This is a genomic window from Mycobacterium sp. NGS11, from assembly GCF_059813315.1.
Genome location: NZ_JCALEJ010000003.1, coordinates 227,833 through 282,422 on the forward strand (window position 1 = coordinate 227,833; position 54,590 = coordinate 282,422).

60 protein-coding genes (1 of these 60 running past the window's edge) are annotated in these 54,590 nt (G+C 66.7%); 33 read left to right on the plus strand and 27 right to left on the minus strand.

Annotation, left to right across the window (positions count from 1 at the left end; all coding sequences use genetic code 11):
- Positions 1-27: 27 nt before the first annotated feature.
- The gene (locus AC5Y4T_RS06020; RefSeq protein WP_499952419.1) at positions 28-1,419 is read right to left on the minus strand and encodes a PPE family protein, SVP subgroup; all 1,392 of its coding nucleotides are present in this window, start codon (positions 1,417-1,419) and stop codon (positions 28-30) included.
- 465 nt (positions 1,420-1,884) lie between these two features.
- Here AC5Y4T_RS06020 and AC5Y4T_RS06025 point away from each other — a divergent pair, with 465 nt between their 5' ends.
- A complete protein-coding gene (locus AC5Y4T_RS06025) occupies positions 1,885-3,072 on the plus strand; it encodes a glycosyltransferase (RefSeq protein WP_499950006.1) in 1,188 nt (395 codons plus the stop codon).
- A gap of 69 nt (positions 3,073-3,141) precedes the next feature.
- Positions 3,142-4,185 carry a class I SAM-dependent methyltransferase gene (locus tag AC5Y4T_RS06030; RefSeq protein ID WP_499950007.1) on the plus strand — a complete coding sequence of 348 codons (1,044 nt, stop codon included), beginning with the start codon at positions 3,142-3,144 and terminating at the stop codon, positions 4,183-4,185.
- 9 nt (positions 4,186-4,194) lie between these two features.
- Here the strand turns inward: AC5Y4T_RS06030 and AC5Y4T_RS06035 are convergent, their stop codons facing one another.
- Together AC5Y4T_RS06035 and AC5Y4T_RS06040 are read right to left on the minus strand one after the other, a co-directional pair.
- Positions 4,195-5,685, minus strand: coding sequence for an FAD-dependent oxidoreductase (locus tag AC5Y4T_RS06035; RefSeq protein WP_499952420.1), 1,491 nt, complete (start codon positions 5,683-5,685; stop codon positions 4,195-4,197).
- 62 nt (positions 5,686-5,747) lie between these two features.
- Positions 5,748-6,527 (minus strand): hypothetical protein, encoded by a 780-nt coding sequence (locus AC5Y4T_RS06040; RefSeq protein WP_499952421.1) that lies wholly within the window; start codon positions 6,525-6,527, stop codon positions 5,748-5,750.
- Positions 6,528-6,683: 156 nt separating this feature from the next.
- Between AC5Y4T_RS06040 and AC5Y4T_RS06045 the strand changes: the two genes are divergently transcribed.
- From AC5Y4T_RS06045 to katG, 3 genes are all read left to right on the plus strand, one after another.
- Positions 6,684-7,967, plus strand: coding sequence for a L,D-transpeptidase (locus AC5Y4T_RS06045; RefSeq protein WP_499952422.1), 1,284 nt, complete (start codon positions 6,684-6,686; stop codon positions 7,965-7,967).
- A gap of 95 nt (positions 7,968-8,062) precedes the next feature.
- Positions 8,063-8,503, plus strand: coding sequence for a Fur family transcriptional regulator (locus tag AC5Y4T_RS06050; RefSeq protein WP_499952423.1), 441 nt, complete (start codon positions 8,063-8,065; stop codon positions 8,501-8,503).
- A gap of 50 nt (positions 8,504-8,553) precedes the next feature.
- The gene (gene katG, locus AC5Y4T_RS06055) at positions 8,554-10,794 is read left to right on the plus strand and encodes a catalase/peroxidase HPI (protein WP_499950012.1); all 2,241 of its coding nucleotides are present in this window, start codon (positions 8,554-8,556) and stop codon (positions 10,792-10,794) included.
- 144 nt (positions 10,795-10,938) lie between these two features.
- Here the strand turns inward: katG and AC5Y4T_RS06060 are convergent, their stop codons facing one another.
- Positions 10,939-11,745: a DUF1906 domain-containing protein gene (locus tag AC5Y4T_RS06060; RefSeq protein ID WP_499952424.1), complete on the minus strand. Its 807-nt coding sequence runs from the start codon at positions 11,743-11,745 to the stop codon at positions 10,939-10,941.
- A 311-nt stretch (positions 11,746-12,056) separates the two neighbouring features.
- On the opposite strand from AC5Y4T_RS06060, the gene manT reads away from it, so the two are divergent.
- Genes manT through mmpH form a run of 3 tightly spaced genes read left to right on the plus strand, consistent with a single transcriptional unit; the run spans position 12,057 to position 15,122 of the window.
- A complete protein-coding gene (gene manT / locus AC5Y4T_RS06065; protein ID WP_499952425.1) occupies positions 12,057-13,307 on the plus strand; it encodes an MMP alpha-(1->4)-mannosyltransferase in 1,251 nt (416 codons plus the stop codon).
- A complete protein-coding gene (locus tag AC5Y4T_RS06070) occupies positions 13,301-14,059 on the plus strand; it encodes a class I SAM-dependent methyltransferase (RefSeq protein WP_499952426.1) in 759 nt (252 codons plus the stop codon). Before manT ends, AC5Y4T_RS06070 begins: the two co-directional genes overlap by 7 nt.
- Complete coding sequence (gene mmpH / locus AC5Y4T_RS06075; protein ID WP_499952427.1) at positions 14,046-15,122, plus strand: MMP endo-(1,4)-3-O-methyl-alpha-D-mannosidase; 1,077 nt, start codon at positions 14,046-14,048, stop codon at positions 15,120-15,122. The genes AC5Y4T_RS06070 and mmpH overlap by 14 nt, the downstream gene beginning before the upstream one ends.
- 4 nt (positions 15,123-15,126) lie before the next feature.
- Here the strand turns inward: mmpH and AC5Y4T_RS06080 are convergent, their stop codons facing one another.
- Positions 15,127-15,789 carry a class I SAM-dependent methyltransferase gene (locus tag AC5Y4T_RS06080; protein ID WP_499952428.1) on the minus strand — a complete coding sequence of 221 codons (663 nt, stop codon included), beginning with the start codon at positions 15,787-15,789 and terminating at the stop codon, positions 15,127-15,129.
- A gap of 125 nt (positions 15,790-15,914) precedes the next feature.
- Between AC5Y4T_RS06080 and AC5Y4T_RS06085 the strand changes: the two genes are divergently transcribed.
- A complete protein-coding gene (locus AC5Y4T_RS06085) occupies positions 15,915-16,607 on the plus strand; it encodes a cutinase family protein (RefSeq protein WP_499952429.1) in 693 nt (230 codons plus the stop codon).
- Between the two features lie 51 nt (positions 16,608-16,658).
- A complete protein-coding gene (locus AC5Y4T_RS06090; RefSeq protein WP_499916387.1) occupies positions 16,659-17,300 on the plus strand; it encodes a carboxymuconolactone decarboxylase family protein in 642 nt (213 codons plus the stop codon).
- A gap of 150 nt (positions 17,301-17,450) precedes the next feature.
- Here AC5Y4T_RS06090 and AC5Y4T_RS06095 read toward each other — a convergent pair whose 3' ends face one another.
- Positions 17,451-17,666, minus strand: a complete 216-nt coding sequence (locus AC5Y4T_RS06095; protein ID WP_499952498.1) for a hypothetical protein — start codon at positions 17,664-17,666, stop codon at positions 17,451-17,453.
- Between the two features lie 249 nt (positions 17,667-17,915).
- Here AC5Y4T_RS06095 and AC5Y4T_RS06100 point away from each other — a divergent pair, with 249 nt between their 5' ends.
- A complete protein-coding gene (locus tag AC5Y4T_RS06100) occupies positions 17,916-18,764 on the plus strand; it encodes a glycoside hydrolase family 16 protein (protein ID WP_499916388.1) in 849 nt (282 codons plus the stop codon).
- Between the two features lie 29 nt (positions 18,765-18,793).
- Here AC5Y4T_RS06100 and AC5Y4T_RS06105 read toward each other — a convergent pair whose 3' ends face one another.
- Positions 18,794-19,636, minus strand: coding sequence for a class I SAM-dependent methyltransferase (locus AC5Y4T_RS06105; protein ID WP_499952430.1), 843 nt, complete (start codon positions 19,634-19,636; stop codon positions 18,794-18,796).
- 30 nt (positions 19,637-19,666) lie between these two features.
- On the minus strand, positions 19,667-20,344 hold the full coding sequence (locus tag AC5Y4T_RS06110) for a hypothetical protein (RefSeq protein WP_499952431.1): 678 nt from the start codon (positions 20,342-20,344) through the stop codon (positions 19,667-19,669).
- Between the two features lie 175 nt (positions 20,345-20,519).
- Here AC5Y4T_RS06110 and AC5Y4T_RS06115 point away from each other — a divergent pair, with 175 nt between their 5' ends.
- Complete coding sequence (locus AC5Y4T_RS06115; RefSeq protein ID WP_499950025.1) at positions 20,520-20,774, plus strand: hypothetical protein; 255 nt, start codon at positions 20,520-20,522, stop codon at positions 20,772-20,774.
- Positions 20,775-20,843: 69 nt separating this feature from the next.
- Here AC5Y4T_RS06115 and AC5Y4T_RS06120 read toward each other — a convergent pair whose 3' ends face one another.
- The 3 genes from AC5Y4T_RS06120 to AC5Y4T_RS06130 form a co-directional block, all read right to left on the minus strand.
- Entirely contained in the window at positions 20,844-22,298 is a 1,455-nt protein-coding gene (locus AC5Y4T_RS06120; RefSeq protein ID WP_499952432.1) for an aldehyde dehydrogenase family protein, read from the minus strand.
- 174 nt (positions 22,299-22,472) lie between these two features.
- Positions 22,473-23,372, minus strand: coding sequence for an NAD-dependent epimerase/dehydratase family protein (locus AC5Y4T_RS06125; RefSeq protein ID WP_499916397.1), 900 nt, complete (start codon positions 23,370-23,372; stop codon positions 22,473-22,475).
- Between the two features lie 21 nt (positions 23,373-23,393).
- On the minus strand, positions 23,394-24,578 hold the full coding sequence (locus AC5Y4T_RS06130; protein ID WP_499952433.1) for an acyl-CoA dehydrogenase family protein: 1,185 nt from the start codon (positions 24,576-24,578) through the stop codon (positions 23,394-23,396).
- A 76-nt stretch (positions 24,579-24,654) separates the two neighbouring features.
- Here AC5Y4T_RS06130 and AC5Y4T_RS06135 point away from each other — a divergent pair, with 76 nt between their 5' ends.
- Entirely contained in the window at positions 24,655-25,035 is a 381-nt protein-coding gene (locus AC5Y4T_RS06135; RefSeq protein ID WP_499950031.1) for an NYN domain-containing protein, read from the plus strand.
- Complete coding sequence (locus tag AC5Y4T_RS06140) at positions 25,032-25,985, plus strand: NAD(P)H-dependent flavin oxidoreductase (protein ID WP_499952434.1); 954 nt, start codon at positions 25,032-25,034, stop codon at positions 25,983-25,985. The genes AC5Y4T_RS06135 and AC5Y4T_RS06140 overlap by 4 nt, the downstream gene beginning before the upstream one ends.
- A gap of 21 nt (positions 25,986-26,006) precedes the next feature.
- On the opposite strand, the gene tpx is transcribed toward AC5Y4T_RS06140, so the two are convergent.
- The gene (tpx, locus tag AC5Y4T_RS06145) at positions 26,007-26,501 is read right to left on the minus strand and encodes a thiol peroxidase (protein WP_499916405.1); all 495 of its coding nucleotides are present in this window, start codon (positions 26,499-26,501) and stop codon (positions 26,007-26,009) included.
- 110 nt (positions 26,502-26,611) lie between these two features.
- Between tpx and AC5Y4T_RS06150 the strand changes: the two genes are divergently transcribed.
- Together AC5Y4T_RS06150 and AC5Y4T_RS06155 are read left to right on the plus strand one after the other, a co-directional pair.
- A complete protein-coding gene (locus tag AC5Y4T_RS06150) occupies positions 26,612-27,562 on the plus strand; it encodes a GlxA family transcriptional regulator (protein ID WP_499952435.1) in 951 nt (316 codons plus the stop codon).
- A gap of 17 nt (positions 27,563-27,579) precedes the next feature.
- Positions 27,580-28,323 (plus strand): DJ-1/PfpI family protein, encoded by a 744-nt coding sequence (locus AC5Y4T_RS06155; RefSeq protein ID WP_499952436.1) that lies wholly within the window; start codon positions 27,580-27,582, stop codon positions 28,321-28,323.
- A gap of 33 nt (positions 28,324-28,356) precedes the next feature.
- Here AC5Y4T_RS06155 and AC5Y4T_RS06160 read toward each other — a convergent pair whose 3' ends face one another.
- The gene (locus AC5Y4T_RS06160) at positions 28,357-28,833 is read right to left on the minus strand and encodes a nuclear transport factor 2 family protein (protein ID WP_499916411.1); all 477 of its coding nucleotides are present in this window, start codon (positions 28,831-28,833) and stop codon (positions 28,357-28,359) included.
- Between the two features lie 58 nt (positions 28,834-28,891).
- Between AC5Y4T_RS06160 and AC5Y4T_RS06165 the strand changes: the two genes are divergently transcribed.
- The gene (locus AC5Y4T_RS06165) at positions 28,892-29,662 is read left to right on the plus strand and encodes an SDR family oxidoreductase (RefSeq protein ID WP_499916413.1); all 771 of its coding nucleotides are present in this window, start codon (positions 28,892-28,894) and stop codon (positions 29,660-29,662) included.
- 17 nt (positions 29,663-29,679) lie between these two features.
- Here the strand turns inward: AC5Y4T_RS06165 and AC5Y4T_RS06170 are convergent, their stop codons facing one another.
- Together AC5Y4T_RS06170 and AC5Y4T_RS06175 are read right to left on the minus strand one after the other, a co-directional pair.
- A complete protein-coding gene (locus AC5Y4T_RS06170; RefSeq protein ID WP_499952437.1) occupies positions 29,680-30,351 on the minus strand; it encodes a hypothetical protein in 672 nt (223 codons plus the stop codon).
- A gap of 149 nt (positions 30,352-30,500) precedes the next feature.
- On the minus strand, positions 30,501-32,342 hold the full coding sequence (locus tag AC5Y4T_RS06175) for a fatty acyl-AMP ligase (RefSeq protein WP_499952438.1): 1,842 nt from the start codon (positions 32,340-32,342) through the stop codon (positions 30,501-30,503).
- A 208-nt stretch (positions 32,343-32,550) separates the two neighbouring features.
- Here AC5Y4T_RS06175 and AC5Y4T_RS06180 point away from each other — a divergent pair, with 208 nt between their 5' ends.
- Complete coding sequence (locus AC5Y4T_RS06180; protein WP_499952439.1) at positions 32,551-33,018, plus strand: SRPBCC family protein; 468 nt, start codon at positions 32,551-32,553, stop codon at positions 33,016-33,018.
- A gap of 56 nt (positions 33,019-33,074) precedes the next feature.
- On the opposite strand, the gene AC5Y4T_RS06185 is transcribed toward AC5Y4T_RS06180, so the two are convergent.
- The 5 genes from AC5Y4T_RS06185 to AC5Y4T_RS06205 all read right to left on the minus strand — a co-directional run bounded on the left by AC5Y4T_RS06185 (position 33,075) and on the right by AC5Y4T_RS06205 (position 36,054).
- Positions 33,075-33,446 carry a hypothetical protein gene (locus AC5Y4T_RS06185; RefSeq protein WP_499950044.1) on the minus strand — a complete coding sequence of 124 codons (372 nt, stop codon included), beginning with the start codon at positions 33,444-33,446 and terminating at the stop codon, positions 33,075-33,077.
- 80 nt (positions 33,447-33,526) lie between these two features.
- The gene (locus AC5Y4T_RS06190) at positions 33,527-33,715 is read right to left on the minus strand and encodes a hypothetical protein (protein WP_499952440.1); all 189 of its coding nucleotides are present in this window, start codon (positions 33,713-33,715) and stop codon (positions 33,527-33,529) included.
- A 185-nt stretch (positions 33,716-33,900) separates the two neighbouring features.
- Positions 33,901-34,191, minus strand: a complete 291-nt coding sequence (locus AC5Y4T_RS06195) for a GlsB/YeaQ/YmgE family stress response membrane protein (RefSeq protein ID WP_499916425.1) — start codon at positions 34,189-34,191, stop codon at positions 33,901-33,903.
- Between the two features lie 106 nt (positions 34,192-34,297).
- Entirely contained in the window at positions 34,298-35,461 is a 1,164-nt protein-coding gene (locus tag AC5Y4T_RS06200) for an LLM class flavin-dependent oxidoreductase (protein ID WP_499952441.1), read from the minus strand.
- 164 nt (positions 35,462-35,625) lie between these two features.
- Complete coding sequence (locus tag AC5Y4T_RS06205) at positions 35,626-36,054, minus strand: hypothetical protein (protein ID WP_499952442.1); 429 nt, start codon at positions 36,052-36,054, stop codon at positions 35,626-35,628.
- 170 nt (positions 36,055-36,224) lie between these two features.
- On the opposite strand from AC5Y4T_RS06205, the gene AC5Y4T_RS06210 reads away from it, so the two are divergent.
- Positions 36,225-36,485 (plus strand): hypothetical protein, encoded by a 261-nt coding sequence (locus AC5Y4T_RS06210; protein ID WP_499952443.1) that lies wholly within the window; start codon positions 36,225-36,227, stop codon positions 36,483-36,485.
- A 198-nt stretch (positions 36,486-36,683) separates the two neighbouring features.
- On the opposite strand, the gene aceA is transcribed toward AC5Y4T_RS06210, so the two are convergent.
- Positions 36,684-38,972 (minus strand): isocitrate lyase ICL2, encoded by a 2,289-nt coding sequence (aceA, locus tag AC5Y4T_RS06215; protein WP_499952444.1) that lies wholly within the window; start codon positions 38,970-38,972, stop codon positions 36,684-36,686.
- A 177-nt stretch (positions 38,973-39,149) separates the two neighbouring features.
- Entirely contained in the window at positions 39,150-39,863 is a 714-nt protein-coding gene (locus tag AC5Y4T_RS06220) for an MBL fold metallo-hydrolase (RefSeq protein ID WP_499952445.1), read from the minus strand.
- 104 nt (positions 39,864-39,967) lie between these two features.
- Between AC5Y4T_RS06220 and AC5Y4T_RS06225 the strand changes: the two genes are divergently transcribed.
- From AC5Y4T_RS06225 to AC5Y4T_RS06245, 5 genes are all read left to right on the plus strand, one after another.
- Positions 39,968-40,282, plus strand: coding sequence for an ArsR/SmtB family transcription factor (locus tag AC5Y4T_RS06225; RefSeq protein WP_499916437.1), 315 nt, complete (start codon positions 39,968-39,970; stop codon positions 40,280-40,282).
- On the plus strand, positions 40,279-40,689 hold the full coding sequence (locus tag AC5Y4T_RS06230; RefSeq protein WP_499952446.1) for an SRPBCC family protein: 411 nt from the start codon (positions 40,279-40,281) through the stop codon (positions 40,687-40,689). Before AC5Y4T_RS06225 ends, AC5Y4T_RS06230 begins: the two co-directional genes overlap by 4 nt.
- A gap of 50 nt (positions 40,690-40,739) precedes the next feature.
- Positions 40,740-41,186 (plus strand): SRPBCC family protein, encoded by a 447-nt coding sequence (locus AC5Y4T_RS06235; protein WP_499950052.1) that lies wholly within the window; start codon positions 40,740-40,742, stop codon positions 41,184-41,186.
- A 65-nt stretch (positions 41,187-41,251) separates the two neighbouring features.
- A complete protein-coding gene (locus AC5Y4T_RS06240; RefSeq protein WP_499952447.1) occupies positions 41,252-41,860 on the plus strand; it encodes a YbhB/YbcL family Raf kinase inhibitor-like protein in 609 nt (202 codons plus the stop codon).
- 17 nt (positions 41,861-41,877) lie between these two features.
- Complete coding sequence (locus AC5Y4T_RS06245; protein WP_499950054.1) at positions 41,878-42,729, plus strand: alpha/beta fold hydrolase; 852 nt, start codon at positions 41,878-41,880, stop codon at positions 42,727-42,729.
- Between the two features lies 1 nt (position 42,730).
- Here the strand turns inward: AC5Y4T_RS06245 and AC5Y4T_RS06250 are convergent, their stop codons facing one another.
- The gene (locus AC5Y4T_RS06250; RefSeq protein WP_499952448.1) at positions 42,731-44,299 is read right to left on the minus strand and encodes a phytoene desaturase family protein; all 1,569 of its coding nucleotides are present in this window, start codon (positions 44,297-44,299) and stop codon (positions 42,731-42,733) included.
- A 111-nt stretch (positions 44,300-44,410) separates the two neighbouring features.
- Here AC5Y4T_RS06250 and AC5Y4T_RS06255 point away from each other — a divergent pair, with 111 nt between their 5' ends.
- On the plus strand, positions 44,411-45,010 hold the full coding sequence (locus AC5Y4T_RS06255) for a TetR/AcrR family transcriptional regulator (protein WP_499952449.1): 600 nt from the start codon (positions 44,411-44,413) through the stop codon (positions 45,008-45,010).
- Positions 45,011-45,036: 26 nt separating this feature from the next.
- On the opposite strand, the gene AC5Y4T_RS06260 is transcribed toward AC5Y4T_RS06255, so the two are convergent.
- Positions 45,037-45,906: a LysR family transcriptional regulator gene (locus AC5Y4T_RS06260; RefSeq protein WP_499952450.1), complete on the minus strand. Its 870-nt coding sequence runs from the start codon at positions 45,904-45,906 to the stop codon at positions 45,037-45,039.
- A gap of 106 nt (positions 45,907-46,012) precedes the next feature.
- On the opposite strand from AC5Y4T_RS06260, the gene AC5Y4T_RS06265 reads away from it, so the two are divergent.
- From AC5Y4T_RS06265 to AC5Y4T_RS06295, 7 genes are all read left to right on the plus strand, one after another.
- Positions 46,013-46,405 carry a tautomerase family protein gene (locus AC5Y4T_RS06265; protein WP_499916453.1) on the plus strand — a complete coding sequence of 131 codons (393 nt, stop codon included), beginning with the start codon at positions 46,013-46,015 and terminating at the stop codon, positions 46,403-46,405.
- An 8-nt stretch (positions 46,406-46,413) separates the two neighbouring features.
- Positions 46,414-47,382, plus strand: coding sequence for an NAD(P)H-dependent flavin oxidoreductase (locus AC5Y4T_RS06270; protein WP_499952490.1), 969 nt, complete (start codon positions 46,414-46,416; stop codon positions 47,380-47,382).
- A 144-nt stretch (positions 47,383-47,526) separates the two neighbouring features.
- The gene (locus AC5Y4T_RS06275) at positions 47,527-48,009 is read left to right on the plus strand and encodes a carboxymuconolactone decarboxylase family protein (protein ID WP_499950061.1); all 483 of its coding nucleotides are present in this window, start codon (positions 47,527-47,529) and stop codon (positions 48,007-48,009) included.
- Positions 48,010-48,030: 21 nt separating this feature from the next.
- Positions 48,031-48,672 carry a nitroreductase family protein gene (locus AC5Y4T_RS06280; RefSeq protein ID WP_499952451.1) on the plus strand — a complete coding sequence of 214 codons (642 nt, stop codon included), beginning with the start codon at positions 48,031-48,033 and terminating at the stop codon, positions 48,670-48,672.
- Positions 48,672-49,166, plus strand: coding sequence for an SRPBCC family protein (locus tag AC5Y4T_RS06285; protein ID WP_499952452.1), 495 nt, complete (start codon positions 48,672-48,674; stop codon positions 49,164-49,166). Before AC5Y4T_RS06280 ends, AC5Y4T_RS06285 begins: the two co-directional genes overlap by 1 nt.
- A 67-nt stretch (positions 49,167-49,233) precedes the next feature.
- A complete protein-coding gene (locus AC5Y4T_RS06290) occupies positions 49,234-49,893 on the plus strand; it encodes an Rv1352/Rv1906c domain-containing protein (protein WP_499916459.1) in 660 nt (219 codons plus the stop codon).
- A gap of 63 nt (positions 49,894-49,956) precedes the next feature.
- Entirely contained in the window at positions 49,957-50,919 is a 963-nt protein-coding gene (locus tag AC5Y4T_RS06295) for an FAD-dependent oxidoreductase (RefSeq protein ID WP_499952453.1), read from the plus strand.
- Between the two features lie 2 nt (positions 50,920-50,921).
- On the opposite strand, the gene AC5Y4T_RS06300 is transcribed toward AC5Y4T_RS06295, so the two are convergent.
- Positions 50,922-51,311, minus strand: a complete 390-nt coding sequence (locus AC5Y4T_RS06300) for a phage holin family protein (protein ID WP_499916463.1) — start codon at positions 51,309-51,311, stop codon at positions 50,922-50,924.
- 49 nt (positions 51,312-51,360) lie between these two features.
- Positions 51,361-52,428: an amidohydrolase family protein gene (locus tag AC5Y4T_RS06305; RefSeq protein ID WP_499950065.1), complete on the minus strand. Its 1,068-nt coding sequence runs from the start codon at positions 52,426-52,428 to the stop codon at positions 51,361-51,363.
- On the opposite strand from AC5Y4T_RS06305, the gene AC5Y4T_RS06310 reads away from it, so the two are divergent.
- Complete coding sequence (locus AC5Y4T_RS06310) at positions 52,427-53,779, plus strand: MFS transporter (protein ID WP_499952454.1); 1,353 nt, start codon at positions 52,427-52,429, stop codon at positions 53,777-53,779. The genes AC5Y4T_RS06305 and AC5Y4T_RS06310 overlap by 2 nt on opposite strands.
- Before the next feature lie 70 nt (positions 53,780-53,849).
- Here the strand turns inward: AC5Y4T_RS06310 and AC5Y4T_RS06315 are convergent, their stop codons facing one another.
- Positions 53,850-54,590, minus strand: the 3' portion of a protein-coding gene (locus AC5Y4T_RS06315) for a competence/damage-inducible protein A (protein ID WP_499952455.1). The gene runs 546 nt beyond the window's last position; only the last 741 of its 1,287 coding nucleotides appear in the window; the start codon falls outside the window, past its right edge; its stop codon occupies positions 53,850-53,852.

Sequence of the window (54,590 nt, forward strand, 5' to 3'; positions counted from 1 at the left end):
AAGTGTGCCCTGTCGAGCCCACACGGATCAGCTTGGCAGCAGGCGCTTCTTCTGCTCTTCGAATTCCTGCTGCGTCAGAATTCCGGCGTCGCGCAGCGACGCCAGTTCGCGCAGCTCGGCGGCGATGCTCGTGATCGGCCCACCCGCGGCGACCTGCGGCGGTGTCGCCGGCTCTTTCGTCGGCTCCTTTGGCGCCTCGCGCGTCGCCTTCTCGATCTCGCCGGCCCGGGCGCGCTCGCGCCCCAAGGCGCCACCGGTGCCGGCCATCGCGCGCCCCGCCATGCTCGCCACGGCCATCTCGCCGAACAGACTCCCGGAGCCGCTGGGAGCGGCGGCGGCCGCGGCCGCGGCGACTTCGGCGCCCGCCCCCGCGCTGGTGGCCGGCAGCACCAAGGCGGCCGGGCGGATCGCCGGAGCGGCCGCCGCCCATCCCGGCGGCACCGATAAGCCACCCACGGTGTTCGCTTGACCCAGCCCCGCCGACAGCAGGGGTCCGAATCCCCCCGCCGGGTTGGTGATCACCGGGAATGGCGAGGGCGGCACCGCGCCGGTGCCCGGCCAGGACTGCACCCCGGCCCAACCGCTGACGATGTCGTCGGTGTGGAAACCGGTCAGCGCGCCGGCGATGTCGAAGGGAAGGGCGATCGAGGCCGAAGGCGAGTCGACGGTGAGGCCGGCGATGCTGGCCGGCGCGTCGAGGAAGATGGCGATGAGGTCGCTCTCCAGGCCCAGAAGGTCCGTCAACGACGTCGGATCGGCGGCCGCGGCCGGGTTCACCGCCGCATTGGTCAGCAGGTTGGGTACCGCCGATAACGGTTGCTGGGCCACGGTGTTGCGCGTGCTTCCGGCGGCGGTAGCGGCGGCCTTGGTCACCGATTCGGATTGACCGGCGTCGGAGGTGGTGGTCGGGTCGGGCTGGGTGAACGGTGTCACCCGGGTGGCCGAGGCCGTCGCACCGGCGTAGCCGATCATGGCCGCGGTGTCTCGCGCCCACATCTCGGCGTACTCCGCCTCGGTGGTGGCGATCGCCGGCGTGTTCTGCCCGAGGATGTTGGTCGCGACAAGCGTCGCCAGCAGGGTGCGGTTGGCCGTGACCACCGGCGGCGGCACCGTCTCGGCGAACGCCGTCTCGTAGGCGAACGCGGCGGCCCTGGCCTTGTTGGCCGTTTCTTCAGCCTGGGCGCCGGTCGTCCTCATCCATTCCAAGTAAGGGGTGATCGCTGCGACCATGGACGCCGACGACGGCCCAACCCAGGGACCGGAAGTCAAGGCCGTGATCTCGCCCTGGTACGAGGTCGCCGTCGATTGCAACGCGGCGGCCAACTCGTCCCAGGCCATCGCGGCGGCCAGCATCGGTCCCGACCCAGGACCGGCGTACATCCGCGCGGAGTTGATCTCCGGCGGCAGTGCGAAGTCCATGTCGTTCTCCTCCGATCGCGTTTCAGGGCCGCGAGGGCATCGACGGCCCCGATGCGCGTGGTGTGGGGGTAGCCAACCGAGCAGCAAACAAATCGCATTCCCTCCGGTGCCGCCAGTGCCGCGGAAGTAGACAGCCGAATAGGGCCGTCCCCAGTGCTAGCGGACCGGTCTCCACGTTTGCAGGTGCTCCCACGTCAACCAATACAGCGAAATTGTTGCCGAGGGTTAACGATAGGTTACCTGCACATGACGAGGGAAACTCGCAAGGGTTAGGCGCGTATTGCGCAAATCACCCTCAGCCCGCTCTCAACGGGGCGCAACGCGCATAGCTCGACTTCCCCGGTCCGATTTCCAGTCGCCTGGCACCGGCAAAGGCCAGGTCAGCTCGATGAGATGGCTTCCCAGCGGGTCGCGCGACGTCCTTTCTGCTTGGATTTGTGGGATCCCTGCGAATGAGGTCTGCTGATGAAAATCGTGCTGGTCGCCTACGGGGGCCGCGGCGACGTCGAGCCTTGCGCCGCGGTCGGCCGCGCGCTGATGAACCGAGGGCACCAGGTGAGCCTGGCGGTCCCCCCCAACCTGACCGCCTTCGTCGAGTCGACGGGGCTCGCCGCCGTCGGGTACGGGCCGGATACGCAACGTGGGATGACTGCGGCTCAGGAATTGCTTGGATCGCTCCAGTCCGGCGTCAGCGGACTGTCGCACGTTGTCGAGCGCGTGACGCGGATCTGGATGGATAAAAGCGCGACGTTGTCGTCCTTGGCAACGGGCGCCGATCTGCTGGTGGCGCACATGAACGATCAGGCGCTGGCCGGCAATGTCGCCGAACAGCAAGGCATCCCGCTCGCCGCGTTACACGTTTTCCCGGCACGGATCATGCCGTCGAGCGCCCTGTATTCGGGCATGACGAAGGATGCCGAAGCCGTCCAACGTCGCGCGCTTGGCTTGCCCGAAACCGATTCGACGGCGCGTCCGGCGAGTGAGGTGTTGGAAATCCAGACTTACGACGAGCTCTGCCTGCCCGGGCCCGCCGCCGAATGGCTGGAACCGGGTGGCCGGCGTCCTTTTGTCGGTTCGCTGACGCTGGAGTTGCCGACTGACAGCGACGACGAGGTCTTGTCCTGGATAGCGGGTGGGACGCCCCCCATCTACTTCGGGTTCGGCAGCACGCCCGTCAGCTCTCCCGCCGAGACTGTCGCGGTGATCAGCGCGGCCTGCGGGCGGTTGGGTGAGCGGGCGTTGATTTGCAGCGGTGCCAATGACTTCACCGATGTCCCGCCGTTCGACCACGTCAAAGTGGTGAGGTCGATGAATTATGCGGCCGTCTTCCCGGCCTGCCGGGCCGTGGTCCACCACGGTGGATCGGGCACCACCGCCGCGGGCCTGCGCGCCGGAGTCCCCACCCTCATCCTGTGGACGGTATGGGACCAGCCGATGTGGGCGGCCGCCGTCGAACAAATGAAAGTTGGTTCGGGACGCGCCTTTTCGGAAAGCACTTTGGACTCGCTGGTCGCCGATCTACGCACCATCCTCACTCCGCAATGCGCCGCTCGCGCCCACGAGGTCGCCGCGCAGATGAGTAAACCCGCCGACAGCGTTGCCTACGCCGCCGATCTCCTCGAAGAGGCTGCCCGCACGGCACGCTCGGTTTGATCGGGCGGCGCGAACCGCCCGTCCGCCGCGGCGGTGGTGCAAACTCCGCCGGTCGTGTAGAAGGTTCTGGTGCAGGATCCGCCGAATAGATCGTTCGATCCGTCGATGCTGCGCGAAGCGATGATCAGGCGGTTGTACCGCCGATTGTCGGCCGAGGGTCAGATCAGGGTGCCGGCGGTGCCGGCCCTGATCGACGAGTACGTCCTGTTGTGCGGCAACATCTGCGCCACCCTGGGTGTCTGGTACACCCCCGAACAGTCCGCACACCTGCGGGCCGCGCTGGAAGTGGAGCTGGCGAAGGCTTTCCGGGCATCCCATCGTTCCGACGTCCTCATCTCGTATCACGCTCCTTTCGGGGAGGGCGTGAATTTCCGCGTCCAGGCCGACTGGCGCACGGTTGAGGCCGACTACCAGCAGTGGATGGACATCCGCCCGCCGCCGCTGTTCGGCACCGAGCCGGACGCACGGGTGCTGGCGCTGGCCGCCGAGGCGGACGACCCTTCGACCTATCGGGTGCTGGACGTCGGCGCGGGAACAGGGCGTAATGCGCTGGCGCTGGCGCGCCGCGGACATCCGGTCGATGCGGTCGAGCTGACCGCGAAGTTCGCCGAGGTGATGGTTTCGGAAGCCACCGGGGAATCGTTGCGCGTGAACGTCATTCAAGACGACGTCTTCACCGCGATGGAGGACGTACGCGAGCAGTACCAGCTGATGGTGCTTTCGGAAGTGGTGTCTGACTTCCGCACGACGCACGAGTTGCGCGGCATGTTCGACCTCGCCACCGATTGCCTGGCGCCCGGTGGGCGTTTGGTGTTCAACACCTTCCTGGCGCGCGACGGCTATGTTCCCGACGACGTCGCGGTGCAACTGAGCCAGCAGTGCAACAGCATGATCTTCACCCGCGACGAGGTGACGGCCGCCGCCGCCGGCCTGCCTCTCGAGCAAATCGCCGACGACCCCGCCTACGAGTACGAGAAGGCGCGGGTCCCGGCGGAGGCCTGGCCGCCGACGGGTTGGTTCGAAGGTTGGGCCGGCGGCCTCGATGTGTTCGACCTCGAGCGCGACGATTCCCCAATAGAGCTGCGCTGGCTCGTGTTTCAAAAAGCCGGCTGACCCGCAGGTCTAGGCGGTGAGGTCGCGGGTGGCCGGCCCTTCCAGCAGGGTGCCGTCGGGCGCGAACCGTGACCCGTGCAGCGGACACTCCCACGCGTTGTCGGCGTCGTTCCAGTTCACGATCCCGCCCAGGTGCGGGCAGACAGGTGAGACGCGGTGCTCGGTCCCGTCGACGCGGCAGCGGGCCTCCAGACGCCACGGCGGGCCACTCACCAACCCGCCTTCGCCGTCGACCGGGCTGCGGCGGTGAGTGCGGATCGCCGGGGTGATCCACCCTTTCGTCAGGTTGAAGCCGACCTCGAGGTTGGCCTGCAGGGCCGTCGTCAGGCCCGTCAGCTCGTGCGGACTCCAGCTGGCGAACGCGCGGGCCCAATCCATCCGCCCACCCAGGATGCGACTCGACAGCGCCAACGCCGCAGCGGGGCCGTTGGTCATCCCCCACTTGTTGAAACCCGTTGCGATGAAGATGCTTTCGTTGTTCGGCAGGATGGGGCCCACATAGGGCAGATGGTCGATGGGCGTGTAGTCCTGCGCCGACCAGAAATGGGTCTGCACCGCACCCGGGTAATGCTTGCGGGTCCACGTCGACAGCTCGTTTAGCGCCTCGGACGGACTCTTCTCCCGGCCCACGGTGTGGCCGGCGCCGCCCACGATCAGCCGCTCCCCGTCCGCGACCGGCGCGTAGCGCACCGAACGCGTCGGCGAGTCGGTGGAGATCATCATCGGCCGGGTGATGTTGCCCGGAACCTTGAACGCCAAGCAGTAGGACCGGCTCGGCTTCACCCGCGCGAAATAGCCGCCGCGATCCAGGATCGGGATGCCCGTCGCGAGCACCAGCTGGCCGGCCTGAAGTTCGACGTCTCGCTGGGCGGCGTCGTTGACGTGCACGCGCACCTTCTTGCCGCGCCAAGAGACCCGCCGCACCCGCGTGTGCTCGATTAGCCGCCCACCGCGACCGAGCAGCTCGACGACCAACGAGTCGAGGAATGACATCGGGTCGAACTGCGCCTGGTCGGCCAGCCGCACACCGCCGTGATAGGCGAACGGCACGTCGGCATCGTCGTCCCACACCGCTGGCAGACCGACCGCCTGACACGCCGCGAGTTCGGCTCGCGCCCTCGGGACTCCCCGCACCGACTGGGCGTAGGTGTAGGCATCCTCGCGCTGCACGGCCACGCCGTTCGCCTCGCAGTGGTCCAGCACCCACTCCTGGCCCTCACGATTGCCGTCGACGTATGCGCGTGCCACGTCCTTGCCGTGCCGCGGCAGCACCTTGGAGAGCTGGCTGCCCTGCAGCAGGCTGATCTTGGCGGTGGTGTTGCCGGTCGCGCACGCCCCCACCGTGCGCGCCTCCAGCACCAGCACGTCCTTGCCCGCGCGGGCCAGCAGGACCGCTGTCATCAGGCCGGTGATGCCGGCGCCCACGACGATGACATCGGCGGACCCGGACTCTTGGTCAAGCTGGCTTGAGGCCCAAGGCTGTTCGGTTCGTTCAGTCATCCATAAAGAAGTCACGGCTTTGCTGATACCCCGGCCGGGCGCGGGGAAACGCTTAGCCGGATTCAGGCCCGTTTCAACCGGTTCGTTGCCTCGGTCACAGCTTTCGTAGCGGCCCGACGGGCTTGCTGGGCCTTGGCATAGTCCCTTTCGGCGCCCTTGAGGTCCTGCTCGGCCGCCCGCAGTGCCCTTGCCGCGGCGTCGCGGCGCTGTTGGGCGGCATCCCGCTCGGCTTGTCGCTCGGCCACCAGGTCGTCGGCCTCTGCTTTGGCGCGCTCCGCGGTGGCAAGGGCCGCGCTCAGTTTTTCGCGCCGTCGCTGCCCCGGCGTGCTCCGCCGCTTCGCCGGTTCGCTGGATGAGTCCCCCGCTTCCGGCGCCGCGTCGCCGAAGGCGCCGAAGCCCGACCACTGCTCGGGCCGGGTCAGCCTCCCGAGCCGTTCGCCGATCCGCGGGTCGGCGATGGCGGCTTGCAGCGTGCCGGTCAGGCCTTCGCGCACGGTCGCCGACGGTTGCGTCAGGTCGGCCGCCTGCAGCGCCTTGCGGGTGAGTTCGTCGATGAGTTTGTGTTGCTCGGCTGACAAGTCCCGGATGCGGCCGCCGTCCATCGCCGAGTGCGCGGCGCGCAATCGCTTACCGAGATCGGCCAGCCGCTGCCGAGTGTCGGCGTGCCGCAGAGCCAGCCGGTTGATGACCCACGCCGCCGTCGTCGGCTTGTTAATGCCGGAAATCCGTTTGGCGGCCGCGTCGTCGCCGCGTTCCTTCGCCGCGGCGGCCAACCGGGCGCGTTCCGCGGTGAACTCCTTCGGCGGCACGTCATAGAGGCCGTCGAGTTCCTCATCGACCATGCAGCCATGATCTCTCGCGGAAGCCGGTTGCAGGCCCGCGTCATCCCGGGCGGTTTAAAAACCGCATGTCGCGGGATACCTCATCTACAACATCGACTTCGCCGGGGCAGGATTCTCAGGCCTGCGAGAACCAGAAAGCAGGGATTCGGCAGCTTCATGATGTCCAAGAACAGCGATCAGCTCGCCGGCCGAATCCTGCGGGTCAGTCGGCCTCGCCGACTCTTGCTTGCGGTCTGCGTGATCGTCGCTGCGGTGGCCGCGATATACGTTGCGACCTCACATTGCCTGGGCGGTCACTGCGGGCAGGGCGGCGCGCCCGCGAAAACCGCTGGGCCAGCCCAAATAACGATCACTCCTAGCGCCGACGCGCATGACGTCGACCCGGTCGCCCCGGTCACGGTCAAAGCCGACAACGGGACGCTGACAAGCGTCGACATGGTCAACGAGAGCGGCAAACCGATCGATGGCGTCATGACGCCGGACAACACGGTGTGGAAGCCCACCGTCCCACTGGGCTACGGGCGCACCTACACGCTGACGGTCACCAGCAGCGGTGTCGGCGGTGTTGCGGCCAAACAGGTTTCGTCGTTCTCCACGCTGAAACCGTCCAACCAGACCAAGGTGTCGTTCACCACCACGTCGGAAGCCGCGTTGCGCGACGGCGGCACCTACGGTGTCGGAACGGTGATCGTGGCGCACTTCGATGAGAAGATCGCCGATCGTGCCGCCGCCGAGCGGCAGCTGTCGGTGACCACCGACCCCAAAGTAGAGGGTTCCTGGTATTGGGTCGACGATCAGAACGCGCACTGGCGGCCCGAGCATTACTACGCGCCGGGCACAAACGTCACCGCCGAGGCGAAGATCTACGGAATAGCCCTGGGCGATGGCCTATTCGGGCAAGACGACACCAAGGTGTCGTTCCGTATCGGCGATGCGCACGTCTCGATCGCCGACGACGCGACCCATCAGGTCAGCGTCTTCAGCAACGGGAACCTGCAACGCACGATGCCTACGTCCATGGGAATGGGCGGCACCGAAAACGTCGGCGGCAAGGCGATCTCGCTGTGGACCCCCTCCGGGATCTACACGGTCCTGGACAAGGGCAATCCCGTCATCATGGACTCCTCGACCTTCGGCCTGCCCAAGAATTCCAGACTCGGATACCGCGAGACCATCAACTGGGCCACCAAGATCAGCAGCGACGGCATATATTTGCACGAGCTCGACGCGACGGTATGGGCTCAGGGACACCGCGACACGTCGCACGGCTGCCTGAACCTCAATGCCGACAACGCGAAATGGTTCTTCGACTTTTCGGTACCCGGGGACGTCGTCGAGGTTCGCAACAGCGGCGGACCTCCTCTGACGTTGGCGCAGAACGGCGACTGGACGCTCAGCTGGGACCAGTGGCGCAAAGGCAGCGCGCTGAAGCCGACCTGACGTTCGCGTGAGCTAGCTCATTCGTAACCCGAAGTTGTGCCCCACTTCACAATAAAGTCTTGACTCGTTCCAGATAAGTGCGTCATATTGGTGGCGTGTCGTCGACGGCCGATTACGCGGATAGGTTGCGAATGGCCGATTTGCGGGTGACGCGGCCCAGGGTTGCCGTGCTGGAAGTCGTCGACGCCAATCCGCACGCCGACACCGAATCGATCTTTTCGGCCGTCAGAGTCGGCCTCCCCGAGGTCTCGCGCCAAGCCGTCTATGACGTTCTCAACGCGCTGACCACCGTGGGCCTGGTTCGGCGCATCCAGCCCCTGGGCATGGTGGCGCGCTACGAATCGCGCGTCGGCGACAACCACCACCACGTCGTCTGCCGCTCCTGCGGGATCATCGCCGACATCGACTGCGCCGTCGGCGACGCTCCGTGTCTGACGCCCTCGGACGACGACAACGTTCTTGATGGCTTCGTACTCGACGAGGCCGAAGTCATCTACTGGGGCCTGTGTGCCGACTGCTCGGCCACAGGTTCTTAGATCACAGCCCGTGATCGCAGCCCGATTCACCCACCCTCGAAAGGAATGCTGTGTCATCTGATACATCCGCAAGCCGCCCACCAAACCCCGACGCCGGGTCGGCAAGCACAAGCGAAAGCGAAAACCCAGCAATCCCTTCGCCGCAACCGAAGTCGAACGCTCCACGGACGAACCAGGACTGGTGGCCCAACCAGGTCGACGTGTCACGCCTGCATCCGCATGTCGCGCAGTCCAATCCGCTCGGTGAGGACTTCGACTATGCCGAGGAGTTCGCCAAGCTCGATGTCGAGGCGCTCAAGGCCGACATGATCAAGCTGCTGACGACCTCGCAGGATTGGTGGCCCGCCGACTACGGCCACTACGGGGGCCTGTTCATCCGGATGAGCTGGCACGCCGCCGGCACCTACCGCATCTATGACGGTCGCGGTGGTGGCGGCCAGGGCATGCAGCGCTTCGCCCCGCTCAACAGCTGGCCCGACAACGCGAGCCTGGATAAGGCGCGCAGGCTCCTGTGGCCGTTGAAGAAGAAGTACGGCAACAAGATCTCCTGGGCGGATCTGCTGCTCTTCGCCGGAAACACGGCGCTGGAATCGATGGGATTCAAGACGTTTGGCTTCGCCTTCGGCCGCGAAGACGTGTGGGAGCCCGAAGAGATCCTCTTCGGTGAAGAGGAAGAATGGTTGGGCACCGACAAGCGTTACTCGGGCGAGCGCGACCTCGCGCAGCCCTACGGTGCCACCACCATGGGTCTGATCTACGTGAATCCCGAAGGCCCCGAAGGCAAGCCGGACCCGATCGCGGCCGCGATCGACATCCGCGAGACCTTTGGCCGGATGGCGATGAACGACGAGGAGACCGCCGCTCTGATCGTCGGCGGCCACAGCTTCGGCAAAACCCACGGCGCCGGTGACGCCGACCTGGTCGGCCCCGAGCCGGAAGCCGCCCCGATCGAACAGCAGGGGCTGGGCTGGAAGAGCTCGTTCGGAAGCGGCAAGGGCAAGGACGCCATCACCAGCGGCCTCGAGGTGGTCTGGACGCCGACGCCTACCAAGTGGGACAACTCCTTCTTGGAGACGCTGTACGGCTACGAGTGGGAGCTGACCAAGAGCCCCGCCGGGGCCTGGCAGTTCACCGCCAAGGACGGCGCCGGCGCGGGGACCATCCCCGACCCATTCGGTGGGCCGGGGCGCGCCCCGACGATGCTGGTCACCGACATCTCGTTGCGGGAGAGCCCGATTTACCGCGACATCACGCGGCGCTGGCTCGACCACCCCGAGGAGCTGGCCGACGCGTTCGCCAAGGCGTGGTACAAGCTGCTGCATCGCGACATGGGGCCGGTCTCCCGCTTCCTGGGGCCCTGGATTCCCGAGCCGCAGCTGTGGCAGGACCCGGTGCCGGCCGTCGAGCACAAGCTCGTGGACGAGAAGGACATCGCCGACCTGAAGAGCAAGGTGCTCGCGTCCGGTCTCTCCATCCCACAGCTGGTCAAGACGTCCTGGTCCGCGGCGATCAGCTACCGCAACACCGACAAGCGCGGCGGTCCCAACGGCGGGCGGCTTCGTCTCGAGCCGCAGCGGAGCTGGGAGGTCAACGAGCCGTCCGAACTGGACAAGGTGCTGCCCGTCCTGGAGCAGATCCAGCAGGACTTCAACGCCTCGGCCTCCGACGGCAAGAAGATCTCGATCGCCGACCTGATCGTGCTGGCGGGTTCCGCGGCGGTCGAGAAGGCCGCCAAGGACGCGGGCTACGAGATCGCGGTGCACTTCGCCCCCGGGCGAACCGACGCCTCTCAGGAGGCCACCGACGTGGAAGCCGCCGCGGTGCTCGAACCACGGGCCGACGGGTTCCGCAACTACGCGCGGCCGGGTGAAAAGGCCCCGCTCGAGCAGCTGTTGCTGGACCGGGCGTACCTGTTGGGTGTGACCGGCCCCGAGTTGACGGTCCTGGTCGGCGGACTGCGTGCCCTGGGCGCCAACCACGGCGGCAGCAAGCACGGTGTGTTCACCGACCGGCCGGGCGCGTTGACGAACGACTTCTTCGTCAACCTGCTCGACATGAACACCGAGTGGAAGGCGTCGGAGACCGCGGAGAACGTCTACGAAGGGCACGACCGGGCCTCCGGGGCGCTCAAGTGGACCGCGACCCCGACTGACCTTGTCTTCGGCTCGAACTCGGTGTTGCGCGCATTGGCCGAGGTCTATGCCCAGGACGACGCGCACGGCAAGTTCGTCGAGGACTTCGTCGCCGCGTGGGTGAAGGTCATGAACAACGACCGGTTCGACCTCAAGTAATTTCCCGGATACCGAGCGACGCCCCGCGGGTCATCGGCCCCGCGGGGTGTCGCTTCGTTCGGCGTCGCGACACTTAAACCACGCACACGACACGCCGCAATCGGTCGCAGTGGTTTATTTCTCGTGTAGAAGGGGGACGTCGGGTCAGCGGGCGAGATCCCACTGGCCGAAGTCGGCGGCGAGGACGTCGTCGACATCGACATTGATGCCACCCAGCAGCGGGCCCGGATTCCCCGGGCTGTTGACGACCGTTTGGTAGAGCACCGCCGCGGGTTCGCGATCGCCGTGCGACCAGGCCCTCGTCTGCCACGCCCATTGGTGTCCGGCGCTCGTGGACGGGCCGATGACGCCGTCTCTGATCGCCCACCCGCACACCTGGGCATCCCCGTAGATGCCGGTGCGGCCCACGCCCAACACCGAGTTGATTCCCCGAAACCATTGCACCGCAAGCGTATTCCATGTGTTGGCATCGATCGCGTCGTCGACGCTGAAAAAGATGGGGGCCGAGTTCGGGCCTCCCGCCGCGGAGTGCAACTGCATGGCGCTATGGGCGTCGGCCACGCCGCCGTCGTACCCGCGCGTGAGATCCGACGGGTCCGGCCAGCCGGGCTTGCCGTACTGGAAGTTGCTGACGATATGCAGCCCCGCCGCGCGCAGCGCGTCGGCGTAGTCCTTTGTCAGCGGTTTGGCCTCGAAGTTGGCGCCCGGGCGCGACAGCGACACGTAATTCACCACGCCGTCGTAGCCTGCCGACTTGATCTCGTCCGGGGCGATCCTGCGCTCGGCGAAATCGATCAGCTGCATGCCCGCGGCTGACGCCGTGGGGGCGCCGGGGCCCGGGACCAGCGCGCCCAGGCTCAGCAGGGCCGGGGTCAACGCGGCGTATCTGAGGACGTCGCGCCGCGAAGGCGATCGCTGATCGCCCCCCACCCGTCCGGCCGAATCCCGCACCGCGCGATGGTAACAAAAGCCCGCACGTCTTTCGGCCGATCTTCGCCGGTCAACCCGCCGGCACCGCGCGTTCGAAGCCGACCGCCCGAGAGGATAGCGGCCGCTGACCAGTGGCATGATCTTTGCGTGTCGGACATCCCGGAGGTCGCCTGCTCGCGGGACGGCGGATCTCGGCCTCGTTGCGCTCGATTAGGTGATCGAACTATAGTCTGGACACATGTCCAATTTGCTGTCACGGAGTTCGGGAGCCCGTTGACCGCGATGTATTCGGCGCCAATCCGCGGTCATTTTCCAGCAAAGAAGAGTTGAGTATGCGAATTGCCCTGCTGTCCTACCGTAGTAAGACCCATTGCGGCGGACAGGGCGTGTACGTGCGCCATCTCAGCCACGGCCTGGTCGAACTCGGTCACGACGTCGAGGTGTTTTCCGGGCAGCCGTATCCTGACCTGCTCGATCCGCGGGTCCGGCTCACCGAGGTGCCGAGCCTTGATCTGTACCGGGAACCGGACCCTTTCCGGGTGCCGCGGCCCAGCGAGATTAGAGACTCCATCGACCTCCTGGAATTGCTCACCACCTGGACCGCGGGATTTCCCGAACCGCGGACGTTCACGATGCGGGCCGCGCGGTTACTTGCCCAGCGGACAACGGATTTCGACGTCGTACACGACAATCAGAGCCTGGGCACCGGACTGCTCAGCATCGCCGAGGCGGGGCTTCCCGTCGTCGCCACCGTGCACCACCCGATCACCCGCGATCGGGTGCTGGACCTGGCCGCCGCACGATGGTGGCGAAAGCCGTTGGTGCGCCGTTGGTATGGGTTCTTGGACATGCAGCAGGAGGTCGCCCGGCACATCCCCGACCTGTTGACCGTCTCGTCATCGTCGGCCGCGGACATCATCGCCGACTTCGGCGTCGAACCGGAGCAACTCCATGTCGTCCCGCTGGGGGTCAACACCGAGCTGTTCAAACCGGGTTCCGGTCCCCGCGAGCCCGGGCGCATCATCGCGATCGCCAGCGCGGATACCCCGCTGAAGGGCGTCCGCACCCTGCTGCAGGCGGTCGCCCGGTTGCGCACTGTCCGGGACCTCGAGTTGCGGTTGGTCGCCAAGGTGGAGCCGAATGGCCCGACCCACAAACTCATCGCCGAACTCGGGATCTCCGACATCGTGCACATCACCAGCGGGCTGTCCGACGCCGAGTTGGCCGCCTTGTTCGCGTCCGCGGAAGTGGCCTGCATTCCCTCGCTTTACGAGGGGTTTTCGCTGCCCGCGGTGGAAGCCATGGCCAGTGGCACCCCGATCGTCGCCAGCCGGGTCGGAGCGCTGCCGGAAGTCCTTGGGACGGACGGTGCCTGCGCCGAACTGGTACCGCCCGCCGACGTGGATGCGCTGACCAGCGCGCTCGGTGAACTGCTCGACTCCCCGGAAAAGCGCCGCAGCCTCGGCAAGGCGGGCCGCGCTCGTGCCGTCAACGTCTTCAGCTGGGAAGCCGTGGCCGCTCAGACCGTGCGGGTCTACGAGCGGGCGATCGCACGCAGCGCGCAGAGCGGAGCGTCATGCTGACCGTCGATTTCGACCGGCTCGGGATCGGACCGTCGACCAAGGTCATCGACGTCGGATGCGGAGCCGGCCGGCATGCCTTCGAGGCGTATCGGCGTGGCGCCGACGTCGTCGCCTTCGATCATGACGAGGCCGAATTGCGTTCGGTGGACACCATCCTGCGCGCGATGGCCGAAACCGGCGAGGCACCCGCTGGGGCGTCTGCGACGGTGGTCGTCGGTGACGCGCTGAAGTTGCCCTACGCCGACCAGACGTTCGACTGCGTCATCGCGTCGGAGATCCTGGAGCACATTCCTCAGGATGACGTGGCGATCGCCGAGCTCATCAGGGTGCTCAAAGTCGGTGGCACGCTGGCCGTCAGCGTACCGCGGTGGCTGCCCGAGCAGGTGTGCTGGATGCTGTCCGACGAGTACCACAGCAACGAGGGCGGCCACGTACGCATCTACCGTGCCAGTGAATTGCGCGGCAAGATCTCCGACGGCGGAATGGAATTGACGCACACCCACCACGCCCACGCGCTGCACTCCCCCTTCTGGTGGCTCAAATGCGCTGTCGGTGTGCGGAACGCCGACCACCGTGCGGTCACCGCCTACCACAAGCTGCTGGTGTGGGACCTGATGCAGCGGCCAAAGGTCACCCAGCTGGCGGAGTCGCTACTCAATCCGCTGGTGGGCAAGAGCGTAGCCATGTACTTCGTCAAACGGCAGGAGGCGAAAAGCCAAGTGACTGAAGAGTATTCAGTTGCATCGGTCTAACCCGCCCGCAGTTCCGGGTGTCCTGACTCCCGAACAATGCCGACAGACCGCGCGTTCTATCGCCGCCGCACAAGAACCATCGGGCGCCATTCCCTGGTTCGAGGGCGGGCACACCGATCCATGGGACCACATCGAGTGCGCCATGGCGCTCACTACCGCCGGACTGCTGGAGCCGGCGCGCGCGGCCTTCGAGTGGAGCCGCCACACGCAGCGTCCCGATGGCTCGTGGCCCATCCAGTTTCGCGCCGGCGCCGTCGAAGACGCCAACAGCGACAGCAACTTCTGCGCGTACATCGGCGCCGGTGTGTGGCATCACGTGCTGGTTACCGGTGATGAGTCGTTCGGGATCGAGATGTGGCCGGTGGTGCACAAAGCGATCGACTTCGTCATCGACATGCAAGTCGGCTATGGCGAGATCGGTTGGGCGCGCAGCGAATCCGGTGTGCTGCCGGAAGCGTTGCTGACCGGATGCTCCAGCATTTTCCACAGCATCCGATGCGCGCTCGCCTTGGCAGCTCTGGTCGGAGACCCGCAGCCGGAGTGGGAGTTGGCGCTGGGCCGCCTGGGTCATGCCATCTCCGCGCACCCCGAGGCGTTCACCGAAAAGGACCGCTACTCGATGGACTGGTACTACCCCATCCTCGGTAGCGCACTGCGCGGGCCGGCGGCGGCCGCGCGCATCAGGCAGCGGTGGGAAGCGTTCGTGGTCGACGGCCTGGGCATCCGGTGTGTCGGCGATCGTCCGTGGGTGACCGGTGCCGAAACCTGCGAGCTGGTGATGGCGCTGGACGCGATCGGACACCACGCAGATGCGCACCGGCAGTTCGCCGCGATGCAGCATCTTCGCGAAGACGACGGATCGTATTGGACGGGACTGGTTTTCGCCGACGGCAAGCGCTGGCCCGAGGAGCGCACCACCTGGACTGGCGCGGCGATGATCCTGGCGGCGGACGCCCTGTCGAACACGACTGGCGGCGCGGGAATCTTCCGCGGCGACGAGCTGCCGTTGGGCCTGCAGACCGACTTCGATTGCGAATGCGTCGGCACCGGCCCAGGCCGGTGACTCGCTAGACCTGTCCCCCCGGCCGGCCGCTGACACGTTCGAGCAACCTCAGCGATCCCGTCGCTGATACCTCCCGGAACTGCCCGGAATCGAGTGCGCGACAGTAGATGTAATACGGTGGCCGCCCGCCGTCCTTCGGGTCGGGAAACACGTCGTGGATGACCAGTGCCCCACCGGTGTCGACCCACTTGGCCCAGCCGTCGAAGTCCTGGTTCGCGGCCGCTTCGCTGTGGCCGCCGTCGATGAACAGAAACTGCAGCGGTGCGCGCCATGCCCGCGCCACCAGCGGTGACTTGCCGACGATCGCGACGACGTGGTCGTCCAGTCGGGCGGTGTCGAGCGCACGACGAAACGTCGGCAACGTGTCGAACAATCCCGTCACGTCGTCCACCATCGACGCGTCGTGATATTCCCACCCGGCCTGGTGCTCCTCGGAGCCGTGATGGTGGTCGACCGTGTAGAGCACGCTGCCGGTTTGTTGCGCCGCTGCGCCCAGCAAAAGGGTGGATTTGCCGCAGTACGTGCCGATCTCGACGCCGATTCCGCCCCCGAGGTACTGCAGCGCCGCGTCGTACAGCGCCTGCCCCTCGTCGGCCGGCATGAAACCTTGGACCTGTTCGGCCAGCGCGAACAAGCGCTCGGGCGCATTCGCGTCGACGTGACTCATCAGCTGAACCTATCGTCTCGCCGGACACCGCCGGCGCCGTGGTCGGTGTTCGCGGTGAGCGATCACCTGCGGTCTGTGCACCGGCTCCCCAGCGCGCGGAGCGGGTTCGCTCTACCATCATCTGCGTGCGCGCCTTGCTTCTCCGCAACTTTGCTGATGTTGGCCTCGCCGCGGTCACGGCCGCGGCCGCCCTGATGCTGCCCGCCGCGGTGCTTCCCCCCGGGGTGCCGGGGCCGGTCCCATCGGCCGCGGCCGCCAACTGCCCGCCGGTCCAGATCGTGTTCGCCCGCGGCCGTAACGAATCACCCGGCCCAGGCGTGCTGGGGAACGCGTTCATCAGCGATGTGCGCAACAAGGTGAACCGGACCGTTGGCGTGTACGCCGTGCAGTATCCGGCCGACACCGAGGTCGCCCAGGGTGCCAACAACATGAGCCACCACGTCCAGGAAATGATCAACAGTTGCCCCGACACCCGACTGGTGCTGGGCGGATACTCGCTGGGCGCGGCCGTCACCGACGTCGTGCTGGCGGCGCCCATCGGCGCGTTCGGGTTCGACAGCCCGTTGCCGCCCGGCGCCGATCAGCACATCGCCGCCGTCGCGCTGTTCGGCAACGGAAGCCAGTGGGTCGGTCCGATCACCAACTTCAACCCGACCTACAACGACCGGACCATCGAGTTGTGCCACGGCGCGGATCCCGTCTGCAACCCGGCCGACCCGAACACCTGGAAGGAAAACTGGCCACAGCACCTCGCGGGCGCCTACATCGACGCGGGCATGGCCAACCAGGCGGCGGACTTCGTCGCCAGCAAGCTCTGAGCGAGTTGGGCAACGCTTGCACGATCTCGCCGCCAGCCGAGAGGAGACGCAATGCCGCGTCTGAAGCCGATCCCGCGGAGTGACGTCGGCGACGAATTCACGCTGAAGATGTATGACTTCATGTTCGGCGATCGTGATCCGGTGGCCGAGCCGGGCACCATCGGTGGCACCCCCGGCAATTGGTGGACGGTGATGGCGCAGTCACCCGCCGCCCTGCGCCATGCCGTCCGCGGCTTCCGCCTCTATCGCGAAGAGGTCTCCATCCGGGCCGATCACCGGGAATTGGGCCAGATCCGGGCGGGCTGGGTGGTCGGCAGTCAATTCGTGTTCTCGCAGCACTGCAAAGCGTGCCGGTCGGCGGGATTGTCCGAGGAGAAAATTGCGGCAATACCGTCGTGGGAGACCGCCGACTGTTTCGATCACACCGAGAGGTTATTGCTGGCGTACGCGGATTGCCTTGCGGGCCAACATGGTCGGGTACCCGAGCGGTTGTTCGCTCAGTTACGTGAGGTCTTCACCGACACCGAGATACTCGAATTCACTTACACCACCACCATGTACGTAATGCACGCCATCATGTCCCGCGCATTGCGGCTGGAATTCGACGATGTCGACGACCCGGTCGTCGAGATCGACGACCCGAATGGCGGCGGTGTCCTTGACATCGGCGCCGCGACATCCGGAAGTGACTGACATGGGCGGGTCGGCCGCCGTGCGGAGCTGACACAGCTCGACATCGAGCCCGCTAGATATTCGAGGCCTATCCGGCCGGCGATCCGTTGATTGCTCGCGAGTGGGGGTAAGTGCGGCGGGATTGTGGACCGCCGCAATTTAGTGGCGAATTCAGGCGGGCGTATTGCCGCTGGAGTAAACCTTCAAATTGCGGACCATCGGAACGACCGGGTTACCAGAGGCTGCGGCGCGCTGACGGGCGCGAAATGAAGGATGACGCCGCACTGCGTCATTACGTTCGCGTTCCCGCCGCTGCGCGGCGATCCAGGCCGGATGGGAGTGAAGGAATATAACCGTGCCTTCTGGTGTATTTGCCACGATCGTCACTCCTCTCAGTACCACCCGCAAAAGCTACAACAGTGTGGTTATCGGATCGTGATTCCAGAATGCCCGCCGTATCCTGAGACCAAACCATCTGTCAAGATGAGAATTGGCCGTGAATTTGCGAGCGTAATCCGTTGCCACTGCCGTGCTGTCGTCCCTGCTGGTCCGACCGCAATCAGAACCATAGCGACGGGCACCGACAGAATTCCCGTTTTAACCTCAGGCAGGGTTGGCTGCTAGGGTCCCTTGCTTATGCCGGAGATCGATCGCCGCCGCATGATCCTGACAACCGGGATCGGAGTGCTGGCGGCCGCGCTGCCAGGGCCGAAGGCCTGGGCCTACCCGTCCCGACAGGATGAGCCTGCCGGGCGGATACCGCCCCCCGCCGCCCCCAGCGGCCAGGCCGGGTCCTACATCTTTTCCGACGAGTTCGACGGTCCGGCCGGCTCGGCGCCCGACGCTTCCAAGTGGGCGGTGGCCAAAGCCCGCGAGACGATCAAAGATCCCACCTACTGGGAGCTGCCAGAGCACATCGGGCAGTACCGCGACGATCGCCGCAACGTGTTCCTGGACGGCAATTCCAACCTCGTCCTGCGCGCGGCCAAGGATGGCCCCACCTACTTCAGCGGCAAGGTGCAGAGCCTGTGGCGCGGCGGCGTCGGCCACACCTGGGAAACCCGGATCAAGCTGAACTGCCTCACCGCCGGCGCGTGGCCGGCCTACTGGCTGGGCAATGACGATCAGGGCGAGATCGACGTCATGGAGTGGTACGGCAACGGCAGTTGGCCGTCGGCAACCACCGTGCACGCCAAAGCCAACGGCGGCGAGTGGAAGACCCACAACATCGCGGTGGACAGTGCCTGGCACACCTGGCGCTGCCAATGGGATCAGGCCGGCATCCGCTTCTGGAAGGACTATGTCGACGGCGCCGCGCCCTACTTCGACGTGCCGGCGAGCTCGCTGCCGGATTGGCCCTTCAACGGAGCGGGTTACACGGTGTACCCGGTGTTCAACTTGGCGGTGGCCGGTTCCGGCGGCGGCGATCCCGGGTCGGGCAGCTACCCCGCCGACATGCTCGTTGACTGGATCCGCGTCTGGTAGGTATCGCTGCGGGGTAAGCGCGTAAGCCTCTAGTGGGTCAGCAGGGCGACCGCAGACGTGGGTTTGCGGCCTGGCCGGCGCAAATCCGATCGTCGCCACGTGAGTGGCCGCATCAAGACGGGTAAGCGGTGGAGCTTGTTGGCGGTCTCGAGCACCGATTCGGCTTCGACGGTCCGCCAGCCCAGGTCTTCGAAGAAGGCCAGCCCGTTCTCGGGAGCGAATTTGAACGGCGCGTTCTGCGAAATTCCCGCGACGTTCTTGTTGATTCTCCTTTTCAGCCCGGGAAAGGCGAAATCGAGCATCCACCAGGTGACCTCGGGTCGCTGGATCGCACCCGAAAGCGCCGCGATGTCGGAGGTCTCCAGGTACATCGACAATCCCTCGGTCAGCACGAAGGCCTTCGTCGCGCCGTCCAGCGCGTCGTTGAGAAACGCGTCTCGGGCCTGCGGGTCGGCGAGGTCGACGGCAGTCCGGGTCAGTCGGCAGTGGGGGGTTTGGTCGGTGAGCGCTTGCGTCTTCTCCGCGAGCAGCTTGGGCAGATCGGCCTCGATCCAGGTGAGCTCGGACGGGAGCTCTAGGCGGTAGGGCCTGGTGTCCAGGCCGGCGGCCAGATTCAGCACGCGATCGCAGCCGTGCGCGAGAGCGTCGGCGATGGCGTCGTCGATCAGCTTGGTGCGTGCGACCAGCCACCAGCCGTTGCGATCGGATCGGGGAAAGTTGTCGACGATCGCGCGGCCGTGTTCACCGGCGAGGCGTTCCGCGAGCGGGTCACGGAACAGCGCATCGGGGCGGGCCGATTCGGTTGCCCTGTGTAACGCCGTCCACCGGGCCGTATCGGAAACATGGGTAATGGTGTGCGATGGACCAGACATACGTTGCGTTATAGCAGTACCGGCGCCGCCCTACTGCCCGGCCCTGCCGCCGGCGAACCAGGCGGCCGTTACCGCGCGGGTTGCAGGCGGTGCAAGGACGGCGTCGGGCGCGCCCAGGCGACCGACTTTGACGGTCCACACCGGCGATGAGCGGTCGATGCAGGTTCCTGCGCCCTGGCTGGGCAGCCACAACACGGCAGGGTCGCTCCCGCCGCTGCCGCCGCAACCGTAGACGCCGACGTATCCGTCGGCACGCCCACCCCACGCGCCGCCGTTGCGCAGCAGGCAGTGCGTCCCGTCGTCGAGGGCGAGCGCGAACGGGTCCGGATTGGCCGTCGGATGCACGGGCGGAAGCTGGCCGTCGAACATCACCCGGTGCATCCGCATGTCCCACGGATCGTCAACGCACAGAAGAGATCCCGGGGTTGAGGGCCAGCAGGTGCCGGCTCCGGCCGCGCTCGGCGAACAGTAGTAGACGTTGTCTTCAACCGCCGACGGCGACGGTTGCGAGCAGTTGTCGGCCCGCCCGACGTTGCCCGGTCCGGATGCGACCTTGTAGCCGTTCATCGCTTCGCCGCCAGGCCCGACGGCCATCACGGTGATCACCTCGGTGGACGGCGGGTCGGCGCCCGCGGGGCCGCCCGACGAGGTTGCGATCAGCGCAGTCAGCAGGGCGACCCAGATTAGGGCCACGCGGGGCATGTTCATCGAGGCAACCCTTCTCCAGGCCCCCTGTGCAGCGTAGAGCGCACGCGAGGGTTGCGGCGCGGAATCGGCGGTGCGGTCGGCGGCAGCCGATTGGGATCGGTAGCCGCCTTGCGGCTCTGTACTTACCGCAACGACGCCGCCACTCAAGGCGGCGCCCCAGGAAAGGAAGACAGCAATGAACATCGTGCCGACCAGCATCCAAGAACAGATCAACCGCGTCGATCGCCAACGGAGCCTGTACATCGGGATCAGCACCGGCCTACTGGCGGTCTGGAGCTTTTACCGGGTGATCTGGATGCTTTATATCGGAATGACTTTCGGCTGGTTTTTCGGCGCGATGGCCTTCCAGCTGGTGCTGTGGGCCGTGATCGGCACCGTCGCCGCGGTGGCCTCCGTCGGGTTCCTCACTCGCTACCGCAAGGGATCTTGACACGTCCGACGGGCATCGGAGCAGTCCCGGACCTGGTCGGTCCGGGACTTTCCTTGTGCGACAACAGGTTTAGAGCTGGGCCCACACCGACTTCGTCTTCAGGTAGATCTCGAGGCCCTCTTTACCGAACTCGTGACCCCAGCCGGACTGCTTGTACCCGCCGAACGGCACATCGTGGTCGAAGACCAGCTGGCAGTTGACCTGGACGCTGCCGGCCTGCAGTCGCCGCATGATGCGGTGGGCCCGGCCGAGGTTCTCCGTCCATGCGGTGGCGGCCAGGCCGTAGGTGGTGTCGTTGGCCAGCGCCACGGCCTCGTCCTCGTCGTCGAACGGCAGGATGGTGACCACCGGACCGAAGATCTCCTGTTGGTACAGCCGCATGCTGGTGTCGACGTTGGTAAGCACCGTCGGGTGGACGAAGTAGCCCTTGCGGTCCAGCCGGTGGCCGCCGGTGACCACCTCCACGCCGTCTTTCTTGCCCTCGTCGATGAAGCCCATGACCCGGGTCAGCTGCTTCTGACTGATCAGCGGCCCGCTGACGCAGCCCTCCTCGCTGGGGGCGCCCAGCTTGAACGAATTCGCCATCATCGCAATGCCTTCCACGACCCGGTCGTAGACACCGCGCTGGGCGAAGATGCGCGACCCGCACACGCAGCCCTGGCCGGAGTGCACGAAGATGCCCAGCGACGCCATCATGATGGCGTTGTCCAGGTTCGCGTCGTCGAAGATCAGCACCGGCGATTTCCCGCCGAGTTCGAGCGTGACCTTCTTCAGGTTGTCCGCCGAAGCCCGCACGATCTCCTTGCCGACCTCGGTCGAGCCGGTGAAGGCGACCTTCTGCACATCGGGGTGTGCGGTGATCGCGGCGCCCGCGGTGTGGCCGTAGCCGGTCAACAGGTTGACCACCCCCTCGGGCACGCCGGCCTCGTGGACGAGTCGGTCCAACAGCAGCGCCGACAGCGGCGTCTCCTCGGCCGGTTTGACGAGCAGGCTGCCGCCCGCGGCCAGGGCCGGGGCAAGCTTCGCGCTGGCGTTGAAGATCGGGCCGTTCCACGGGAAGATCAGGCCGACCACGCTGTACGGCTCTTTGAGCGTGTAGGCGTGCATGTTGACGTAGTTGTCGGTCGCGATGCCGTCGGTCTTGACGTCGTACGCGACACCGTTGATCTTCGAACACCAGCCGGCGTAGTAGCGGAAGAACTCCGAACAGGTCGACATCTGCAACTGTGCCTGCAGCAGCGGCATGCCGGTGTTGAGCGAGTCGAGCTGGGCGAACTCCTCGGCGTGTTCGTCGATCAACTCCCCGATCCGCCACAGGATCTTGGCTCGCTCGCGGCCCGGAAGCTCTGACCAGATCCCCGACTCGAACGTCGCCTTCGCCCGCGCGGCGGCCTCGTCGACCGCCTCTTGCCCGCAGTCGGTGAATTCGGTGATGGTCTCCTCGGTGGCGGGATCGATGACCGAGATGACGTCACCCGTTCCGGGGCGCTTGCGAATGTCGTCCAGTACCGCCTGCACCGTCATCTGATCCCTTTCGTATTGCCAGTCGTGGCGCCCCGGCGCCCCATGCGCTCAGTGCTGAGCACTTGCTTAGCATTGTGCACACGGCTGGTCAAGCACGATCGGCTCGGCCGCCGAACGTCGAGTCGTCGGGGACTACTTCAAGAAATCGGCAACACAAGTCGATGGTCGGCGCGTCTATGCGACGAGCTCCGGGTGAAATTTCGCCGCCATGCGGCGGATTCCGTCGCGCCAGTCGACCGAGGTGCCGCCGATGAGTTCGTGCATACGGTCGATCGTGGTGGGGTTGCCGCGCAGCGCTTGTTCGCTCGCCTCGAAGATCGGCTCCTTGCCGACGAGTGAGCCGAGGTAGTCGCACCACTCCTGCAGGCTGACCGTCTGGTCGCCGCACCAATTGACCGTGGTCGCTGGAACGGACGCGACCTCGAGCAGCTTGGGAATGGTCGCGATGATGTCGTCCTCGTGAATCGGGTTGTAGCGGGCGGGCTCACCGGGTGGGACGGGAATCGGGATGTCGCCCAGCATCATCTCCATGTGATAGAACGGCCATCCGCCGTTGTCGCCGTAGGGGACGTTGAGCCGGGCAATCGTGGTGGGCACGCCGACGATGCGCGCCACCGATCGCGCGACCACCTCGCCGGCGATCTTGGAGATCGAGTAGGTGGGAAACAGCGGCTTGTGGTTGTCGCCGAGGGCGGACCGCTCGCTGCGGGGGTCGTCGCCCGGCGGGTCGTACACGGCGGCCGACGAGCAATGCAGGAAGGCTTTTGCGTTGCGGCAGTGGGCCATCAGCAGGCCGACCGACTCGGCGTTGGCCGCCAGGTCCTTGTCCCAGCTTCCGCTCTTGGCCACCGCCAAGTTGAGGACATAGTCGAAATCCGTTGGCAGGGCCGTGAAGTCGCCGGCCGCGAGATTCACCTTCTCGCAGCGAATCCCGGCCTTTTCGAGGCCTTCCCGCGCGGCGGGGTCGGTGAAACGGGCGATTCCCCAGACCTCGTTGTCGGCGGCGAGCGCCCGGGCGATGGGGGTGGCGATTTGACCGGTCGGGCCGGTGATCAGGATTTTTGAGCCACGCATGCGCGCAATGGTAGCCAGTACCTACAGCCCGGGCTGGTCTTCGATGATGCCCAGCCAGATCTGCGCGACGTCGATGGCGACTTTCTCGCTGATGAAGGCGTGCTGGGTTCCGGTGTAGATGTCCCGGAAGGCGCGTTCCAGCCGGCTGCCTTCGCGGATCGAACTGGTCCCGGCGGCCAGATGCGCCCACTCGGCGCAGCCACGGGCCGTGTCGGTGGCGTAGACGGCGGCCACCCGCATGTCCGCACGCAGCGCCGGTGTCAGGTCCTCCCCCGACTCCACCGCGGCCTCGGCGGTGGTGAACGCGTCGAGGACCAGGAGCCGAGCCGCGCGCCAGGCGGCGCGGTGATGCGCCAAGGCCTTCTGGAAGGTGGGGCGGCTGGCCAGCGACGCCATGTCGCTCATGCGGAACTTCGTCGCGGCCAACTCTTGGACGTCGTCGAGCATGCTCTTGGCCACGCCCAGCGCCCACGACGCGTGCCCGGCGGCGGTCACCGGCATCAGCCCCATCCGGGTGGCCGGCGACGTCCCCCGGTAGGGCTGACGCACGAACAGTTCGAACGTGCGGCTCTCGGGAACGAACACCTCCTGCGCGCTGTAGTCATAGGAACCGGTTCCCTTCAGCCCCTGCACGAACCAGCCGTCGTTGAAACTGATCTCCGCCCGCGGAATCACGGCCACCCGCATCTCGGGGAAACCCTCGCTGATCCAGCGCATCTGGCCGTCGTCCATCGGCATGAAGCCGGCCGCAATGTATTCGGAGTGACCGATGCCCGAACCGAAGTTCCACGCGCCGGTCACCAGGTAGCCGCCGTCGACGGCGGCGCCTTGTCCGTTGGGGAAGAACTGGCCGCCCATCGTGACCCGGTTGTCGTGCGCGGTGAACACTTCGGCGAAGCCCTCGTCGGGCAGATACGCCGCCGCGGCGAAGGACGACGGCAGATTGGCGATCCCTATCCAGCCGAACGACCCGTCCTGCCATGCCATTTCGATCCAGGTCTCGATCATCTCGGTGAACGACGGCTCGACACCCCCGGCCACGACCGGGTTGAACGCCGACATCAGCCCGCTGGACCACATCGCATCGACGATCGCCGGCGTGAGGGTGCGCATCCGCTCGGATTGGGCGGCTTCGGCGCGCACCAGCTCTCGCATACCGCGGGCCAGCGCGACAACCCGGTCTGCGGTGCCGGCGATCGAGGTCATGAGGGTGACCGTATCAACCACCGACGGCTTTAAGAATGGAAATCACCTGCCGCGCCGCGTCGTTTACGGTGTGGTGGTGCGGTGGATTGTCGACGGCATGAATGTGATCGGAAGTCGTCCCGATGGCTGGTGGAAGGACCGCAACGGTGCCATGGTCGCATTGGTGGAAAGACTGGATCGATGGGCGTCGGGCCAAGGAGAAACCGTGACAGTGGTTTTTGAGCGACCCCCGTCGACGGCCATCACATCATCGGTGGTCGAGGTCGCGCACGCACCCAGGGCGGCCGCGAATTCGGCCGACGACGAGATCGTCCGCCTCGTCGCGGCCGCCGCTGCGCCGCACGACATTCGGGTCGTGACATCCGACAGAGCGTTGACCGAACGGGTGCGGAGTTTCGGCGCCTCCGTCCACCCGTCGGAAAGCTTCCGCGACCTCATCGATCCGCGGCACCGATGACCGCCGGCAGCCCTGGCGGCGCACCCAACCGGGTCTGCGCGCTTGCACAGATCGACATCCCGATCATCCAGGCGCCGATGACGTATATCGCCGGGGCCCGGCTGGCCGCTGCGGTGTCGAACGCCGGTGCGTTGGGCGTCATCGAGACCACCTCGGACCAGGGGCGAGCCGACCTGCGGCGGGTGCGCGAGCTGACCGACGGGGCGGTCGGCGCGAACATCGCCTTGCTGTTCAACCGTGACCCGGCAATGGTGGAATTGCTTGTCGCCAACGGCATTCGGTTCGTGACCACGTCGGCGGGCAGCCCATCGGTGTTCACCGAGCGGCTCCACGACGCGGGCATCACGGTGTTTCACGTGGTGGGCACCCTGGCCGCGGCCAAGAAGGCCGTCGACGCCGGCGTGGACGGGCTGGTGGTCGAGGGCGTCGAAGGAGGCGGGTTCAAGAACCGGTTCGGGGCGTCCACCATGGTGCTGCTGCCGTTGGTGGCGGCCCACGTCGACATCCCGATCGTGGCCGCCGGAGGGATCTGCGACGCGCGGTCCATGGCGGCCGCTTTTGTTCTCGGCGCCGAAGGGGTGCAGATGGGCACCCGGCTGCTCGCGTCGGCGGACTCGCCGGTGCACGGCAACCTCAAGCAGGCGGTCGTCGACGCCGACGAGACCGGCACGGTGATGCTCCCCCTCGACGGCACCCGGATGATGCGTGTCATCCGTACGCCCGCCGCCGAGCGGCTTGACGCCGCGACGTCTGCCGCAGAGGGCGCCGCGGCACTACAACGCGTGCAGCGGCTCTACTTCGACGGCGACCTGGACGCCAGTGTCGCCAACACCGGTCAGGTGGCCGGCCGCATTCGAGATCTGCCGCCGGCCGCCGACATCATCAAGGAGATGTGGACCGGCTGCCGCGAGGTGCTGGCGGCCACCTCAACGCGAGTGGGCCAGCCCTAGCTCAGGCCGCCCAGGGGGCGATCAGCTCGCCGCCGCCAGCGCCGCGTCGTAGTTGGGCTCCTGCGCGATCTCGGGCACCAGTTCGGTGTAGGAGACATTGCCGTCGGCGCCGATCACCACGATGGCCCGGGCGAGCAAGCCCGCCATCGGACCGTCCGTGATGGTGACCCCGTAGTCCTCGCCGAAGCTGTCGCGGAATGCCGAACCGCTCTTGACGTTCTCGATGCCCTCGGCGCCACAGAAGCGCGCCTGCGCGAACGGCAGGTCCTTCGAGACGTTCACCACGGTCGCCCCGCCACCCGCGGCGCGCTCGTTGAAGGTGCGCACGCTGGTGGCGCACACCGGTGTGTCGATAGACGGAAAGATGTTGAGCACCAAGGGCTTACCGCCGAATTGCTCGCTGCTCACCGGGGCCAGATCGCCGCCGACCAGACTGAAGGCCGGGGCTTTGGATCCGACGGCAGGCAGCTCGCCGACAGTGTTGATCGGGTTTCCACGCAACGTTATCTGTGCCATGGGCAACAGTCTGCCAAGGCCGCCGCGACCGCGGTGGGGCAGGTCCCATGTCCTAATTGGTGGGATACATGGCGTAGACGACGCACCCCGGCGTGCCCAACACTGAATCCATGGCGCGCAAAGTCGTGATCGTCGGCTTTCCCGGCGTGCAGGCGCTCGACGTGGTGGGACCTTATGACGTCTTCACGGGCGCATCGCTGCTGACGGGCGGCGGCTACGAGGTCGTGATGGCGTCGGTCGCCGGGCAGCCGGTGCGGACGGCCACCGGCCTGTCCTTCGTGGCCTCCCCGTTACCGGAGCCGGACGACCGGATCGACACGGTCGTGCTGCCCGGGGGCGCCGGTGTCGACGCCGCCCGTGCCGACGCCGAGCTGGTCGCCTGGATCAAGACCGTCGCCACACACGCCCGGCGCATCGTGACGGTATGCACCGGCGCGTTTCTCGCGGCCGAGGCGGGCCTGTTGGACGGGCAACGGGTGACCACCCACTGGGCCTTCGCCGACCGGTTGGCCGATGAATTCCCCGCCATCGACGTCGATGCCGATCCGATCTTCGTGCGGAGTTCGGAGACCGTATGGACCGCCGCGGGCGTCACCGCGGGCATCGACCTCACGCTCGCGCTGATCGAGGACGATCATGACACCGAGCTCGCGCAGACGGTCGCGCGCTGGCTCGTGCTGTATCTGCGCCGGCCGGGCGGGCAGACGCAGTTCGCGGCGCCGGTCTGGATGCCGCGGGCCAGGAGGGACTCGATCCGCGACGTGCAGGAGACCATCGAGGCCGAGCCGGGCGGCCCGCACAGCGTCGAGGATCTGGCTCGCCGTGCCGCGATGAGCCCGCGCCACTTCACCCGGGTGTTCACCGCCGAAATCGGCGAGGCGCCCGGCCAATACGTCGAACGCATCCGCACCGAAGCCGCCCGCCGGCAACTCGAGGAGACCGACGACACCGTCGTCGCGATCGCGGCCCGGTGTGGCTTCGGCACGGCGGAAACCATGCGACGCAATTTCCTTCGCCGCGTAGGCATCTCGCCCGACCAATACCGCAAGGCCTTCGCCTGACACCGAAAGGACTCTCAATGACCCAAATCGCCATCGTGGCCTATCCGGGATTCACCGCGCTGGACATGATCGGTCCGTACGAGGTGCTGCGCAATTTGCCCGGTGCCGACGTGCGCTTCGTGTGGCACGAAGCCGGGCCGATCACCGCCGATTCCGGCGTGCTGGTCATCGGCGCGACGCACTCACTGGCCGAAACCCCTTCCCCCGACGTGATTCTCGTCCCAGGGGGTCCATCGACGCCGGTTCACGCCCGCGACGAGGCGCTGCTCGACTGGTTGCGGCGGGCCCACCAGAGCGCGAGCTGGACGACGTCCGTGTGCTCGGGATCGGTGATCCTGGCGGCGGCCGGCCTGCTCGAGGGCCGCCGTGCGACGTCGCACTGGCTGACCGTTCCCGCGCTGAAGGCATTCGGCGCGGTTCCCGTGGCCGACGAGCGGATCGTGCATCAGGACGACATCGTCACCTGTGCGGGCGTGTCCGCCGGGCTCGACCTCGCGCTGTGGCTGGCCGCACGGATCGGCGGCGAATCCCGCGCGAAGGCGATTCAACTCGCGCTCGAATACGACCCGCAGCCGCCGTTCGACTCGGGTCACACGTCGAAGGCCTCGGCGACCACGAAGGCCGCCGCGACGGCGCTGCTCTCCCGCGACAGTGTGAAACCCGCCAACGTGAAAGCCACGACCCTGCTCGCCTGGGAGCAGGCGCTGGGCAAGGTCCGATCGCGGCGGACGCGCGCGCGTGTCGCTGCCCGCACACCGTAGGTAGTCAGCAGAGCGCTATCGCCGCCAGAGGCGTCAAGCGCCGGGCTGCAGGATCTCCGTCGTGGCGAGCTGCCCGCCGGCCTGCATCCAGGCCGCAACGACGCCGGGAGCGTCGCGGTCGGGGTTGTAGATGTCTTCCTCGCTGGAGAACAGCCCGTCGCCCGCGTAAACCAGCCGGGTCCAATTCGGGAACCAGAACGGTTGACCCTTCGGGTCGGTCGGATGGTCCAGGAGGTTCTTGATCATGACGACGACGGCGTCGTTGTCGTCGTCATGGGCGACCCAGTCATTGGGAAAACGCATGTGCGGGAACGGCGCCATCACCGCGACGATCCAGTCGCGGACCGCTTCGCGCCCGTGAAAGACGCCGTAGTGGTGCTCGGTGTAGACGACGTCCTCGGTGAACAGATCCGCAAACGGTCGCCAGTCGCCCGAGGCGCTGCACCCTTCGACGACTTTGGTGTAGTTATCGACGGCGTTATCGATTTCTGCCCTGCTGAATTTGCCCATAGCGGACACACTAGAACGTGTTTCGGTTTTGGGTCGCTCGTATGAATGGGGATCTCGGATGAACGTCATGGACTTGTTCAGCCTGCGCGGTAAGCGGGCGTTGGTCACCGGGGCGTCCAGCGGTATCGGCAGGAAGGTGGCCCAGGCCTACGCCCAAGCCGGCGCCGACGTGGCCATCGCGGCCCGCAATGTCGGGGCCCTGCACGACGTCGCCGACGGGCTGGCGGCGGACGGTGCCGGGAAGGTGGTGCCGATCCGATGCGACGTGACCCGGCCCGAACAGGTGAGCAGCATGGTGGATCGGGTGGTCGCTGAGCTGGGCGGCATCGACGTCGCCGTGTGCAACGCCGGCATCATCACGGTCGCGCCGATGCTGGAGATGTCGCCCGGGGAATTCCAGCGCATCCAAGACACCAACGTGACCGGCGTGTTCCTGACCGCGCAGGCGGCGGGCCGGGCGATGGTGGCCCAGGGCCGCGGCGGTGTCATCATCAACACCGCCTCGATGTCGGGCAGCATCGTCAACGTGCCACAACAGGTCGGCCACTACTGCACGTCCAAGGCGGCCGTCATCCACATGACCAAGGCGATGGCAGTCGAGTTGGCGCCGCACAACATTCGGGTCAACAGCGTCAGCCCCGGCTACATCCTGACCGAGCTCGTCGAGCCGTTGACGGAGTATCACCGCCAATGGGAGCCGAAGATACCGCTGGGCCGCATCGGCCGGCCCGAAGAGCTCATCGGCTTGTACGTCTATCTGGCCAGCGAGGCGTCCAGCTATATGACGGGTTCTGACGTCGTGATCGACGGCGGATACACCTGCCCGTAGCTCACGCCCTGCGTCGCCTATCGCTCCAGCTCGCCGGAGATCCCGCGCTCGAGGTTCGCCTGCGTCGCGGACGGCAGCACCAGCAGGCCGTCGAGTTCGTTGCGGGCCACATCGTATGCGCGCTGGCGTTCGTGCGCCGCCGCCGCGGGGTCGGCCGCGACTCGTAACAGGCTCTGCGCCCGCGCGATTCGCTGCTGATCCGCCCGGGAGAAATCGTTGCGGCGCCTGCGGATCGCTTCGGCCTCGGCAGCGTTGAATGCCGTGACGTAGTCCTCGACAGCGGCCATGTATTGCGCAGCACCGTCGCGGTCGTCGAGCAGATCCTCGGCCTTGACGGGGCGCAGGAAATCGGCCCGCAGCTTGGCTTTGTGGAACGCGATGGTGTTTGCGTCGCGCATGTCGGTCATCAGCGGAAAGTCCAGCAGCTTGGCGACGTCGAGCTCGTATTCGAGCCAGCGTGCATCGGTGCGGCCGTGCTCGTCGAGCACTCGTCGGACCGAGCGCCACTGGGCCGCCTGACTGACACCGGCACCGTCGGGGGCGGGCGGGTCGGGTGGTCGCGTTCGGCGGACCTCCTGCGATTGCCCGTCGGTGCGCCGTCGGCCGAATGCGCGCACGGCGGCGACGATCGCGCCCGTCAGCGGCAGGAGCACGATCAACAGCTCCGCCAACCGGAATAGCAAGCCCACACGGCCAGGATGCCACCAAGCATCGCGGGCGTTCGGTCAACTCTGTGGGCGTCCCCGAGCCCATCGCGAAACAATGCCCGCCGCAAGGCCGGTTCGCGCGGATCGCTCCAGAGGCGAAAGCCGAGCCGGTTCATCGTTCGGCGTCCAGATCAGCGGACGCCCAGGGTACCGCCGAGGTATTCCGCTCGGCAGGCCCGGCGGGCGAGCTTGCCGCTGGTGGTTCGTGGGATGGCACCGGCGGGCAGCAGGCGCACGTCTGACACGGTCAGACCGTGCCGCTGCGCGACCGCTGCGCGGATTGAGTCGATCGCCGGCTGTGGATCCTGACGGCTGGTGCCCGCGGCGCGTTCGGCGACGACGACGAGCCGGGCGGCATCCGGCGCATCGCCGTCCGGCACGGAAAACGCCGTGACGTATCCGCGCCGCACGATCTCGGACGCTTCGGCGACGGTGGCCTCGATGTGTTGCGGGTAGTGGTTGCGGCCGTCGATCGTCACCAGGTCCGCGAGCCGGCCGGTCACGTACAGCTCACCGTCGAGATACACGCCCAAGTCGCCGGTGCGCAGCCAGGCGCGGTCGGGTCCGGCGGCTTCCGCATGGCTGCCGTCGGCGAGCCGCGATCGCAGCACGGCGCCGAATGCCCGCCGCGTTTCGTCCGGCAGACCCCAGTAGCCGCGGCCGACGTTGTTGCCCTGCAACCAGATTTCGCCGACCTCGCCGTCCGGCAATTCCGACCCGCTTGCGGCGTCGACGATGACGGCCCATTCGCTGCGCGCGACTTGGCCGCACGACACCTGTGCCACGGCGTTGGGGGAATCCGCGTCGACGGGCACCGCGTGCCCAGCGCCCAGCCGTTCCGAGTCGAAGTACACGGCCGTCGCCTCGGCGCTGGGGGCGATGGTGGCGACGAACAACGTTGCCTCGGCGATCCCGTATGAGGGTTTGAACGCGGTCTTGGGCAACCCGTACGGTTCAAATGCCTTGTTGAAGGTCCTGATCGCGTCGATGCTGACGGGTTCGGAGCCGATGATCATCACCACGTTGCGCAGATCGATGTCGTCACCGCGGCTGGGCAGGCCGCGCTGCGCGGCCCACTCGTAAGCGAAGTTCGGCGCGGCGGTGACGACGTTGCCCTGCCGCGACCCATCGGACAGGGCCTGGATCCATCGCTGGGGCCGGCGAACGAACGCGGTCGGCGACATCAGCGTGGAGTGGCCGCCGTAGACGGCCGGGAAGCCGATCATCGACAGGCCCATGTCGTGGTAGAGCGGAAGCCAGCTGACGCCGTGGGTGTTTCGGTCCAGCAGGTCGATGGACAGGATCATCTGCACCAGATTGGTGCCCACCGCGCGGTGGGTGATTTCAACACCGACCGGCGGCCGGGTCGAGCCTGACGTGTACTGCAGATGCGAGACGTCGTCCATGCCGAGCTCGGCAGGCACGAACGACTGCCCGGCCGAGTCGGGTATCGCGTCGATCTCGATCACGCGCGGCCGGCGCAGGTGCGGGTGGCCGTCCAGAAACTTCTGCACCGCCTCTCGCGCGGTTGTCGTCGTGAGTACGAGGGTCGGCGCGGAATCGCGCAGCGCGGTATCGAGCCGTTCGGCGTGCCCCGGCAGCTCAGGAGCGAATAACGGGACCGCGATGGTTCCGGCCTTGATCGCCGCGTAGAAGCCGGCGACGTAGTCGATGCCCTGCGGCGCGAGGACCGCAACGCGCTCACCACGACTGGCGGCTTGCTGGATGCGCGCACCAATGGCTTCCAGCCGGACCCCGAACCGGCTCCACGTCACCTCTTCGGCATCTCCGCCGGCCGAACGGCTGTAGTCGAGATAGCGATACGCCACGGTGTCACCGACGTTCGCGATGTTGCGGTCGATCAGCGATATCAGGTTGACCCCGGGCGGCAGCACGATCCGGCCCGCCGCGTCCAGGCAGTCCTCGATCCGAAGTAGGCCATCCGGGCCGTCGTGCCGGGAATCGCGATCCATAACTGCAGTCTAGGCAGGCCGATGCGACCGTCTCGCTGCGGCGAATCGGCAAATGTCAAGAGCGGCGGGCGCATTCGACGATTCCGTCAGACGTTCGATCAGCCCGGGATGGCGGCGCTTCACCCGGCCCCGCCGACGCCCAGCCCGGGCGGTACCCTACCGGCGAGCGGCGTCCAGGGCCGTCCGTCCGCTACCACCAGGAGTTGTCATGCCGGGCCGCAACTATTCCTTTGAAGTCAACCGCACCAGCAGCGCGCCACCCGCGACGGTGTTCCGGTTGGTGGCCGACGGCGCCAACTGGTCGCAGTGGGCCAAGCCGATCGTCATGCACTCGAGTTGGGCCCGCCAGGGCGATCCCGCGCCGGGCGGCGTCGGGGCGATCCGCAAGGTGGGCATGTGGCCGGTCTACGTGCAGGAGGAGACGCTCGAGTACGAGCCGGACCGTCGCCACGCCTACAAGCTGGTGGGGCCCTCAGCCCCGGTCAAGGACTACACCGGCGAGGTGGTCCTTACGCCTAACGCGACGGGCGGAACCGACATCCGCTGGACCGGCGCGTTCACCGAAGGCGTTCGCGGGACGGGCCCGCTGATGCGCGCCGCCATGGGCGGAGCGGTTCGGTTCTTCGCGAGCCGGCTGGTGAAGGCGGCCGAGCGCGAATCCCAAGGCGGGCGATAGCTTTCCGGCAGGGCGCATGACGGCGGCGCCGAGCGGCCGCCACGCTTCGATCACGCTTACGGGTTGTTGAACTGGTTCTCGTAGGTTTGTTGCTGCTGCATGTCCCGATTGAACTGCTGCTCGGCCTCGTCGTTTTGTTCTTGGGCTTGCTGCATGGACTGCTGCAACTGCTGCTGATTGAGCTGCTGCTGCAGCTGGGCTTGATCGTCGTCGCCATCGGCCGCGAAGCCCCCGGTGCGATCCGGCTGGGGTGAAAGGGCCATGTCCGTCAGCCGCACCGATCCCGATGCCACCGAGGTCTCGGCGGCCAGGGGCTGCGCCACGTACCAAGCCGGCAGGGCCACCGTCGCGGCAGCCGCGAGAATGAGGCACGGTAACAGCCGACGGCGCGCGCCGCCGATCGTGGAATGAGGGAGGTCGGTGGTCACCCTTCAACTATGCGCCACGTCCTTAGCTACCCGCTGGGCCCTGGCTGTCGCCTCGATATGAAGCCGCCGGCGATGTCGATTCAGGCGGGCACCTGAAGGAGAAATTCCCAACCGGAGTGCGCCGACAGATGTTCACCCCGCGCGACATTTGCAACGCCGGCGGGTGGCAACGGATCGCACCGCTGCCGCTGTTGAGCTCGAGCCGCGCGGCGAAGAGCCGCCAGGCGGATGGCCGCCACCGCCTGCAGATCCTTGTCGATGTCACGCATCGCGTGTTGCCTTAACATGAGGCCGGTCCCTCCAGAGCGATGGTCGCCACGCTTTCTCGGGTTTACCCAGCTGGAATGGTTCTTAAGCGCACGGAGCACCGGAATCACCGCAGCGATCCCTTTACGCGCCGACCACATGGTCAAGCGTGGCGTCTCGAGCGCCGGTCCCCTTGACCCTCAGCCGGTTACCGGCGAAGCAACCCGGCACGGCGGGCGCGGCGGCCCCGCACGGTTTCCCAGAGCGCGATGAGGACGATGGCAGCACCGATCCCGATCAGAAATGGAACCCAAGCGATTCCGCCGTTGGCGTTGTGGTAGCCGAACTGGCTGGCCACCCATGAACCGATCAGGCCACCGAGGGCGCCGAGCGCGATGGTCATGATCATGCCGATGTCTTGCTTGCCCGGCATGAGGAGACGCGCAATCAAGCCGATGAGCGCACCCACAACGATGGCGAGAACTATTGACCCGATCATTGCTGGAACTCCTGTCGTAACGGTGCCCGGTGTAGGCCCCACCTTCGACTAGGGGTTCCCTGAACCGGGCGACATATAACACACAGGTTGAACGGGCCGGACTTCGTTACTGGGACGCTTTTTCGCTTTCATACTTCTCGGTCATGTGCGCCACGGCGTCTAACTGCGACTGGGCCAAGGCATCCCGAGCCTGACCGGCACGCGCGGCGGCATCCAGCGTCGGCTGCGCCTGGCCCTGGAAATGTGGCATGACTTCGGCGGCGAACAGTTCGGCCGACCGTCGGGTGGCGGCGGGGTTAGCCCACTCGTGGCCCATCTGCAGCATGCAGCCGAAGCCGCCGGACTGATCCCACAACCGCTGCACCTGTTCGCGCGCTCGCTCCGGCGTACCGATGACGCCCGCCCCGTTCTCATTGATGACGTCGATCATTTCGTCGAGCTGGTCTCCGGGCATCGTCATCTGCGGGAAGGCCGCCACCTTCTGGAAGTAGCGAAACCACGGCTCGATGCCGAACTTGACCTCTTCGCGCGCCTGCTTCTCGGTCTCGGCGAGGTGGAACAAACCGACCAGGCTCCAATTGTTGCGGTCGACCTGCGTGCCGAAGGCCGCGGCGCGCTCCTCGACGATGCCCCAGTGGTAGGACAGCGCATTGAATCCTTCGACGGTCAGGGTCGCCCCGATGGACAGCAGGCCGATGCCGTGCTTGCCGGCCAGCCGCGCACCCGTCGGTGACGCGACCGCGGCGACCGACAGCGGGATCCCGCCGTCGGAGTATGGGGCAAGCTGCAGCTTGGCGTCGAAGAGCTGATGGGTGGCGGTTTTGGCGCTGACCGTCTCGCCGGCCAGCAACCGCACGACGATGTCGAGGTTGGTTTCCAGGAGCTCGCGGGTGTCGGTCGGGGTAAGGCCGATCATGGACGAGTCGCTGGGCAGCGAGCCTGGCCCCACACCGCCGATAATGCGGCCGTGCGTCAGGTGATCCAGCAACATCAGCCGGTCGGCGACCCAGAGCGGATTGTGATACGACAGCGAAATGACCCCCGTGCCGAACCGGATGCGTTTTGCCCGTTCCGCGGCGGCAGCTATGAAAACCTCTGGGGAACTGATGATTTCGCTACCGGCCGAATGGTGTTCACCCAACCAGACTTCGTCGAAACCCAGGGCGTCGAGGTGCTCGATGAACTGCAGATCCCGCTGCAAGGCCAGCGTCGGGTTGGTGCCCGCACGGTGGAACGGGGCGATGAAGTATCCGAATCTGAGCTTCGACATTGACGTCCCCTTGCATCCGAGTTGCGGAGAACCATAACTCGGATAACGGGTTGGGCCCTAGGCCCAGACAAGGGTTCAGCCGATGGGGCCAGGTGATCCCGGCCCCACCGGCTATTCGAACAAGTCTTGAGGTCTTCTAGTGACGCGAGACGCGGTTCGCCCGATCAGTAACCGCCGCAGACGTTGCCGATGCATCCGCCGCCGCCGCCCGGTCCGCCGCCACCGCCGCCGACGCCGGGAATGCTGCCGCCGCCACCGCCGGGGCCACCGCCACCGGTCGGGCCGCCGGGAATGCTGCCACCGCCACCGCCGGGGCCACCGCCACCGGTCGGGCCGCCCGGAATGCTGCCGCCGCCGCCGTTGGGTCCCCCACCGCCGTTCGCGCCGCCGGGTTGACCACCGCCACCGTTCGGGCCGCCCGGTTGACCCCCGCCGCCGGGCGCAGTGGAGGGCGCAACGCTGGACGACGGGGTGGTGGTCGGAGTGGTCGTGGTGCTCGGGCCACCTTTATTGCCGCCGCCGCAGGCAACCGACAACACGAGCATCGCCGCACCGCCGAATAGCGCGGCCGTCGTCCTCGGTCCTGATCTCATCGGATCCCCCAATCTCCACATGCGCCACTTCGCGCCGCCCACCTTTTCTTACCCCACGGCGCGACCGCGCAAACAGATTGAGGAGCCAAGACCGCGGCAGACAAGATGGCCCATTGCGCAGATGCGATGGGCCATTGCGAACGGTCCTTGGCTAGCAATTCGCTCCGGGAATGCAGCCGGTGAGCGTGGCGGCGTGCACGCCCGGCGCTGGCGCGCCAGTCTGCATCGTCGCGACGCCGGAGGATGAATGCGTCGCCGGCGTCGAGGCGCCGCCCGTCGGGCTAACGCCGGTGACACCGAATCCGACCGTCAAACCAACCGCCGCCGTCCCGCCGAACACGGCTAACGCGTTCCTGATTGTGGTCCTCATCAGGCGCTCTTCTCTGTTCGGGGCGTTTGTTAAATCTAAACGCAAGTTTGTTACAAGCTAAATCCTACACTTAAGCAACTATCCGCTAGGTAAATTCTTGGCATCGCGTGTGGAAGCGAACCGAAGCAGGGCGAGCACCCAGCCACAGGCATGGTCGAATCAGGGGCATGGCGACGTGCCGATGCACGGCGACGCCGGTTCTAGGACCGATCAGTGGCGGCCACGCCGGTCGACGGGGCCGGCGCGACCGAGCCGCTGGCTAATCTTCTTTGTTGATCAGCTTGCGCAGCGCGACCCGGTCGGACTGCAGCAGTTCGGCAATGCGGGGCCGGTTCACCTCGGCGACGATGATCTCACCGACCTCCTGATAGACCTCGCTGAAGATGCCGTGCGATTTCATCTTCGCGGTCTGATACTGGTTGTCCTCGGTCGGCGTCACATAGATCACCGCGTCGGCCTTGAAGCGGTGCACCAGCCACAGGTGGATCAGCGTCATCAGCCGCTTCTGTCGTAACTTCTCGGCGAAGGTGTTCTGGTCGCGCACCTGGAGGATGCTGCGACCGTGCCGGTCCTTGATCGGGTCGACGATGACGTTCGCCAGCTGCTCGTCGTCGTTGCCGTAGATGCCGAGTTCGAGCACGTCCGAGCCGGCCCGGCGCGGCCGCAGTTGGACGCGGAGTTTCTCGTCGAGCTTGTAGTTCTCGCTCCACATCGCCAGCCACTCCTCGAGCAGCTTTTTCGGCACCTCGGTCTGCACCAGGTGCTGGTGCTGAGTCGAGCCCTCGCCCATCGCCTTGGTGGTCGCGGTGCGGCCCGAGGAGGCAGTCAACGCCGCATCGCTGCGCGGGCCGCCGACCAGCGTTTGTGGTGTGCGGTAAGGCGATTCGACCAGGCGCATCTTGCGCTGCAGGCGGGCCAGCGCGAGCATGCCGTCCTGTTGCAGCGAGGTCGCGAACTCCTCGGCCGCGACGCCGTCGATCTGGTGCCCGCCGTAGGTGATGAAGTTGAAGACGAAGCCCATCTTGCCCAGGTCCTCAGGGAACTGTTTCATCTGCTCGTCGGTCATGCCGGTGGTGTCCCAGTTGAACGACGGCGACAGGTTGTAGGCCAGCATCTGGTCGGGGAACTCGGCGTGGATGGCGTCGGCGAACTGCTTGGCGTCGGCCAGGTCGGCGGTCTTGGTCTCCATCCACAGGATGTCGGCGAACGGCGCGGCCGCCAGTGATTTCGCGATCGCGTACGGGATGCCGCCGCGGATCTGGTAGTAGCCCTCGGGCGTCTTGGACAGCTCGCAGTCCCAGCCCGGGTCCACACCCAATTCTTTCGCCTTGGCCTTGGCGGAGTACAGGGACGCACGCGCCGCGAAGGCTCGCCATTCGTCGACGCTCATGTCGGCCGGCTCGCCCTCGCTGGCATCGAACTCGAGCACCTCGGCGACGGCCTCGCCGTAGGTCATCAGCCCCGCGTCGTCCTCCCAGGCCGCGACGAACCGGGACTCGACCTGGTCGAACAGGTCATCGATCGAGTGTTGCCCGTTTTTGCGCCAGGCATCGACCGCGTCGGAGATGACGCCGTGGATGCCCTGCCGCTCGAGCCAGGCCCCGGCCTCGGCGTACTCCCCCTCGGGCAGCGCATAGAGAAGGTGGCCGTTGAGGTCTTTGACGCCCAGTTCGTAGAAGCGGCGCACCATCGCCAGGAAGCATGACTTGTACGACGGGATGTTGAGGTTGGTGGCGCCGAGCAGGAACGGCTGGTCGCGCTCGTCGGCCCGGCTGTCGAGCAGGTTGGCCGCCTCGGCATCGGTACGGGCGACGATGATGCCGGGCACCTTCATGATGTCAAGCTGGAAGCGAGCGGCGTTGAGCCGTTTGATCTGCTCATCCGACGGCACCAGCACCTTGCCACCCTGGTGGCCACACTTCTTGGTGCCGGGGCGCTGGTCCTCGATGTGGTACCCCGGCACGCCGACCTCGACGAACCGACGGATCAGGTTGCGCACGTGGGGATCGCCACCGTGGCCGGTGTCCGCGTCGGCGATGATGAACGGCCGGTAGTCGTACTGCGTGGCGGTCGCCCGCTGCTGCTCGCTCATGTTCAGGCGCTGGTATTGCTGGTTGCGGTCGGCAGTCAGCAGGGCGCGCACCAGCACGGCGGCGTCGTCGGGCACCTGACTCAGCGGGTAGCTGGCGAGGTCGGGTCCCGGGTCCTCGGTGGTGGAGCCCTTGGCCGACGTCGCCCAGCCGCCCAGGTAGATCCCCTCGATACCCATGCGCTTCATCGCGACGGCCTGGCCGGGCGAATACGGGCCGAACGTGGTGATGCTCTTCTTCTCGGCGAACAGCTCGCGCAGCCGTTCGTAGAACGCGGCCGCCGCGTTGCGGGCGACGGTGTAGTCGGTGGGGATCGTGCCGCGCTGTTCCGCTACCTGGCGGGCGGTGAAGAGGCGCGTGATGCGGGAAAAGCGCGGGTCGTCGAAGTATTGCTGCGTGGCAGCGACCTCGTCGTCGAACGATGGCCGGACCTGTGTGTCCTTATCAATGATCGCCATGCCTTACGCTCCTCTTCGCACACGATTCCAATGAATGTGAGTCTATCCCCGGCAACGGCAGTTCAATCAGGGGTCGAAGCACTCGAGCCAAAACCTTTGGCGCATCCGGTGGCCGGGGCGCGGGGTCGCATGCGGCGTCAACACCTTGGGGCACAAGGCTTTTCGATACGGCATCGATCACGGGCCGGTAGCACGACGGGCCAGCCAGTCCCGCTGGCGACGGACGAACCCCGCATCGACGGCCTTACCATGGCCGGGGACGTAGATCGCGTCGGGGCCCCCTGCCGCCAGCAGCCGATCCAAAGTCGCGGGCCAGGCCGCGACGTCGGAGTCGGCGTCGATCGCGGGATCGGCGGACTCTTCCACCAAGTCGCCGGTGAACACCACGGTCCGCTCGCCTTGATCGGTCCCGGGTACGACCACGACCAGGTCGGAGGCGGTATGGCCACTCCCGAAGTAGGCGATCTGGACCGCCCGGTTTCCCAGGTCGACGACGGCGTCGTAAGCGCCGCGGCGCGGAGGCCGCAGTGCCGCGATCGCCGCGTCCACCTCGGCGGGGTCGGCGCCGTGACGCAACGCGTCCTCGCGGAGTTGATCGGTGGCACAGGACAGGTGTTCGGCCACCTCGGGGGCGCAGTGTATTTGCGCCCCGGTGAACGCCGACGAACCCAGCACATGGTCGAAGTGCTTGTGCGTCAAGACGATATGGCTCACCGAGCGCCTGGCAAGCAGCCGGGCGTCGGCGTCGATCGCGGCGGCCTCGCGCAAGGTGCTCCCCGTGTCGACGAGCAACGCGCCGGTACGGCCCCCCACCAGCCCGATGGTCACGTCGCAGAACGGGAGCCGGCAGCGGTGCACGGTGCCGGTGAGCCGTTCCCAGGCGAGATGCACACCAGGAACGTAGCCACCCGGGCTTCCGCTCGGCGCGCATTTCTCCGCCATGATACGTCGGAAATGGTTGACATGTCGGGAAGATCCGACATATCTTGCCGGATGTGGGTAGCGTCGATCGCGTCTTTCTCGCCTTGGCCAACCCGGTGCGGCGCGAACTGCTGGAGATCCTGTTCGACCAACCGCTCTCGGCGGGGGAACTCAGTGAACGGTTCGAGCTCAGCCGGCCCGCGGTCGCCGAGCACCTCAAAGTGCTACGCGACGCCGGGCTGGTGGCCGACCAGCCGAAGGGGCGTCATCGCATCTATCGCTTGACCGCGGAGCCGTTGGCGGAACTCGGCGACTGGTTGCATCCTTTCGAAAAGTTCTGGCGCGCCCGACTGGCCGCGCTCGCCGATGTAGCCGAGGAGCTCAAATGACCGAACGGTTCGCGACGATCCGGGTGGATCAATTCGTGGCTGCGCCACCGGCTGCGGTGTGGCGATCACTGACCGAACCCGCGCTGCTGAGGCAGTGGTGGGCCGAGGGTGAAGTGGCCGCGGTGGTGGGCCACCGGTTCACCCTCAACATGCCGGGCTTTGGCAAGCAGCCGTGCACGGTGCTCGAGGTCGACCCGCCGCACCTGTTCGCCTACACGTTCACCGCCGCCTGGACGCTGACCTGGCGGCTGGAAGCCGAGGGAAATGGCACGCGAGTGTTCTTGGAACACAGCGGGTTTGACCTCGACGACCATCGCATGACGCGGGCGTTCGAGCGCATGGGGCCGGGATGGCGCGACGTCGTCCTCCCCCGCCTCGCGGCGCTTGGTGCTCGACCGACTCCCTGACGCGCGGCGCGCCGGGTTTCGGCGCGCATCGCACCGGCTATCTCCCCGGGATGGCTATCACCGATTCCCGCGAAGTCGTCATCGAGGCGACGCCCGACCAAATCATGGACGTGCTGTTCGACATCGAGACGTTGCCCGAGTGGTCGTCGGCGCACAAGGAGGTCGAAGTGCTCGAACGCGACGATCAGAACCACCCGACCCGATCCAGGCAGGTCGTCAAGCTCGTCGGCGTCAGCGATGAACAGGAACTGGCATACACCGTCTACGACGACGGCGTCGGCTGGACCCTGGTCAGCTCCAAACAGCAACGCGCGCAAGAGGGTCGCTACACGCTGACCCCCGAGGGGGACTCCACGAAGGTCCACTTTGAACTGACCGTCGATCTAGTGGTGCCGGTTCCGGGATTCCTGGTCAAGAAGGGCGCCAAAAGCCTGATGGACACCGCCACCGAGGGACTGCGCAAGCGGGTGCTCGAGGTCGAAAAGCGCGGCAGGTAGCGCGCCCCGAATCGCGGTGAAATCGGGACCTTCCCGACCGCGGGCGCGCGAGTCAGACTGTTCTTATGAATTCGACTTGGGCGGGCACATATCGCGGGGGCGCGGCGGCGCTGGGTGCGCTGGCGCTGCTGGGGGCCCTGGTCGGCTGCGGCGGCGACGGGCATAGCCACCCGACGACCTCGTCGGCTCCGAAGGTGACGACCCTCGGGAGAACGGCGCCGAACGCGCCTGCGGACGGACCGTTGGCGATCAGCAGCCCGGCTTTCGCCGACGGTGCGCCGATTCCGGTGCAATACACCTGCAGAGGCGCCGACATCGCGCCGCCATTGGCGTGGTCGGCACCGTCGGGTGGCGCCCTCGTCGTCGACGACCCCGATGCCGTCAACGGCCTGTACGTGCACTGGGTCGTCATCGGAATCGCACCGGGCGGCGGCAGCACGGCCGACGGACAGGCTCCGGCGGGGGCGACCGTCCTGCCGAATACGGCCGGCCAGGCCGGGTACAAAGGCCCCTGTCCCCCAGCGGGAACCGGCACGCATCATTACCGGTTCACCCTCTACCAGCTGCCCAACGACTATCAGCTGCCCGGCGGCCTGGCCGGTGTTCAGGCGGCGCAGACCATCGGGGGTGCCGCGACCGCGCAAGCGCAGCTCACCGGAACGTTCGGCGGCTGAACCGGAGCGGGCCCGCCATGCCAACGCAACCGACGGTAAACGTCACGCAGGCAATACAATTCGCCCAGCTCGTCAATGCCACGTACGCGACGCCGCCCGGCGATCTGACGAACAAGGCGGGTCAGGCGCTGAGCGCCGGCGGCGTCGACTACACCGTGGTCACCACGATCTACGCCAACGATCTGGCGACCGACATGGATCCGAGTCGAGCCGACGACGAAGTATCCATCGGGCTGATCTGCCGGGAGAACACAACAGGCGACATCGCGATCGCGATTCGCGGCACGGAAGGATGGCTGGAATGGATTCACGACGCCGACTTTCTCCAGGTGCCGTGCCCGTTCCTGGCCGGCGCCGGCAACACCGAAGACGGCTTCACCGCCATGTACGAATCCCTGAGGACCGGAGCCACGCCGGGCGCACCGACGGTGGTCGACGCGCTCGCGAAACTTCCGTCCCCGCAACCCGGCTCCGTGACGATCTGCGGGCACAGCCTCGGCGGGGCCCTCGCGACACTGCTCGCCCTTGACGTCGCCGCCAACACAACGTTTACCGACCCGGTCGTTTACACCTACGGCAGCCCACGCACCGGCGACTCCCTCTTTGCGGCCACCTTCGACCAGGTGGTCAAAGACTCCTGGCGCGTCGCAAACCGCCTGGACATCGTCCCTGCGCTGCCCCCGCCGCTGGACTACGAGCATGTGCTCAATCCGGTCGAGCTCATCCCCGTCCGCTTGGTTCCGTGGCCGCCGAAGACATTGGTCAAATACACGGTGTCATGCGAACATTCGCTCGCGACCTACCTGTACCTGCTGTCCCTGCAATCCGGCGGCCCCGAGCTTCCCCTCGAAGCCGCCTGCAAACCCTGACTCAGGCCATGTCGTCGAGCGCCTGATAGGCGGCGTTGTAGCCGGGAGTGAAGGTGATACCCGGTCCGCCATGGCATCCGGCGCCGGCGAGATAAAGGCCGTCGATCCCGATGGGCATATCGAGGAAGCCCTTCGGGCCGGGCCGGTTGGGGCCCATCAGGTCGGGGTGCAGCAACCCGTGGCAGAAGTCGCCCGAGGGCGCGCCGAACATGGTGTTCATGTGATACGGCGCGAACGTGATGTGGCGTATCACGATGTCCTTGAAGTTCGGCGCCAGTCGAGTGATCTTGTCGATAACCCGTTGCGCCATTTCATTTTTGAGATGCCCGTGCTGATCTCGGTTGACCTCGACCGGGAAGGCGTAGGCAAAGACGCTCGCCGCGTGCTTGCCGGGCGGCGCCAGGGCGGGATCGTGCACCGATGGGATCTGCATTCCCATCGACGGGTTGTCCGGAACGATGCCCCGCCGGCAGTTCTCCCAGTGCAGCTGTTGGGATTCGGGTGACCCGAAGATTCCCACCGACTGTTGCATGCCCTCGTCGTTGAGGAACTCGTACGGCGGAGCGAATTCGGGCAGCCCGTCGAGGGCGAAGTGAATCTGGACGAACGATGCCCGGTGGTCGCGGCCGGAGATCCGCGAGATTACCTGCGCTGAAACGTGTTCGGGTGCGATCAGTTCGGCGAGCGTGATATCGGGCGACAGATTGGACACCACGATCGGCGCCGAGATCGTCGACCCGTCTCGCAGCCGCACACCGGTCACCTTGTCGCGCACGACGAGGATCTCTTCGGCCTTGGTCCGGAACCGGATCTCGCCGCCGTGGGCGATGAAGAGCTCACGCAGATGTTCGGTGAGCGCGCCGATGCCCCCCTTGAGCTTGGTCATCATCGCGGTGCTGTCGTCGGGTACCGCCAACGCAAACGCCAAACAGGTTGCGCTGCCCGGCGTGTACGGCCCGCGGTAGGTCGAGTTCACGGCCAGGAAAGCCAGCATCCCGCGCATCACTGCGTGCTTGTCTTTGTCGGGCAGGTAGCGGTCGATCACGTCCATGGCCGAGCCGAACAGCATCTCGTGGATCGCCCGGCGTTCGTCGTCGTTGGCCGCGCAGGCATACATCTCGTCGAGAGTCTTGGGCGGCCGGCGGACGTCGAAGCGGCCCAGCGCTTTTGCCGGTCCCTGACTCCAGCCGATCAGTTCGGCCATGCCGGTGACCGCCTCCAGCCCGTGCTTTTCGCTCAGGTGTGTCATCAGCCGCATCGGGTCGCGGTAGAAGATCATCGGCTCTTCGCCATGCTCGCCGATGTTGGTTGACATCACGTCGGGCTCCACCGCCGGTAGCGTGTCCAGTCCGAGGTCCTTGCTGAGTTGGCTCGCCATCGGAAACTGCACCGAACCGGCGATCTCGTACCGGAAGCCGTCGATCAATTCGACCGTCGCGGCCATGCCGCCCGCGTAGCTGTTGGCTTCCAGGCACACGGTGCGCAGGCCCGCGCGTTGCAGAATCGCCGCGGCGGTCAGCCCGTTGTGTCCGGCGCCCACCACGATGGCGTCGTAATCGGTATCGCCCATGATCTTGACCCTCGCCTCAATCGGGTACCCGCGAGCCAAGGATATGTCAGTACTGACGCAATTGGAAGACGTCAGCCGTGCCCACCCACCTGGGATACGATCACCGCTGAGATGAGCGCCCCGGGCAACCGTCATGAACAACGACGACGATCGACGCATGAGGCACTTCGCCGAGCGGCGCTGAAGAGCTTCGCCCACAAGGGGTTTGCCAACGTCACCGTCACGGAGCTGGCCCGGGAGGCCGGTGTCACCGAGCGCACGTTCTTCCGGCATTTCCCGACCAAGGAAGCCGTGCTTTTTCAGGACTACGAGACGCAATTGGAATGGCTCACCGAGGCGCTTGCCCACCGACCGGCCTCGGAATCGCTGTTCGATGCGGTGCTGGCAGCCGTTGCCGCCTTCCCGCACGACCTCGAAGTGGTGCGCCAAGCCGCGACCGCTCGCGCCGAGCTGATCAGCGCCGAGCGGATCGCCGGTCACCTGCGGGTGGTGCAGTCCTCGTTCGCCCGCGTGCTCACCGATTTCGTCAAAGGACGGAATCCGGATATGGCGAACATCGATCTAGCCGCCGAGGTCGCAGGTTCTGTGGTCGCCGCGGCTCTCGTTGCCGCAGTGGAGAATTGGGGCCGTGGCGGTTGTTCGGGCGACTTGGGCGCAGACGTGACCGCGAGTCTGGATCTGGTGCGCTCCGGTCTGGCGCCGCTCGCCTGACGGCGTGCGCGTCTCGCGCGAGTACATCACAGGCCGGTGGCGGTGTCGACGGCCGCGCCGATGAAGCGGCGAAGTACGGGACTGTTGGCCCGCTTCAGAAACACCAGGACAACGGGGATGTCGGGAGCGCCCCGCAGCGCGACGAATCGCACGCCCGGGTGGATGCTGCGCCTGATGGCGACGTCTGGGATGACTCCGACACCCCGGTCGGCCGCGACGGATTCGATCCATTCATCGAAATTGGTTGTCTCGACGATGGTTTCGGGGCCAGCGCCCGCGGGCCACGACCAGGGGCCGGTAGTGCCGCTGGTGGTGTTGACGACGAGCGGCCAGCGTGGCACCTCGGACCAGTCGAGCTCTGCCCGCTTCGCAAGGGGTGAATGAACGGAACACACCGCCACTCGTGGCTCGTCGAAAAGGTGCACGATTCGGACGGCGGTCGACGTCACGTGCCCGCGCACCACGGCGACGTCGGCCCTCCCCTGCTGGACCGCACCGAGCGCGTCGTCGGTGCGGATCAGGTTGACGGTAGTCCGGGCGGCACGTTCGAATGCCGCGACGGTGTCCTGCGCCCATGGGTCGGGCAACAGCCAGCTGAACCCCAGGCGGATGCTCGCCTGTTGCCGGACGGCGTCGACACCGCCGCCCAACTCGGCGAGCACCCGTTCGACGTACCCGAGGAAAACCCGGCCGGCCTGTGTGGTCGCCACGTGCCGCGAGCTGCGGTCCAGCAGCGTCGCCTCGAGCGCCTCTTCGAGCTGCTGGACGGTGCGACTCAGCGCGGGCTGGGTGATGCTCAGTTCCTTGGCGGCTTGCGTGAATGATGCGAGGCGTGCCACCGCTTCGAATGCGCGCAGATGACGCAACTCGACCCGGCCCGCCTGCACCACGTCCATGCCTGATGAGCATAAATGCTTCACAGAAGGCATTTCACGCGGGATTCCCGCGGGCCTGGCGTCGGTTGCAATGGGGGCGCAACCCGCGCTGTACCTAGGAGGAAAGATGCCGCTGTTGTATGTCGACCTCATCGAGGGTCGTACACCGGTCGAGGTTCGCGCTCTGCTGGACGCGATCCACGAGGCGGTTGTCGAAGCGTTCGGCGTTCCGGAGCGGGACCGATATCAAGTGGTGCGCACCCACCCGGCCCACGAGATCGTCACGCTGGATACCGGTCTCGGCATCGAGCGCTCAGCCCGCCAGGTGGTCTTGCACATGGTGAGCCGGCGACGTCCGCGCGAACTCAAGCAGAAATTCTATGAACTGCTGGCCTTCCGCCTCGCCGACCGGTGCCGGCTCGACCCGGCCGACCTGATCGTTTCGGTCACCGAGAACGACGACGAGGACTGGTCTTTCGGCCACGGTAGGGCGCAGTTCCTGACCGGTGAGCTCACGTGAGCGCCGCGATGGGTTTGACGACACGCCTCACCGAACTGTTCGGGATCGAGCAGCCGATTCTGCTCGCACCGATGGCGTTGATCTCCGGGGGCCGGCTCGCGGCGGCGGTGACGCAGGCGGGCGGCCTGGGCCTCATCGGCGGGGGCTATCCCGACGCCGAATGGCTGCGATCCCAGATCGACCGGGCTCAGGGCGCCCGAGTCGGATACGGCTTCATCACCTGGAGCCTCGCCCAAAACCCAGGGGTCCTCGACATCGCACTGGCCCAGCGGCCGGCGGCGGTGATGCTGTCGTTCGGCGAATTGCAGCCGTTCGCCGACCGCATCCACGCTGCCGGCGTTCCGCTTATCGCGCAGGTGCAAACCCTCGATCAGGCGCGCGGCGCCTTGGCTGCCGGGGCGGAGGTCATCGTCGCGCAGGGCGGCGAGGCAGGCGGCCACGGAATGAGCGTGCGGTCGACCTTCACCTTGGTGCCCGAGGTCGTCGACTTCGTCGCCGAACGTTCGCCCGACACGTTGGTGGTAGCGGCAGGCGGCGTCGGCGACGGTCGCGGATTGGCGGCTGCGCTGGCGCTGGGCGCCGACGGCGTGGTCGTGGGAACCAGGTTCTGGGCGACGCCGGAAGCGCTCGTGTCACCGCGGGCGCAGGATCGCGCAGTGGCGGCAGGCGGAGACGACACCGTGCGTACCCGCGTCTATGACCTTGTGCGCCGCCTCGATTGGCCCGCCGGATACAACGCGCGGGCGCTGGAAAACGCCTTCCTGGACACGTGGCAGGGCAACGAGGCCGAGCTGTCCGCGCGGCTGCCCGAAGCCATCGCTTCCTACGAGAAGGCCGTCGCCGCAGAGGATTTCGATACCGCTGCGATATTGGTCGGCGAAGGGGTAGGACGCGTACGCGAAGTCCGTCCCGCCGCTGACATCGTCGCCGACATGGTCAGCGAAGCGGCGCACATCCTGAATCGGGCGCGACGCTGAGTTGGTGAAGGGAATGTTCCGCGGTGCGCAACAACTGGCTTTCCCATTGATCGCGAAACTTCCGCGCCTCGAACATGTAGCTGCATGGCGCCGGATCTGGTTTGCTCAGCTCAGTACGTCTCTTCACCCGGCAGGAGTTCGCTGATGGCCCGTCTCAATGTGCCGGACGGCCCGGGCGGCGAAGCCGCCATGATCTGGACGCTACGGCCGCAACTCGGTGACATGGTCGAACGCATGATCCGCGGCGCGTACCAGCAGAGCATCCTGCCCGCCGACGAGCGTGAGCTGGCCAGGATGCGCATCGCTCAGATCAACGATTGCGTTGCGTGCTCGGATTTCCGCGCCCGATCGGTGCTCGATGCCGGGGTGGCACCAGAGCTCTACGACAACGTCGCCGCGTACGCCACCTACCCGGGATACAGTCCGCGCCAACGCCTTTGCATCGAGTACGCCGAACGCTTCGCCACCGATCACGCCTCCCTCAACGACGAGTTCTTTCAACGACTTCGGCGGGAATTCACGGACGAGGAGATCCTGGATCTCACGCTGTGCGTTGCGGTCTTTCTTGGCCTCGGACGCTCGTTGAGCGTGCTGGGCGTCGACCAGTCGTGCGCCATCGACCTCTGATCATCCATCCGGAAGGAACACATGGACATCGCCACCGTCGACGAACTGTTGAGCACAACGCGCTCGGTTCGCAAACGCCTCGATCTGACCCGCCCGGTGGGTCGCGAGGTGATCGTGGAGTGCATTCAGCTGGCGATGCAAGCCCCGACGGCCAGCAATACCCAGGACTGGCGGTGGCTGGTGATCACCGATGCGGCCAAGCGGGCCGCCATCGCCGAGATCTACCGCAGCATCGGCGCGCAATACCTGGCGTACGCGGCCGACAACGCGACCGACGCGCAGACGAAGCGGGTGTACCAGAGCGCGATGAGCCTGACCGAGACGCTGGCCGACGTGCCTGTGCACGTCATCCCCTGCCTCAATCAGCGCATCGACACGGCCGAACCCGGCATCGCCGCGGCGGCCTGGGCGTCGATCATCCCGGCGGGCTGGAGCTTTCTGCTGGCGTTGCGCTCCCGCGGCCTGGGATCGGTGTGGACGACGATGCATCTGTTCAAGGAGCGAGAGGTCGCCGAACTGCTCGGCATTCCGCCGACCGTCACTCAGGCCGCGCTCTTTCCGGTCGCGTACACCATCGGCACCGACTTCCGGCCGGCCAAGCGGCCGCCCGCGGAGACCATCACGTTCTGGAACAGTTGGGTACCGGCTGACGGAGAAAGCTGATGCAGTCCTACACCGTGCGATTCCACGTCGATGCGCCGCCGAAACGGGTCTGGCGGGTGCTGCATCCGCCGGTGCCGCCGGACGCGCCCAGGCCGCGGGTTCTCGAGTGGCCGACGGGCAGCATGAAAATCCTCAACGAGGGCAACGAAGCCGGCGAGGGTCTGGTCCGCACCTGCGTCTTTCCGGTGCCTAAGTACCTGCTGTCCGGCGGCAGGGCGCGCTCGTGGGAGACGGTGACCGAAGCCGAGCTCAACAAGCTGTCGCGGTACACCGCGGTCGGTGCCCCGCTGTGGTCCCGCGCCCAGGGCTATCACCAGCTCGAAGAGCAACCCGACGGCACCACGGTGCTGACGTTCCACGAGACCTATCACGCCTACAACCCGGTGCTGCGCTTCTTCCTGGAACGCGCCGTGCACGCGAAGATTTCCCGGGACAATCTCGAGACCTACGAGCACGCGCTCAGTCATGCGGGCAGGGTGCGGCGGCTCCCCTAGGCCTTCTTTGCGGCTCGGGATGTCGCAACGGTGAATTAGGTGCATGATCCCGGTACCCTCGATCTCTATGGGTGGAGTACCTACCGCGGCACGGTTGGTTGCTGCGAGCCTGATGGTCGCGGGCTGGATCGCGTCCACGGTGGTTGCCAGCGCCGATCCGGACGACACACCGGGACCGGCACCCGGGCCGGGCCCGGGGTCACCGGCACCGGCCGCTGCGCCGTCCCCGGGGGCGCCGCCGCCTGCGCCGGCAGGGCCGAAAACGTCCATCGACAAGGACGGCATCTACGCGGTGGGTAGTGACATCGCGCCCGGCATCTACAGCTCTGGCGGCCCCGCCGGCGATGGCACCTGCTACTGGAAGCGGACCAATCCGGACGGCGGCATCATCGACAACGCCATGTCCAAAAAACCGCAGGTCGTCCAGATCGATCCGGGTGACAAAGCGTTCAAGACTTCCGGCTGCCAGCCCTGGCAGCTGACGCCGGGTGCCGCTCTTCCCGCGACCTCACCGCCCGCGGGTGTGCAGGGCACGCTCGGAATCCTCAATAGTTTGCTTGGTGGGGGCGCTCAGCGGGCGCCATCGGCCTCTCCGGCCCCCCAGGCGCCGGCCGTGTCTCCGGCTCCGCAGGCGCCGGCGGTGTCTCCGGCTCCGCAGGCGCCGGCTGGGTCTCGGGCGCCGCAAGCGCCGACCGCTCCTGCGACCTCCCAAGCGGCACATTCCTGACCGTCCTCGCTGACGGTCGACGCCGACGACCCGCGGCGGGCCTGTTTTCGCTACCGTGGCGCCGTGGCACATGCGCGGACAATTGTCGTCGTCGGTGCCGGCGTCAGCGGATTGACGTCGGCCATCTGTCTGGCCGAGGCGGGTCGGCCGGTGCGGGTCTGGGCGGCCGCGACGCTGAAGCAGACCACCTCGGCGGTGGCCGGCGCCGTCTGGGCTCCCCCACGGCCGGCCGAGCGCGCGGCCGAAACGCTGGGCTGGACCGAACACTCGCTGCGAGTGTTCACCGATCTCGCCGCGGACCCAGACTCCGGAGTGCAGCTGGCACCCGCGCTGGCCGTCGGTGAGCTGACCGCGAGCGAGGCGATGTCTTCGGCGGCGTCGCTGATCCCCGATCTGCGGCCGGCCGATCCGGCCGACATTCCCGACGGCTTTGATACCGGGTTTCGCGCGACCGTGCCGATGATCGACATGCCGCGCTACCTCGACTACCTGACTCGGCGGCTCGCAGCGGCCGGCTGCGAAGTCGAGGAGCGTCCGGTGCAATCGCTGTCCGAGGCCGCCGACGCCGCTGAAATCGTCGTCAATTGCGCCGGCCTCGCCGCGGGCGCGCTGAGCGGTGACGACACCGTGCGGCCGCTGTTCGGCCAACACGTGGTGCTCACCAATCCCGGTCTGCGGCAACTGTTTCTGGAACTCAACACCGGACCGCAATGGACCTGTTACTTCCCCCATCCGCAGCGGGTGGTCTGCGGCGGCATCAGCATCCCCGGCCGCTGGGACACCACCGCCGAACCCGAGGTCACCGAGCGAATCCTGCAGCGCTGCCGTCGCATCGAGCCGCGACTCAACGACGCCGAGGTGATCGAGGTCATCACCGGACTGCGCCCCGACCGGCCGTCGGTACGGGTGGAAGCCGAGCCGCTGGGGCGATCGCGGTGCATCCACAATTACGGCCACGGCGGCAACGGCGTCACGTTGTCCTGGGGTTGCGCGCGCGACGTGGTGCGCCTGGTCGACGGCGCCTGACGTCAGGCGCCGGTACGCCGAATCACCAAGGACAGCAACCAACTAACGATCGACAGCACAATCGCGGCCCAGATCGCGGTCCACCAGAAGTGATCGATGTGCAGTCCCCAATGCGTGGTGTGTTCGGTGATCCGCGCGGTGATCCAGAGCATCAGCGCGTTGACGACGACGTGGAACAGGCCGAGCGTCAGAATGTAGAGCGGGATCGACAAGATCTGGACGATCGGCTTGATGAACGCGTTGACCAAACCGAAGATCACCGCGACGACGAAGATGATGCCGACCCGCTCCAGCTTCGTGTCGCCGCCCACGAAGCTCAGGCCGTGCACGAACAGAGTGACGATCCACAGCGCGAGTCCGGTCAATGCGGCGCGCAACAGAAAAGGGCCCATGCCCTCAGATCCTGCCAGCCGGCACTCCGAGGCGTAAGCGGAAGCTCGCTCAGTTCAGGTTGTAGAAGCGCTGTGCGTTCAAGCCGCCGATCTTTTCCCTGGAGGCCTCGCTGATGTCGCTTCTCGTACGCAGGTGCTTGGTGCTCTCCGGCCACTCACCGTCCCAGTGCGGGTAATCACTGGCGAACATGATGAAGTCGTCGCCCAGCACGTCGATCACCCCCGGCAGGATCGGTTCCTCCGGCTCGCACGTCACCCAGATGTTGCCCGCGGCCAGATAGTCGTGCGGATCGCGACGCCAGCCGCGCTGGACCCAGTCGCCGCGCTTCTCGTAATGCTCGTGCAGCCGATCCATGAAGAACGGCACCCAACCCGCGCCCGCCTCGAGGAACGCGACCCGCAACTGCGGGTGCCGCTCGAAGACGCCGCCGGAGACCATCGCGGTCATCGCCGTCATCTGGTCGAACGGAAAGCTGATGCAGTGCACCTGGATGTAATTCGTGAAGCGATCCACACCGATCTTGGGCAGATGGATGCCGGGGGCGCCGTGCACGCCCAACGGCATGCCGAGTTCGACGGCGGCGGCGTAGAAGGGGTCGAGATCGGGATGGTCGAGGTTGCGGTCCTTGAGCGCCGGCGGCACCAAAGTCGCAATCAGCCCAAGCTCTTTGGCTTCGGCCATCACGTCGATAGCCGCTTGGCCGTGCTCGATCGGTGTCACGGCGACGCCGCGCAATCGCCCTCCCGCCGAGGCGCAGTAGTCCGCGATCCACTGGTTGTACAGGCGCGAGAATCCCGCGGCGAATTCCGGATCCTCGAGACTGGGCGCGCACAGCCCCATGCTCGGATAGAGGACCATCGTGTCGATGTGATCGCGATCCGCGTCGCCCAGCACGCCCTCGGGTGAACGGCAATTGATATCGGGCGCCTTGCTGATCCCGTGCTCGGGCGGGCAACCCGCACCCGGGCCGGTGTCCTCGGGGTAGTTGCGGCCTTCGAGCGTCAATCCCGGCCGCCCGTCCGTGCTGAACTTGACGTGCTGCGGCCATCGCTTGATCGCTTCGATTGCCAGCGAGGAATTCTCGGCTACGTGTCCGTCGGCGTCGATGATCCGCATGTATCCGGAACTTACTCCCGGAGTCCACATGGTGGAACAAGTCGCGTTATCGCACCGCGTAAGCCACGATGCTGACGTGACCACACAACGTCCCCGAACGAAGTTGACCGCCGATCAGCGGAACTCCTTCATCGCGGCGCTATTGGGCTGGACGATGGACGCGTTCGACTACTTCATCGTGGTGCTCGTCTACGCCGACATCGCCAAGACGTTCCACCACAGCAAGGCCGAAGTCGCGTTCGTCACGACGGCCACCCTGATCATGCGTCCCGTCGGCGCGCTGCTTTTCGGGCTGTGGGCCGACCGCGTCGGCAGGCGGCTGCCCCTGATGGTTGATGTCATGTTCTATTCCGTGGTGGGTTTCCTGTGCGCCTTCGCACCGAACTTCACCGTGCTGGTCATCCTGCGGCTGCTGTACGGCATCGGGATGGGCGGCGAGTGGGGGCTGGGCGCCGCGCTCGCCATGGAAAAGGTCCCGGTGGAGCGACGCGGGTTCTTCTCCGGACTGCTGCAGGAGGGTTACGCATTCGGCTACCTGCTGGCGAGCGTCGCCTCGCTGGTGGTGATCGACTGGCTGGGGTTGTCGTGGCGGTGGCTGTTCGGCCTGAGCATCGTGCCCGCCCTGATCAGCCTGGTCATCCGCTACCGGGTGGAGGAGTCCGAGGTGTGGGAGGCCGCGCAGGATCAGATGAAGCTCACCAGCACCCGAATCCGCGACGTGCTGCGCAACGGCGCGATCATCCGGCGGTTCGTCTACCTGGCGTTGCTGATGACCGCCTTCAACTGGATGAGCCATGGCACGCAGGACGTCTACCCCACCTTCCTGGGCGCGCACGCCAACCAGGGCGCCAACCTGGCCAGCACGACGGTCAAGTGGATCGTGGTGGTCTACAACGTCGGCGCCATCATCGGCGGCCTGGTCTTCGGCACGCTGTCGCAGCGATTCAGCCGCCGCTACACCGTCGTCTTCTGCGCGGTCCTGGCGCTGCCGATCATCCCGCTCTTCGCGTATTCGCGCAGCGCGGCGATGCTGTGCCTGGGCTCGTTTTTGATGCAGCTGTTCGTGCAGGGCGCGTGGGGCGTGATTCCCGCCCACCTCACCGAGATGTCCCCGGATGCCATCCGCGGCCTCTACCCCGGGGTGACCTATCAACTCGGAAACTTGTTGGCGGCATTCAATTTGCCGATCCAGGAACGCCTCGCCGAATCACACGGCTACCCGTTCGCGCTGGCGGCGACGATCGTACCGGTGCTCATCACGGTCGCGGTGCTGACGCTGATCGGCAAGGACGCCACCGGGGTGCGTTTCGGCACGACCGAAAGCGCCTTCCTGGCAAGCGAAGTGACGTGAGCTGGTCCCCTGCGTTGCCGAGCGTCACGCCAGCGTGGCTCCCAGCCGCCGCCGCCACGCTAGCGTGACGCTATTCGGTGTTGCCTAGTAGGCGGCGCAACAGGTGCATGGCCACGGTGGTCGAGCGCTCCCGGATATCCGAGCGGTTGCCGGGAAGCCGCAGCGTGCGGGTATCGGAGCGGCCGTCGGCCGTGACGCTGAAACAGACTGTGCCCACCGGCTTTTCCTCCGTCCCCCCGCCCGGGCCGGCGATCCCGGTGATCGCGACCGCAGTGTCGGCCCCGAAGCGCTGCAGCGCCCCCGCGGCCATCGCCTCGGCCACCGGTTCGGACACCGCGCCGTGCTCTTCGATCAGCGCCGGGTCAACGCCGAGCAGCTCCGCCTTCGCCTCGTTCGAGTAGGACACGACACCCCCGGCCACATAGTCCGACGAGCCGGGCCGGTCGGTCAGCCGCGCCGCGAGCAGGCCCGCGGTGCAGGACTCGGCCGTCGCGATCCGGTGGCCGGCCAGAAGCTGCGCGACCAGATCGTCGACGCGCGAACCGTCCTCGGAATACAACTGATGCCCGTGCCTCTCCCGAAGCAGCTTGACCAGCCGCGAATACGCGTCGGCGGCCTCCGGCTCATAACGGGTGACCATTTCGATCTCCCCGCGCCGCAGGCAGGTGGTGATCTCGAGTTGCCCGAAGCCGGGCACGGCCTGTTCCGCCTCGCGCAGCGTTTCGGCCAGCCCCGACTCCGGCAACCCGAACATCCGCAGCATCTCCTGCCGGTAAACGGTCCGGCCGGCGATCGCGTCCTGCGCCGCGGG

Coding starts and splice junctions, on each gene's coding strand:
- AC5Y4T_RS06120 (WP_499952432.1), bottom strand. CDS start 22,298: ATGACGGTGCAGGCGGTACTGGACGACATTCGCAAGCGCCCCGGAACG.
- AC5Y4T_RS06040 (WP_499952421.1), bottom strand. CDS start 6,527: ATGGTCGATGAGGAACTCGACGGCCTCTATGACGTGCCGCCGAAGGAG.
- AC5Y4T_RS06115 (WP_499950025.1), top strand. CDS start 20,520: ATGAACATCGTGCCGACCAGCATCCAAGAACAGATCAACCGCGTCGAT.
- tpx (WP_499916405.1), bottom strand. CDS start 26,501: ATGGCACAGATAACGTTGCGTGGAAACCCGATCAACACTGTCGGCGAG.
- AC5Y4T_RS06195 (WP_499916425.1), bottom strand. CDS start 34,191: ATGATCGGGTCAATAGTTCTCGCCATCGTTGTGGGTGCGCTCATCGGC.
- AC5Y4T_RS06210 (WP_499952443.1), top strand. CDS start 36,225: ATGCAGCCGGTGAGCGTGGCGGCGTGCACGCCCGGCGCTGGCGCGCCA.
- AC5Y4T_RS06140 (WP_499952434.1), top strand. CDS start 25,032: ATGACCGCCGGCAGCCCTGGCGGCGCACCCAACCGGGTCTGCGCGCTT.
- AC5Y4T_RS06090 (WP_499916387.1), top strand. CDS start 16,659: ATGCCGCGTCTGAAGCCGATCCCGCGGAGTGACGTCGGCGACGAATTC.
- AC5Y4T_RS06255 (WP_499952449.1), top strand. CDS start 44,411: ATGAGCGCCCCGGGCAACCGTCATGAACAACGACGACGATCGACGCAT.
- AC5Y4T_RS06165 (WP_499916413.1), top strand. CDS start 28,892: ATGAACGTCATGGACTTGTTCAGCCTGCGCGGTAAGCGGGCGTTGGTC.
- AC5Y4T_RS06300 (WP_499916463.1), bottom strand. CDS start 51,311: ATGGGCCCTTTTCTGTTGCGCGCCGCATTGACCGGACTCGCGCTGTGG.
- AC5Y4T_RS06270 (WP_499952490.1), top strand. CDS start 46,414: ATGGGTTTGACGACACGCCTCACCGAACTGTTCGGGATCGAGCAGCCG.
- AC5Y4T_RS06250 (WP_499952448.1), bottom strand. CDS start 44,299: ATGGGCGATACCGATTACGACGCCATCGTGGTGGGCGCCGGACACAAC.
- AC5Y4T_RS06260 (WP_499952450.1), bottom strand. CDS start 45,906: ATGGACGTGGTGCAGGCGGGCCGGGTCGAGTTGCGTCATCTGCGCGCA.
- AC5Y4T_RS06205 (WP_499952442.1), bottom strand. CDS start 36,054: ATGAGATCAGGACCGAGGACGACGGCCGCGCTATTCGGCGGTGCGGCG.
- aceA (WP_499952444.1), bottom strand. CDS start 38,972: ATGGCGATCATTGATAAGGACACACAGGTCCGGCCATCGTTCGACGAC.
- AC5Y4T_RS06020 (WP_499952419.1), bottom strand. CDS start 1,419: ATGGACTTCGCACTGCCGCCGGAGATCAACTCCGCGCGGATGTACGCC.
- AC5Y4T_RS06025 (WP_499950006.1), top strand. CDS start 1,885: ATGAAAATCGTGCTGGTCGCCTACGGGGGCCGCGGCGACGTCGAGCCT.
- AC5Y4T_RS06125 (WP_499916397.1), bottom strand. CDS start 23,372: ATGCGTGGCTCAAAAATCCTGATCACCGGCCCGACCGGTCAAATCGCC.
- AC5Y4T_RS06180 (WP_499952439.1), top strand. CDS start 32,551: ATGCCGGGCCGCAACTATTCCTTTGAAGTCAACCGCACCAGCAGCGCG.
- AC5Y4T_RS06240 (WP_499952447.1), top strand. CDS start 41,252: ATGAATTCGACTTGGGCGGGCACATATCGCGGGGGCGCGGCGGCGCTG.
- AC5Y4T_RS06235 (WP_499950052.1), top strand. CDS start 40,740: ATGGCTATCACCGATTCCCGCGAAGTCGTCATCGAGGCGACGCCCGAC.
- AC5Y4T_RS06160 (WP_499916411.1), bottom strand. CDS start 28,833: ATGGGCAAATTCAGCAGGGCAGAAATCGATAACGCCGTCGATAACTAC.
- AC5Y4T_RS06045 (WP_499952422.1), top strand. CDS start 6,684: ATGATGTCCAAGAACAGCGATCAGCTCGCCGGCCGAATCCTGCGGGTC.
- AC5Y4T_RS06310 (WP_499952454.1), top strand. CDS start 52,427: ATGTATCCGGAACTTACTCCCGGAGTCCACATGGTGGAACAAGTCGCG.
- manT (WP_499952425.1), top strand. CDS start 12,057: ATGCGAATTGCCCTGCTGTCCTACCGTAGTAAGACCCATTGCGGCGGA.
- AC5Y4T_RS06070 (WP_499952426.1), top strand. CDS start 13,301: ATGCTGACCGTCGATTTCGACCGGCTCGGGATCGGACCGTCGACCAAG.
- AC5Y4T_RS06150 (WP_499952435.1), top strand. CDS start 26,612: ATGGCGCGCAAAGTCGTGATCGTCGGCTTTCCCGGCGTGCAGGCGCTC.
- AC5Y4T_RS06190 (WP_499952440.1), bottom strand. CDS start 33,715: ATGCGTGACATCGACAAGGATCTGCAGGCGGTGGCGGCCATCCGCCTG.
- AC5Y4T_RS06275 (WP_499950061.1), top strand. CDS start 47,527: ATGGCCCGTCTCAATGTGCCGGACGGCCCGGGCGGCGAAGCCGCCATG.
- AC5Y4T_RS06155 (WP_499952436.1), top strand. CDS start 27,580: ATGACCCAAATCGCCATCGTGGCCTATCCGGGATTCACCGCGCTGGAC.
- AC5Y4T_RS06130 (WP_499952433.1), bottom strand. CDS start 24,578: ATGACCTCGATCGCCGGCACCGCAGACCGGGTTGTCGCGCTGGCCCGC.
- AC5Y4T_RS06100 (WP_499916388.1), top strand. CDS start 17,916: ATGCCGGAGATCGATCGCCGCCGCATGATCCTGACAACCGGGATCGGA.
- AC5Y4T_RS06290 (WP_499916459.1), top strand. CDS start 49,234: ATGGGTGGAGTACCTACCGCGGCACGGTTGGTTGCTGCGAGCCTGATG.
- AC5Y4T_RS06305 (WP_499950065.1), bottom strand. CDS start 52,428: ATGCGGATCATCGACGCCGACGGACACGTAGCCGAGAATTCCTCGCTG.
- AC5Y4T_RS06105 (WP_499952430.1), bottom strand. CDS start 19,636: ATGTCTGGTCCATCGCACACCATTACCCATGTTTCCGATACGGCCCGG.
- AC5Y4T_RS06175 (WP_499952438.1), bottom strand. CDS start 32,342: ATGGATCGCGATTCCCGGCACGACGGCCCGGATGGCCTACTTCGGATC.
- AC5Y4T_RS06285 (WP_499952452.1), top strand. CDS start 48,672: ATGCAGTCCTACACCGTGCGATTCCACGTCGATGCGCCGCCGAAACGG.
- AC5Y4T_RS06035 (WP_499952420.1), bottom strand. CDS start 5,685: ATGACTGAACGAACCGAACAGCCTTGGGCCTCAAGCCAGCTTGACCAA.
- AC5Y4T_RS06245 (WP_499950054.1), top strand. CDS start 41,878: ATGCCAACGCAACCGACGGTAAACGTCACGCAGGCAATACAATTCGCC.
- AC5Y4T_RS06080 (WP_499952428.1), bottom strand. CDS start 15,789: ATGAGTCACGTCGACGCGAATGCGCCCGAGCGCTTGTTCGCGCTGGCC.
- AC5Y4T_RS06200 (WP_499952441.1), bottom strand. CDS start 35,461: ATGTCGAAGCTCAGATTCGGATACTTCATCGCCCCGTTCCACCGTGCG.
- AC5Y4T_RS06110 (WP_499952431.1), bottom strand. CDS start 20,344: ATGAACATGCCCCGCGTGGCCCTAATCTGGGTCGCCCTGCTGACTGCG.
- AC5Y4T_RS06280 (WP_499952451.1), top strand. CDS start 48,031: ATGGACATCGCCACCGTCGACGAACTGTTGAGCACAACGCGCTCGGTT.
- AC5Y4T_RS06230 (WP_499952446.1), top strand. CDS start 40,279: ATGACCGAACGGTTCGCGACGATCCGGGTGGATCAATTCGTGGCTGCG.
- AC5Y4T_RS06265 (WP_499916453.1), top strand. CDS start 46,013: ATGCCGCTGTTGTATGTCGACCTCATCGAGGGTCGTACACCGGTCGAG.